Genomic DNA, 56,646 nt, shown 5'->3' on the forward strand with positions numbered 1-56,646 from the left:
GGGGTTGTGTTCGTCCAGCAATGCGGCCATCTCGGCTGCGGCGTCGGCGAAGACGACGGGCAGCACCTCGCCGACGACCTCGTGGCCGGCGACGCGGCGGCCGTCGAAGGTCCCCGCGAGGGTTGCACTCGGGTTGGTGTCGTGGTCGCCGAACGGTTCGTAACCGGTGAAGAGGTACATATCGGTGAGACGCCGGCCCGCTTTGTAAACACCGTCGTCGAGGCGGGCCACAGCCGCGTGGGGGGTGCCCGCACGCTTTTCGTCTCTCCGGACGACGACGCGGGTATGACCGTTTCCGACGATGTCGAGACGTTCGCCGCGACTGTCGGCCCAGAACCGGACGACGTACTGCGAGCGATGGACGACCGCGCCGAGGAGACTGGCTTTCCGACCGTCGGCCCCGCCGTCGGCGGCTGGCTCCAGCAACTCGCCGGCCTCGTCGACGCCGAGCGTGTCTTCGAGTTCGGGTCGGGGTACGGTTACTCCGCCTACTGGTTCGCGCGAGCGCTTCCCGACGACGGCGAAATCGTCCTTACCGAAATCGACGTTGACGAACTCGACGACGCACGCGAGAACCTCGCGGCGGGCGGCTTCGAGGACATCGCCCGCTTCGAGTTGGGTGATGCCATCGACATCGTCGACGACTACGGGGGCCCCTTCGATTTGGTCCTCATCGACAACGAGAAGGACCGCTACGTCGAGGCCTTCGAAGCCGTCCGCTCGAAGGTGCCGGTCGGCGGCGTCGTCGTCGCCGACAACATGACCGCCGGTCCCTTCGACTTCGAGGAGATACACCGCCTCGTCGTCGAGGGGGGCGAGTCGGACAACGACATGGCGACCGGGGTCGCGGCCTACCTCGAACACGTCGGTTCGGACGACGCCTTCGAGACGACGCTGCTGCCGCTCGGGGAGGGGTTGGCTGTGACGCGCCGCGTCGCGTGAACCTCAATCGACACCTCTCGTCTGTTTTTGCCGGTATTGCTATGATTCCACGTGGCAAGAACCAAGTCACGGTCGTTCGTACTGACGGCTATGCCAGGAGGCACTGACCAGACGCTTCGACCCTTCCTGTGGCGTGCGGCGAACCTGTATCCGGACAAGGAAATCGTCTCACGGACACACGAAGGCATCGAGCGGTACACGTACAGCGAATACGACGACCGAACGGCGCAACTCGCCAACGCCCTCGAGGCTCACGGCATCGAGGAGGGCGACCGCGTAGCGACGTTCTGTTGGAACCACCACCGGCACTTCGAGACGTACTTCGCGGTGCCGACCATCGGCGCCCAACTACACACCATCAATCCGCTGTTGCCCGACGAGCACATCCAGTACATCGTCGACAACGCCGACGACCAGCTCATCTTCGTCGACGACTCGCTGGCGCCGAAACTGGCGCAAGCGGCCGCCGACGCCCCCGAGTTCGAGGGCGTCGACTTCGTCGTGATGTCCTCGACCGAGACGGAGACGCTCGATGCGACTCCCTACGAGGAGTTCGTCGAGGGTCACTCCACGGAGTACGACTGGCCAATCCTCGACGAGGACCAGCCCGCCGGCATGTGTTACACCTCGGGGACGACGGGCAACCCGAAGGGCGTCGAGTACACCCACAAGATGTTGTGGAGCCACACGATGGCGACGCTGACGCCGCAGGGCATCCCGATGGCCGACGAGGACGTGGTGATGCCCGTCGTGCCGATGTTCCACGTCAACGCGTGGGGGATGCCGTTTACGGCGACGGCGGCCGGCGCGAAGCACGTCTATCCCGGCCCGTCGCCGGACCCCGAGGACATCGTCCACCTCATTGAGGAGGAGGGCGTCACGATTTCGGCGGGCGTTCCTACTGTCTGGCTCGGCCTGATGGACTACGCCGAGGACAACGACGTGGACCTCTCGACGCTGGATACGGTCATCGTCGGCGGCTCCGCGGCACCGGAGTCGATGATTCGGTGGTTCGACGACCGCGACGTGGAACTGCTCCACGCGTGGGGGATGACCGAGATGTCGCCGCTGGGGTCGGTCTCCCAGCTGAAGGGCGGCCTGCAGGACGCCGACTACGAAACCCAACTGAAACACCGCAAGAAACAGGGGCTGACGGTCCCCGGCATCGAGTTCAAGGTCATCGACGAGAACGACGAGGAAATCGCCTGGGACGGCGAGGAGTTCGGCGAACTGTGGGTCCGCGGTCCGTGGGTCACCAAGGAGTACTTCATGCGGCCGGAGGCCAACGAGGAGGACTTCGAGGACGGCTGGCTGAAGACCGGTGACGTGGTCACCGTCGACGAGGAGGGCTACATCCAAATCGTCGACCGCGCGAAAGACGTCATCAAATCCGGCGGGGAGTGGATTTCCTCCGTCGAGTTGGAGAACGCCATCATGGCCCACGACGACGTGGCCGAAGCCGCCGTCGTCGGCGTCCCCCACGAGAAGTGGCAGGAGCGACCGGTCGCCTTCGTCGTCGCCGGCGAGGATGCCGACACGGACACCCTCGACGAGGAAATTATGGACCTCCTGCGTGAGGACTATCCCAAGTGGTGGCTCCCGGACGCCATCGAGTACATCGACGAGGTGCCGAAAACCGCCACGGGCAAGTTCTCGAAGAAGGACATCCGCGAGGAGTACACCGATGGGTCGATTGTCGAGGGGAGCGTCCCCGAGGAAGCCGCCCCGGACGACGACTAATTGCGGAAACTCTTTCCTCATCCTTCTTTCCGACAGGCAATAGCCGGCGCTCTATATTTAACGCTGGAAACCGTACTATGTAGGTAGAATGGAACTGTTAGACGAAGCGGTCGTTCCGGAGCACGCCCGAGCGGTCAAACAGGAGGCCCGGGAGTTCGCCGCCGAGTACATCGAGCCGAACGCGGCCGACTACTACGAGACGGGTGAGTACCCCTGGGAGGTACTCGAGGCCGGGATGGACGCCGGCCTCGTCGCACAGGACATCGGCGAGGAGTACGGCGGCCGGGGCTTCGACGTCCACGAGATTCTCGCCATCGCCGAGGAGTTCTACCGCGCTGACGCCGGTATCGCCCTGACGCTGCAGTTGGCGAGTTTCGGGACGAAAATCACCGAGGAGTACGGCACCGAAGAACAAAAGGAACAGTACCTTCGGCCCGTCGCCGAGAACGACTGGATTTCGGGGCTTGCGGTGTCGGAACCCGAAACCGGCTCCGACCTCGCCGGTATGGAGACCACCGCCGAGAAGGACGGCGACGAGTGGGTGCTGAACGGCGAGAAGTACTGGGTCGGCAACGGCGTCGAAGCTGACTGGGTAACGGTGTACGCCAGGACCGGCGATGACCCCGACGACCCCTACAGCAACTTCTCGCTGTTCATCGTCCCCACCGACACCGACGGCTACGACGCCGAACACATTCCCGAGAAGATGGGGTTCCGTGCCTCCAAACAGGCCCACATCGAATTCAACGACGCACGTATCCCCGAGGAGAACGTCATCGGCGCCGAGGGCACGGGCTTCTACATGCTCGCGGAGTTCTTCAACTACGGCCGCGTCGTCGTCGGGGGCCACGGCCTCGGCTTGGCCGCGGCGGCCATCGAAGAGACCGCCGACTTCGTCCACGGCCGGAAAGCCTTCGACCGCAACGTCAGCGAGTTCCAGAAGGTCCAACACATCCTCGCGGACATGCTGACGGAGTTCAACGCTGCCCGGACGCTCAACTGGCAGGCCGCCGACCGCGTTGCCGAGAAGGACAACGCCGGCCTGTGGGCCGCACAGGCGAAGGTCAAATCCACCGAGACGGCGAACATGTGTGCCGAACGCGGGATGCAGCTCCACGGCGGCCGCTCGGTGTTGGTCGAGAACCGCATCTCCCGAGTGTACCGCGACGTTCGGATTCCCGTCATCTACGAGGGCGCAAACGAGATTCAGCGCAAATCTCATCTACGGACAGGCCCAGTGGTAAGAGTCTCGCGGCAAGGCTCTTTGATGCGGCGCCCTTAATGGGCGTATGGACATTCACGTCCTCGACCGTGGCCGCATCCACGCCGATTTGAACTTCGCGCTGGACGGCGAAGTCGCCGCAGTACACAGCGACCAAAATCCCGACCTCCAGTACACCGAGTTCGCCGTCTGGAACCTCGTCGTCGACCACCCCGAGGCGACGATTCTGTGGGACACCGGTTCCCACCCCGAGGCGGCCGACGGCTACTGGCCCGCCCCGCTGTATGAGGCCTTCGCCCACCCCGACGCCGCCGACCGCGACCTCGAAACTGCCCTCTCGGATGTCGGGTACTCCGTCGAGGACATCGACTGTGTGATTCAGTCACACCTGCATCTCGACCACGCCGGCGGCCTGTATCACTTCGATGGAACGGACGTGCCAATCTACGTCCACCGCCGGGAGCTCGAACACGCTTACCTCTCCGCAAAATCGACGGCTGGCGGCAACGCCTACCTCGCCTCCGATTTCGACCACGAGTTGAACTGGCAAGTCGTCGACCAGCCCCGATACCAACTCTTCGATGGTGTCGAGTTACTGCACCTGCCGGGACACACCCCCGGACTGCTCGGCGCGCTGTTCGAACGCGAAAGCCGGGAGAACGTCCTCGTCGCCGGTGACGAGGCGTTCCTCGCGCCCAACTACGAGGAGGGTCGGTCGATGGGTGCCAGTCTGCTGTACGATTCCCGCGCCTACGAGGAGAGCCGCGAGTTCCTGAAGGACCTCGAACGCCGCTACGACGCCCGCGTCATCTACGGTCACGACCCCGACCAGTTCGAGCGGATTCGCGACGGGCTCTAGCGCGGCTGCCAGCCCTCGGGGGCGTCCGGTGCGTCGACTCGGGCGCGCTCGCCGTCGGCATCGAGTTCGATGCGGCCGTCGAACAACTGTTCGAACGTTCGGACGGTCTGTTCGTGGTGGGCGTCGGGCGTCATCGCGAACACGCCGAGGCCGTCGTTGCGTCGGATGTGGGCCGTCAGCACGCTGAGAAACCGGAATACTGAGGCGTCCTCGGCGTAGTACAACAGCGTCGTCACCGAATCGATGAAGACGGCCGGGGACGACGAGCGCTTCAGGAACTCCGAGACGGGCATCGAAATCCCCGTCAGGTCACCCGGCGTGCTCACCTCGTCGCTGGTCGGCGTACAGGAGAGCACCGACGACAGCGACGCCGTCGCCTCGGTCGGCGTCGCGTCGTCGCCGTGTGTCGCCGAGACGAGCAGTGTCTCGCCGGCCCGGTCGGCGCCGACGGCGTTGCTGAACGCCGTCACGCCGCCCATGGGTGGCGCATACAGAATGTAGCTGTTGGCTTCGCCGGCGAGCCACTCGGAGATAGATGCCACGTGTTCTCTTCTACGAAGACGCCACGCAAAGTGTTTTCCGCACGTCGAAGTGCCGTCGTTTCTTCACAGCGAGGCGTCGTCGAATACCCGCGCCCAGATGACGAGCACCGACGGCAACACGAACAGCGAGGCGAGATACGAGTAGAACACCGACATCCCGGTGAGGATGCCGAACTGGCCGATGGCGGGGAAGATGGACAACACCAGCACGCCGATGCCGAACACCGTCGTGAGCATGCTTCCGGTCAGCGCCCCACCGGTGCCGCGGACGGTCTTCTCGAGTGCCTCGTAGACGCCGCGGTCGCGTTCCTCGTACTCGTCGGCGAAACGGTGGACGATGTGGACCGAGTAGTCGATGCCGAGGCCGATGGTAATCGCGAGGATGGTCGCGGTGAAGGCGTTGAACGACAGCCCGAAGAGCCGCATCGACCCGGCGACCATCGCGACGGTCACGACGATGGGGGCGATGTTCGCCAACCCCAGCGAGGCCCGCCCGAGTAACAGCCAGTAGATGAACACGAGGAAGACGGCGGTTCCACCCAATGCGACGGCGAGGCTCACGACTGCCGACTGGAGGATGATGTCGGAGACGGCCTGGAAGACGACGGTGTTGCCGGTCGCCGTCGCATCGAAACGCTGGCGGTCCGCGATGGCTCGGGCGTCGTCCGTAATCTCCTGTTGGGTAGCATCGGATTCCACCGAGTAGACGATTCGGGCACTTCGGCGGTCTTCGGTCATGTACTGGGCGGCCTGTCCGCTCGCCGGGGAGTCGTACAGGTAGTCGTACACGTCGCCGAGGTTTCGGTCGGGAATCCCGTCGTCGTCGATGTCGTTGCGGTCGACGAGGCGCCGGAACTCGGGGTCGCGCTCGGCGTGGCTATCGATGACGGTGATGATGCTCGTCTCGGAGGCGTACCGGCCGTCCCGGACGAAGGCATCGGGTGGGTCCTCGCCGGCACGACGCATCGATTCCAACGCCGCTGGCTGTTCCATCGGCCCCTCGACGTACACCGTCACCGTGTCGGTCTGCCCGGATTCGAAGTTCTCCTCCAGGAAGTTAATCGTCGCAGTCACCGTGTACTCTCCGGGAGCGAGGGGTTCGGGCACGTAGTCGTAGTACCCCGGCGAATCCTCCGGCGGGAGGAAGTCCTCGTCCTCGAAGGTAGTGTCGATGCCGGTCGCGTAGCCGGCGGCCACACCGCTGACGAGCAACAGCGCGACGAAGAAGGCAATCGGTGCGATTCGGGCGATTTTGACGCCGATGGTCTGGAAGCCGCCGAGTATCGAGCCCTCCGAACCGAGGGGCGTGGTGGCGAACGTCGGAATCGGGTACCGCTCTCGAGCGTGGTCGAGTTTTACCTTCGCCGCCGGCAGGAATATCCCGAACACCAGGAAGGTGAACACGATGCCGACGGCGGCGACGATGCCGAACTCCCGTATCGGTGGGAGGTCGCTCGTGAGGTTCGCGAGGAAGCCGATGACGGTCGTCCCCGTCACGATGAAGAAGGCGACCAACACCTGGTCGGTCGTCGTCGACATCGACTCGACGATGCCGAACCCCTTGACCTGCTCTTCCCGATAGCGGTTCACCGCGTGGATGCCGAAGTCGATACCGACCGCCAACAGCAGCGGTGGCACCGAAATCAGTATCTGGCTGAACGGAATGCCGACCAGCCCCATGAACCCGAACGTCCAAATCAGGGCGATGAGCAGCGAGACCACGCCCAACAGCAGGTCGGCGAGGTCGCGGTAGGCGACGAACAGGAACAGCGTGATGAGCAACACCGCCGCCGGGATGACGAGCGCGAGGGTGTCGCCGATGACGGCGCCGAACTCCGCAGCGGTGATACCGGTACCGAAGACGGTGATGTCGCTGCCGACCGAGTTCGCGATAGTTCGCGCCTCCTGTTGGATGGGCGTCAACGGACTGGAGCCACCCTGTCCCGCGCTGCTGGAGAGCCCCGACGGGATGTCGTGGCTTACGACGCCGATAGTCGCCGACGCCGATGCCGACTGGCGATTGTAGTCGTTCGACAACAGCCCGGAGAAACGGGGGTTCGTCTCGTCTGCCTGCCGTATCGCCTGCTGTATCTCGGTGGCGGTTGCCGCCTCGAGGGCCTGCTGTTGTTGTTCGGGGGTCGTCGCTTGGGGGTCGAGTTGCTGGGCGACGATGCTGGCGGCCGAAGACGTACTCGAGACGCGCAACCCCGGCCGGTCGGCCATCTGCTCTTGGACCTCCAACATCCGGAGCATCGCGTCCCGCGAGAGGACGTTCTCGCTGTCCTGTATCAGTTGGGTGCTGCCGCTGTCGGCGCCGAACGCCGGCGAGAACTTCTGGTTGACCTCGTCGAGCGCTTCCTGTGCCGGCGTGCTTTCGGCGAACTGCTGGGTGCCAGCGCTCGTCGAGACGCCACCGAGACCGACCACGAACAGCCCCGTGACCAGCAGGAACGCGAGGATGACCGTCCCCGGCCGTTCGGTGATGTAGTGGTCGAGCCGGTCGATGTACGGCTGGTAGTCGACCGCCATCTATCGCCGCCGACGGAGCCGCAGTGCCAGCGGTGCAAGCGGGACGAGCAACAGCGGGGCGAACCCGACTGCGCTCGCGGGTGCGACCGACCCGAACAGCCCGCCGCCCGACTCCTGGACCGAGACCGGTACGCGATAGCTCTCCGAGAGCCGCGTCTCACCGGCGGCATCGACGTACTGGAAGTCGACGGAGACCGGGTAATCCTTCTGCATCGCCGACCCGGACGCCGACACGCGGAACGGCACCTCGACCGTCTCGCCGGGTTCGAGTTCGGCGATGTACGCCTCGTCGTCGCTCGTCGACAGCGGCGAGGAGGCGAACAGTTTCGCCGACACGTCGGTGACGGTTTCGTTTCGCTGGTTCGTCACTGCGAGGACGATACGGCTCTCTTCGCCCGCCGAGACGTTCGTGTTCCGGGCCTCGACGCCGAAGACGTCGCGGCGCGGCTCGACCGACTGGCGGAACTGAATCGGGTCGGCCTGCCGTTCGTCGTCGTCGAGGGTCTCGTAGTTCGTCCGCAGCGAGAACTGCCGCGGTCCCGCGCGGGCCGCGCTCGCGACCTCCACGTCGAAGGAAACGTCGACGGATTCGCCCGAATCGAGGTCGCCCAACGCGACCTGGGGTTCGAGCACTTCGACGTTCTGGTTCGGCGGGTCCAGCGTCACGACGACGTTTTCGACCGCGTTGGGACCCACGTTGGTGAACGTCCCGCGGAGCGTCCCGTCCTGTGAGACCCGGAGCGAGGAGTCGACGTTCTCGAAGGTGAACGTCTGGTCGTCGTCGGGGACGACACCGACGGTGTTACGCTGGGTCGCACCGGTCGTCTCGTCGGTGTCGTAGCCGATGGCCATATCGACGGCGTACCCCCGGGTGCGTGCGTTCTCGGCGAACTGCCCGCCGACGGTCACAGTGCGCTGTTCGCCCGGTTCGATGCTACCGATGTAGGCGCTGGCCGAGTTGCTCGCGGCGCCGAACGTGAGCCCGGCCTCCCGGGAAGTGAGGTCGACGGTTACGTCCTCGAGTGACTCCTCACCGGTGTGTTCGAGCGTGATGCCGATTTCGCCTTGCTCGCCGGGACCGGCCGTCGAATCGACTTCGGCGACGGCGAGGACGCCGCCGGTGTCGGGGGTGACACCGACCGTCGAACGACTCGTGAACGGCACGTCGTTGTCGTCGGTGTACTCGACCGACAGCGATGCCGGTAACGCCCGGATGCCGGCGCCGTCGGTGACGCTCCCTGACAGCGTGACGGTTCGGTTCTCGCCGGGTTCCCAGCGGTCGACGTAGGCCTCACTCGACCCCGTGGCGCCCAACTGGAGGTCGCCGGTGAGCGATTCGAGGCTGACGACCGCGTCGTTGGCCGCTGCCTCGCCGGCGTTCGTCAGTTCGAGTTCGACGGCCCCGGTGTCGCCCGGGGCGGGGGCGCTGATATCGCGGACCTCGAAATCGGCTTCTTCGTCGACGACGACCTTGACGGAGCGTTGGACGATTTCGGTTTCGTCGCGCTGTGAGTTCTGTCCCCGCTCGCCGATGAATGGCGTGTACTCGTAGCTGACCTCTATCGGAATCCGATAGGTGCCGGGGTCGGCATTCTCGTCGACGGATAACTGGATGCCGACTGGGATGGCGTTGCCGTCGGGGAGATTACCGACTGCCGTTTCGGCGCTTCGGACGGTAATCGGCCCTTCACTCTCCGGGTTGACAGTCACGCCGCGGGCGGTCGTAACGCGACGTTCGGCATCGACATTCCCCTGTGAACTACCGTGGGTGACTTCTCCACGGTTGATGACGCTCACTTGGAGTTGCGTCGTCTCTCCAGCGGAGAGGCGATTGTCTCCTGCTGTGAGAGAAATGTTGGGTTCGCCGGTGACGTTTGCGGCCGCAGGGGCGGCGAAAATCGGTGCGAAAACCGAGGTGAAAAGGGCAATCGAGAGGGCGACGGCAGCAATGCGAGACGCTTCCGGTGAGGACATACGCTCATAAAGCCCCGCCGTCCACTTAGTTACCCGTCCATCGGCAGAACGGCCCCTGTCAGATAAAGACGCCTTCCGTCTCCGATTGGACCGCTCGTCCGCCGAATCGTCGGCCTCCGGCGCTTGCCGACTTCGGTTATCGTCCGCTCCGCGACGGATTCCACTCATAAACTACCTACCGTTCGGTAGGTAAATATGGGTTCTGGTTCCGGTCGACTGTCACCACCGCGGGTCCGGTTCGGTACCTCGGACCGTTCCGGAGACGCGCTCCGCCGACTATGCGGTCGGTTCGGCCTCGTCGTCGGTTACGAGACGACCGTCGATGTACGCGTCCAGTTCCGTGCGGGCTGCTTCGAGTGCTCCTTCGTCGCTGGTCGCTGCACGGAAGATGACGCCCTCGATGTTGTACAGAAGATACTCGGCGACTCCGTGGCTGTCGACCGGTCGGAAGACACCCTCCTCGATACCGCGGTCTACCAGGCCGGCCAGTTGGGTTTCGATGCGGCGTTCGCTCTCGGTGAAGTGGCGTCGGTACTCCTCGTCGTGTGCCGCCTGGGCTCGAAGTTCGACGTACGCTCGGGCGAAGTCGGGCGTCATGAACGTGGCCTCCTCGTCGCCGGCAGCATCGGAGACGTTCAGGAAAAACGAATCGAGGGCGGTCCGGAGGTCCTGCTCGGCGTCGCCGTGTTCGCCCAAGGGGAACACGTCGACCAGCCGTTCCGTCAGGAAGTCGAGAAACGCCTTCAGCAGGTCGTCTTTCCCGTCGTAGTGGTAGTACAGCGACGCCTTCTCGATGCCGACCCGGTCGGCGACCCGTTGCATGGAGAGGCCGTCGTAGCCCCGTTCACAGAGGATTCCGTACGTCGCCTTCATTATCGACTGGCGGGTGTCTTCGGGGTCCGACGGGAATATTTCGACTGGTTCGTGGGGCATGGCTATCTACTGGCTGCCGTCTCGGGAACGGTCTGTTGGTTCGTCTCACCGAGTCCGCTGGGGGTTCATCTACTGCTCGACGAGGCCGTACGTCGATTCGAGGTGGTCGATAATCCAATCGACCGTGTCGGGGTCGTAGGTCCAGAAGCCGTAGAACGCACGCGGTTCCCGCTCCTCGGCGAGCAGCGCACACTTGTTGACGTCGACGCCGGCGCCGTCGTAGACGACGAACCAGGACTGCTCGATTTCGTCGGCGCGTTCGACGTGAATCGTGAGGTCGGTGTCGTGTTCCGGCACGTCGGTGTCCGGGGCACCGTAGGCGTGGACGTTGAGACTCCCTTTCTCGGCGAGTTGCTCGTAGATGTCCATCTGGTCTTCGAGGATGGAGAGCTGTTGGAACCCCGAGTGGAGCGTCCCCTTCCCGACGCGCCACGCGCGGTCCTCGATTTCCCGGGAGGCAGCGACCATCTGCTCGATGTCGTAGGACGTGAACATCGTCTCGTCGAGATGGTCGAGGATGGGGCGGTACGCCTCGCCGTCGAACCCCGGGTCGGTTTCGCTGTCGTCCGGGTCCAGAACCTCTCCGAGGTTCGCGGCCGTGACGAACGTGTCGTCCTCGGAGAGGACGACGAACGAGGTCGGCTTGCCGCTGGGCGTCCGCTCGGCTGACACCGAGAGGTTCCGGTCTCGGAACTGCTCCCGGAGCGAGGAAGCGGCGCTGTCGGGTGCGTTGTACACCGTGAGCCGCTTCTCGTGGTCCTCGACCCCCGTAATAAGCTCGCTGAGAGACATTCGCTCTAGGTTTACCACGCAATTCCCAGTAATAAGCCTGTGGTCGCGTCGTCACGGACGGTCACGCTCGGCCACCTCGAGTGTCACGTCCCGACCAAAACCCAACCACTCCGGCGGTGTTTAAACACCTTTATCATTATTAATCCATGCTAATACGTAGCAAACGCTTTAGTCCGCGGCCGACCAACCCACGGTAAGGCGCCCGACGTGGGCGCAGTGATAGATATGACACAGGAACTCGTCTGGCGAATCGCGGGAGGTTCCGGCGACGGAATCGACTCGACGAGCCAGAACTTCGCGAAGGCGCTGATGCGGTCGGGACTGGACGTATTCACCCATCGACACTACCCGTCGCGCATCCGCGGCGGCCACACGTACGTCGAAATCCGTGCCGGTCCCGAACCGGTACGCTCCCGCGGGGACGGCTACAACTTCCTGTTGGCGCTGGGAGACTCCTTCGCCCGCAACCCACAGGAAGACGCCTACTACGGCAACGAGGAGGTGAAACCGCTCGCCGAAAACCTCGATGAACTGCGGGAAGGCGGCGTCATCGTCTACGACGAAGGGCTCGTCGACATCGACGACGTACCCGACTTCGAGCAACGCGTCGAGGAGAACGGCTGGCACGTCTACCCGATGGACCTCCGGGCCATCGCACGGGAACACGGTCGGGAAGTGATGCGGAACACCGCCGGCGTCGGTGCGACGGCGGCGCTCCTCGAGTACGACATGGAGCACATCCAGGGGCTCATGGAAGACCGGATGAGTGGCGACGTACTCGAGGCGAACCTCGACATCCTTCAGATGGTGTACGACGAAGTCGAGGAGATGGAGTTCTCCCACGACCTCCGGATGCCAACGGGGAGCCACGACGAAGAGCAGGTGTTGCTCTCCGGGTCCAACGCCATCGCCTACGGCGCAATCGACGAGGGCTGTCGGTTCATCGCCGGCTACCCGATGACGCCGTGGACGGAGGTGTTCACACTGATGACCCAACACCTCCCCGAAATCGGCGGCATCTCCGAGCAGGTCGAAGACGAAATCGCCGCCGCGGCGCTGGCGCTCGGCGCCTCCCACGCCGGCGTGAAGGCCATGTCCGGCTCCTCGGGCGGCGGCTTCGCCCTGATGTCGGAACCGCTCGGCCTCGCCGAGATGACCGAAACGCCCGTCGTGTTGGTCGAGGCGATGCGGGCCGGCCCCTCGACGGGGATGCCGACGAAACCCGAACAGGCCGACCTCGAACACGTCCTCTACACGAGTCAGGGCGACTCCTGTCGGGTCGTCTTCGCGCCCGGCAACGTCGCCGAAGCCTACGACCAGACCCGTGCAGCCTTCCGAATCGCCTACGACTACCAACTGCCGGCTATCGTCCTCTACGACCAGAAACTCTCCGGGGAACTCCGGAACGTCGACGAGTCCTTCTTCGACCGGGAACCGAACCCCGACCTCGGGGCGACGCTCACCGAAGAGGAAATCGCCGAAGCCGCCCACCACGCATCCGGGAAGTTCCAGCGGTTCCAACACGACCCCGACAACGACAAGGGCGTCTCGCCCCGGTCGATACCGGGCCAGAAGGACGGCCGATTCCTCGCGACCGGTAACGAACACACTCCCGAGGGACACATCAGCGAAGACCCGAACAACCGGGTCGCACAACTCAGTCGACGGAGACGGAAACTCGAATCCATCCGCGAGGAACTCGACGCCGAGGAATCGAGCCATCAGACGTATCACGGCCCCGACGACGCCGACTACGGCATCGTCACCTTCGGCAGCCAGCAGGGGACCGTCCTCGAAGCCCTCGACCGGCTGACCGACGCCGGTCACGACGTGCGCGCGATGGGCGTCTCGGACATGATGCCGTTCCCGGACGCCGAGATGACCGAGTTCCTCGAGTCGGTCGAGCAGGCGATGGTCGTCGAGATGAACGGCTCCGCGCAGTTCCGCGGGCTGATACAGAAGGAGTTGGGGCGGTTCGGGCCGAAACTGAACAGTCTGCTGAAGTACAACGGTGACCCCTTCGAGCCACACGAGGTCGTCGAAGGGTTCGAAGCGATTATCGAGGGCGACGAACCCGCGCCGACGACGGAGTTCGTCCCCGCGGCAGGTGATTGACCATGAGTGCCTTCAACGCAATCGGAGAGAACCGAGAGGTAGAGCGCGAGGAGTTCACGCCCGGCATCGAGCCGCAGGCGACGTGGTGTCCCGGTTGTGGTGACTTTGCCGTCCTGAAGTCGCTGAAAGGCGCCATGTCCGACCTCGGCAAGAGCCCCGACGAGATACTGCTCGCGACGGGCATCGGTTGTTCGGGCAAACTGAGTAGCTACTTCGAGAGTTACGGCTTCCACACCATCCACGGGCGGTCGCTACCCATCGCACGGGCGGCCAAACTCGCCAATCCCGACCTCGAAGTCGTCGCCGCGGGTGGCGACGGCGACGGCTACGGCATCGGCGGCAACCACTTCATGCACACCGCCCGGGAGAACCACGATATGACCTACATCGTGTTCAACAACGAGATTTTCGGGCTGACGAAGGGCCAGACCTCGCCCACCAGCCCGAAGGGTCACAAATCGAAGACCCAACCCCACGGGTCGGCGAAGGACCCGATTCGCCCGCTGTCGCTGGCGCTCACCTCGGGGGCCTCATACGTCGCCCGGACCGCCGCCGTCAACCCGAACCAGGCACAGGAAATCCTCACCGAGGCCATCGAACACGACGGCTTCGCACACGTCGACTTCCTCACCCAATGTCCGACGTGGAACAAGGACGCCAAACAGTACGTTCCATACGTCGACGTCCAGCAGAACGACGACTACGACTTCGACATCTCGGACCGCAAGGAAGCCGCCGAGATGATGTACGAGACCGAGTCGGCGCTGTACGAGGGGAAAGTGCTGACTGGTCGGTTCTACCACGACGAGAACCGCCACTCCTACGGCTCGGAGAAGCGCTCGGTCGGCGAGATGCCCGAAGAGCCACTGGCGGAACGCTACCACGACGCCGACTACGAGTGGGAGCGCAGCTACGACCTGCTGGACGCCCACAAGTAGGCCTGCCTCGAACTCCCGCAAACCGCCGGGACCCCGACCTTTACACCTCGACCGTTCGACTTCTCGACGATGCGACTGCACTGGCACCGGCGGGACCTCCGGGTCGTCGACAACCGCGGGCTCGCCGACCCTTCGGAACCGGCGGCCGGCGTCTTCGTCTTCGACGACGAGGTGCTGGCCCACGCCGCCCCACCGCGGGTGGCGTTCATGCTCGACGCCCTCGAGTCGTTGCGCGAGGCCTACCGCGAGAACGGCTCGGAGCTGTTCGTCCGCCACGGCGACCCGTCGGCGGTGCTGCCGGCGTTGGCCGCCGACCACGACTCGACGTGGTCTCCTGGAACCGCGATTACTCCGGGCTGGCACAGCGCCGCGACGACCACGTCTCCGAGGAACTGAAGGCAGACGGCGTGACGCCCCAGAAGTTTCACGACGCCATCTGTCACGAACCCGGTTCCATCACGACCAACGCTGGCGACCCCTACTCGGTGTACACGTACTTCTGGAAGAAGTGGCGCGACCGCGAGAAGGACGACTCCCGAGCGGTGCCGGCGTTCGCCGAGGCAACCGACGACGAGCCGATTCCGACGCTCGCCGAGTTGGGCTTCGAGGAACCGAGCGCCGACGTTCCGCCCGCGAGTACCGAAGCGGCCCGTGAACTGCTGGAGGAGTTCCTCACGGACGACGTGTTCCGCTACGACGAGCGCCGCGATTACCCGGCTGAGGGCTGTACCTCGCGGCTCTCGCCGCATCTGAAGTTCGGCACTATCGGCATCCGGGAGGTCGACGAACGGGTTCGGGCGGTCCGGGATTCCGTTGCCGGCGAAAAGCGCGAGTCAGTCACCGAGTTCCGTTCGCAGTTGGCCTGGCGGGAGTTCTACACCCACGTCCTCTACTTCAATCCCGAGGTGGTGAGAGAGAACTACAAGTCCTACGAGAACGCCATCGAGTGGGACGATGACGAGGACCTCCTCGAGGCGTGGAAACGCGGTGAGACGGGATATCCCATAGTCGATGCGGGGATGCGCCAACTGCAAGAGGAGGCGTACATGCACAACCGCGTACGGATGATAGTGGCGTCCTTCCTGACGAAGGACCTCCTCTGTGATTGGCGCCACGGCTACGACCACTTCCGCGAGCAGTTGGTCGACCACGACACCGCAAACGACAACGGCGGCTGGCAGTGGGCCGCCTCGACGGGAACCGACGCCCAACCGTACTTTCGTATCTTCAACCCGATGACGCAGGGCGAACGCTACGACCCCGACGCCGAGTACATCCGCGAGTACGTGCCCGAACTGCGTGACACCGACTCCGAAATCGTCCACTCGTGGCACGAGTGCTCGCCGACACAGCGGGCCAACGCCGCCCCCGACTATCCCGAGCCAATCGTCGACCACAGCGAGCGCCGCGAGCAGGCGCTTTCGATGTTCGAGCGGGCGAGAGGGGAGGACGAGTGAGCAACGCGAACGAGTCCTCCGGAAAGGCGAGCGGGAGGAGCGAAGCGACGACACGCGAGCACGGCGAGAGTGACTGACAGGGGGAAAGGAACTCTCGAGGCGGAGCGTGGCGAGGACGAGTGAGCACCGCGAATTGCCGGTCGTCTCGACGTGGGCCTCTCTCAGCCAGCAATCGGTAGTTCCACGACGAACACGGCGCCTTCGGGCTCGGCGTCTTCGACCCACACGTCGCCACCGTATCGGTCGACGAGCGTCTCGACGAGATACAGGCCGAGTCCGGTTCCGGCGCTTTCGAGCCCTTTTTCGCCTCGGGCGAAGATTTCGTCTTTCCGTGAATCGGGAATTCCCGGCCCGTTGTCCGCAATCCGAACCCGTACCGAGTCGTCGGATTCCTCGGCGGTCACGGCAACTTCCGGCACCGCTTTGTCGTTGTGCTGAATCGCGTTCTGCAGCAGGTTTCGGAAGACCGCTTCGAGCATGTTATCGGCGGTAACGCTGACGTCCGGAATCGCCCCCTCGACGGTTACAATCGCTACGGCGTCTCCCGACCTGCTCTCTTCGATTTGACTCTCGAGCGTGTGTGCGAGAGACATCCGCTGTTTCTCGGCGTCGGATTGAAGCATCACGTTAGCCAAATCCCGTGCCGTCTTCGTCAGTCCGATTGCCTCTTCGGCTTTCTGTTGAACGGTTTCGAGCTCCGTTTCACCGCCCTCGTCGATGTGGTCGGTAAGCAAATCGGCGTATCCTTTGATAACCGTGAGGTCGTTCCGAATGTCGTGGCGGACGACCTCGTTCAGCAGTTGCAGGTTATCTCGCTGTTCTTTGAGCTTTTCTTCGTACTGCTTTCGCTCGCTCGTGTCTCTGGCGAGGGCGAGATAACGGATACCTTCGGGGAGTTCCAATTTCGTTACCCATACGTCCACTGGAAACGTCGACCCGTCCTTTCGTTGTTGTCTCCCCTCTTTTTTTACCATCTCTCCCGTCTCCATCCCTCGCCAGGTGTCGTCCAGTTCCTCCCCACGAGTAGCTTCGATATCCTCGACCTGCATCGAACACAACTCCTCGTAGCCGTACCCCAGTGACTGGACCGCCTGCGTGTTTACATCCAGAATCGCACCAGTCCCGTCGTGGATGAAAATCGCGTCCGGCGCCTGCTCGAAGAGCGCCTGCAACCGTCTCCGGCTTCGTTCCAGTTCCCGCTCTCGTTCTTTTCGTTCGGTGATGTCCTGGAACGTCCCTCGAATGCGAACCGCCTCGCCATCCTCGAGATGGGGGTCGGCCTGAGCGCGAACCCACCGTCGTTCTCCGTTCTCCCCCTCGACACGAAGTTCAAGGTCGTACGGCTCGCCCGTTTCAATAGCCCGTTCGAACGCCTCTTCGATGATTGGACGGTCGTCTGGATGGAAGTAGTCGATACCTTCGCCGATGCCGATTTCCTCGTCGGGGGGCAACCCATAGATTTCGTTTACCTGCTCGGTCGTCCAGGATTCATCCCGACGCAGGTCGGCCTCCCACGCACCGATGTTTGCGATGGTTTGTGCCTTGGCGAGGATATCTCGATAGCGTTCGAGTTCACGCTCTCGTTCCTTTCGGTCCGTGATATCGCGGGCGACACCGACGATTCGAGTGACTGTCCCATCCTCGGTGATGGGTGTCAGTTTCGTCTGCCACTCGATGGTTCCGGAGGGGTGTTCCAGTGTCCCCTCGTATTCTATCGTCTCTTTCCGTTCGACACAGGTACGATACTTATCGAGAACGTCCACAGCCCGTTCGTCGTCGAAAAGGTCCTGTGGCGTTTGACCGCGGTAGTCCTCCGTTGCCATCCCGGTAATCGATTCGTGGGCCTGGTTGTTCGCTCGGAACCTGAAGGTCACCTCGGCATCGTCGTGGGCAACGTCGAAGATGAAGACGGCATCTTCGACTGCGTTGAAGATGGTTTCGTACGCAGTCGAATCGATGTTCGTCCCGGGGTCGTCATTGGGTGGTGCTCCACCTGCTCTGTCCCCCGGGCTGTGGTTATCTCCTTGAGAATCCTCGGCCATACAACTGGTTTCCAACTGTCTTACTTAATCCCTGTAGTTGAATCACTTTCTCCGACGGGTTCTCCGAGTTCGCGGTACGCGACGCCTCTGACGAGAAACGCCAACCGGCCGCCATCTGGCGGTCTCTCTCGTGTGGTGTGGTACCATCCTTCCACGAAGTTTTAACAGCTATCCAGACGACTGGTACATTTGGAGGTCGATATAAATGCCCGAACATTCCAATCCCGAACTGCCGCCGCTCCCGTACGACTACGACGCGCTCGAACCGTCCATCTCCGAGCAGGTCCTGACGTGGCATCACGACACCCACCATCAGGGCTACGTGAACGGTCTCGAGTCGGCCGAGGAGACGCTCGCGGAGAACCGCGAGGCCGGCGACTTCGGTTCGTCCGGCAGCGCCATCCGCAACGTGACTCACAACGGTAGCGGTCACTATCTCCACACGCTGTTCTGGGAGAACATGGACCCCAACGGCGGTGGGGAGCCCTCGGGCGACCTCGCCGACCGAATCGAGGAGGACTTCGGCTCCTACGAGGGCTGGAAGGGCGAGTTCAAGGCTGCCGCGGGCGCCGCAGGCGGCTGGGCGCTGCTCGTTTACGACCCGGTTGCCGACCAACTGCGCAACCTCGTCGTCGACAAGCACGACCAGGGTGCCCTCTGGGGCAGCCACCCCATCCTCGCGCTCGACGTCTGGGAGCACTCCTACTACTACGACTACGGTCCGGACCGCGGAAGCTTCATCGACGCCTTCTTCGACGTCGTCGACTGGGACAACGTCGCAGAGCAGTACGAGAACGCCGTCCAGCAGTAGAACCGTAGTCACACCACAGATATTTCTTCGAACGATACCGCCCGTAGCAGCGGTGTTACCAGTGCTTTCGACCGACCTTCTTCGTCGCCTTCGCCCGGAAGCCGCCGTCGTCGACGATGGAGTCGAACACCTCCTGTCGTTCGGTGTCGAGTGCGCCGCCGAAGGACCCAACTCGGACGGTCCGGTAGGTCGTATAGCCCTCGTCGTTGGAGTAGAAGTAGACGGAGCCGTGCAGCAGTCCGCTGACTGTGGTGTCCTCTCGGACCAAGCCCGCCCGACGGTCCAACTTGACGTAGGCGACGGTACCCCAGTTGACGACCGCCTCTCGCAACCCCAGCAGGAAGGCGAGTTCGTGACCCGTTGGGAGTCCGAACTCCGTGGCCCGCTCGATATCGGAGAGCGAATCGACGACGATGAGGCTATCGGAGGCCTCCGCGAGTCGGTCGCTGATGTCGTCGAGGAACTCTTGGAACGTCTCCGGTTCGGGTTCCGACTCCGTGTCCATCTCGTGGTGTTTCTCCTCGGATTGCTCGATAGCATCGTCGCGCCGTCTGGCGTCGAACAGCGCCTCGGGTACCGGCAACAGGTCCATGAACCGCTGTGAGAAGTCGGCGACTGTCGTGTGGTCGGCGAGCACGTCGAACTGCTCGTCGGGAAGGACGGCGTCCATCGCGCTGTAGACGTGTTCGCGGTCGTGTGAGAGAGTCAGGTACGTCACCGATTCCGGGATGTGTTCGGCACGCTCGCTCAACTGACTGGGGACCTGTTCGGGGGCGTGTTTCGCGGCCATCAATCGCGCGAGACTCGTGTACGTGAATGGGTCACCGCCCGCGTCGGGGGCGCCGGCGAGCAACACCGAACTGCCCGTCGGGATGCCCCGAAGCGGCCCGTCGAGTCCACGAACCCCGAACGGGATGTACGACACTTCCTCGCTGATGCGGCGGGCTTCCGTCGACGACGATGGGCTCATATGCCGACGTAGCATCCGAGATGCAAACGTGTTTTGGGGCCCCTCGTCGCGGGTAACGAACGCATAAAAGGGCCGGTCACCTACCGGCGGCTATGCCACGACCGCGTGAGGAGTTCGACGACATCCGCGACTTCGAGTTCTACGACCCTGAGGAGGTACTGGAACCGGACCAGCTCTACACCGTCTACGAAATCGCCCGTCTGTTGCAGGGCGTCGAACCGGACCGTGACCTCGACCCCGGAACCGAGGACATCCTGCTCAACTGGGCGATTCCGTGGATGCTCGACCACAGCGAGTCGTTCGTCTTCGCGGAGCCGGAAAGCGACGAGGAACCGGGACACTACGGGCTGAAATGAAACTGCTCGTCGCAGGGAGCGCGGAGGTCGACGCCGGCAAGACGACGTTCACCACGGGGCTCGTCGAACGCACCGGTTCCCGCGGGTTCAAGCCGCGAGCGGGCAACGGCTACTGGTACGACCACGACGACTATCGACGGGCCGTCGCCGACGGGCGACTGTACGGCAAGGACTCGAAACGACTCGCCGCTGCCTCGCCCGGCGACATCGAACCCGAATCAATCAACCCCATCCACCGCCTGTGGATTCCGCGACCGGGCAGCGGAAAGGGCCTGCTCGGACGGGAGGGACGGGCGTTCGTCGTCGACCGCATCACGACCGAGGACGGGGACCGCTACGTCGTCAACGGCACAATCGAGATACCGCCGGCGGCGAAGCGACACCTCCCGCTGGAAGACGCCCCGCACGTCGAGTCGTTGCCGGAACTCAACGACCTGATGGCCGAGGTTCACGCGCCGGCACTGGACGCGCTGGACGAGGAAATCGCGGAACGGGAGTCCGCCGTCGTCGAGTCCTACGCCGACATCGCCCGGCCACTCTCGGAGTTCGTCCCCGACGCCGTCGCGGTGGTCGAACCCCGCCGCTGTCGAATCTTCGACGGCGAGCGCTACGCGAAAGCCTGCGACGTTGCGAGCGGGAGCGCCCACGAGGGGCGCCTCGAAGAGCGCGTCGAACATGTCGTCGAGTTGCTCGATCCGCTGTCGACGGCGACGCTGCCGGCGCTGTCCGGCCGGGAGCGCGACGACCCCGGTATCGTCGCCAACGCCTACGCCGACACCTACGACGAGCTGCTGGCGGCCGTCTAGTTCATCCGCGCGGATTGGGCGGCGAGTTCGATGTGGTACAGCGGGTCGGTCTCGACGGCCGGCCCGTGGCCGACGTACATCGCTTCGAGGTCGTCGTCGACGGTCTCCAGCAGGTAGTCGATGCTCTCGATGAGCGTCTCGCGGTCGCCCTCGGCGAGGTCGGTTCGTCCGAACCCGCCGTTGGCGAAGACGAGGTCGCCGGCGAACAGGATTCCCCCCTCCCGTGAGTACAGACAGAGGTGGTCGTCCTTGTGGCCGGGTGTGTGCAGCGCGAGGTGGTCGTCGTCGCCGATGACGACGGTGTCACCGTCGGCGATAGCGTGGTCGACGAGTTCGTGTTCGGGGTCGAACCCCCACACGTCGACGTCGAAGGCGTCGACGACAGCCCCGACGTTGCCGACGTGGTCGGGGTGAGTGTGGGTCAACACGAGGCATCGAGGCCCGTCCCCGCGGCTTCGATTCGCTCGACGGCGTCGAAGTCGTTGCCCGAATCGACGAGGACGGTCCGCTCGCCGTCGACGAGGAAGGCGTTGCTCGTAAAGGAGCGAACCCCCTGTGCGATGTTCCGTACGGTGGTCATTGCCGACGCTTGTCGGCCGCTCGGTTTGTGCCTTTCCACCTATCGTCCCTGCTCCGAAACCGTGAAACCCACACCCGCGTTAGGCTTACATAGTAGATGACGCTCACCAAGCGGATTATCCCCTGTATCGACGTGGATTTGGACGACGACGGCAACGCCGCCGTCTACACCGGCGTCAACTTCGAGGACCTCGAGTACACCGGCGACCCCGTCGAACTCGCAAAGAAGTACAACGAGGCCGGCGCCGACGAGTTCGTCTTCCTCGACATCACGGCGTCGGCGGAGGGTCGAGAGACGATGCTGGAAACCGTCTCGGCGGTCGCCGACGAGTGTTTCATCCCGCTGACCGTCGGCGGCGGCATCCGGACGAAAGCCGACATCAAGGAGACGCTGCGGGCCGGCGCCGACAAGGTCTCCATCAACACCGGCGCCCTAGAGCGCCCCGAGTTGGTCGAGGAGGGCGCCGAGGCCTTCGGCAGTCAGTGTATCGTCATCTCGGTCGACGCACGCCGACGCTACGACGAGGCCGGCGAGTACTACGCCGAGGTCGACGGCGAATCCTGCTGGTTCGAGTGTACGGTCAAGGGGGGCCGCGAGGGGACCGATATCGACGTCGTGGAGTGGGCTCGGGAGGCTGCGGACCGCGGGGCCGGCGAGCTGTTCGTCAACTCCATCGACGCCGACGGTACGAAGGACGGCTACGACATCCCGCTGACGAAGGCGGTCTGTGACAACGTCTCGACGCCGGTCATCGCCTCCTCGGGCTGTGGCTCGCCCGTCCACATGGAGGAAGTGTTCACCGAAGCCAACGCCGACGCGGCGCTTGCGGCCTCTATCTTCCACTTCGAGGAGTACTCCGTCGACGAGGTCAAGCGATACCTCGACGAGCAGGGCATCCCGATGCGAATCTAATTACGGCCCCGTTATCACGCCGGCGGTGAGCTCCGACAGCGGCGCGAGGAGTTCGTACGCCGGGGTTTCGAGTCGGATTTCGCTGTCCGCGGTGAGTCCGCCGAAGTGCAGCGTCATCTCGTAGCTGCCGTCGTCGTCGACGAAAGCGGCTTCGCGTTGGTCGGTGGGTTCGTGGGCGGCGTAGACGGTGGCTCCAGCGTGGGCGGGGTCGGTTCGGCCGGCGATGGTGTAGGAGTCGACGCTGTTCTGTATCTCCGAGCCGACTGCGGGGTACTCCCGTTCGAGCCACTCGAAGAACCCCTCGTCGATGACGTACACGTTCTGGTAGCCGGCTTCGATGAGTGCGGCCGCCCGGAGCGACGAGAGGTGGTGTGGACAGCCACAGTAACAGACGATGCGGTCCTCCCGCGGCCACGACTCGACGGGGTCGTTCGTTCGGCCTTCTGGTGCGGGACTCCAAGCGGCACCCTCGATGTGGGCGCGCTCGTATTGACCCTCGCCGCGGGCGTCGGCGAAGCGTGCCTCCCGCCGCCGATACCAGTTGTAGGTCACTTCGATGGGCGCCAGCGGTACCGCAGTGCCTTCGACGTCGATGCGTTCGAAGGCGTCCGTATCGACGGCCATCGGTTCGGGGGTGTCGTCGGATTCGGGCGGATAGCCGTCGTTGGTCGTTCCACCGTCGCCGTTGCCGCCGAGACACCCCGCGAGTGCGACCGTTGCGGCTCCGGTCGAGACGAGAAACCTCCGTCGCTGCATACGCGTCGCTCTGCGCGGGAGCGTCAAAGCGGTTTCGGGGAGAAACAGCAGTCAGGCTGCGGATTCGAAGGCGTCGCGGAACGCGGACGTTTTGTCTTTGACGCCGCCGGTGGCCTCTTCGAGCGCATCGAGGGGCGCAATCGTATCGTCGGTCTTGATGGTGACGACGGGGTCGGTCTGGCCGCCGGACTGCTCGGGGTTCATGTCGTAGGTGGCCGCCGTGACGCCCTCGACTTCGAGCAGGGCGCCCTTCAGCACGTTCATGAACGTGTGGTCTTCGCCCTGAATCTCGATGGACAGTTCGTTCTCCAAGTTCTCGATGACGCGCAGTTCCATTGGGTACCCTTAGACGTATCGGGCGTATGAGCGTTACGAAGGCGTTCCCCTCGGTAGGTGGCTTTTTGCTGGCGCCGGACGCGGAGGCGGTATGGAACTCGACCTCTCGGGGCGAACTGCCGTCGTCACTGGTGGCTCCCGCGGTATCGGCCGGGCAATCGCGTTGGGGTTCGCCGACGCCGGCGCGAACGTCGTTCCGCTTTCACGGACCGAAGAGGACGTCGAGGCCGTCGTCGAGGAGGTTCGCGACCGCGGCGTCGAGAGCCGCGTCGAAACGCTCGACGTGGCCGACACCGACGCCGTCGAGGCCTGCTTCGACCGCATCGCCGAGGACCTCGGCGTCGACATCGTCGTCAACAACGCCGGCATCAACCCCGACGATGCGCTGGGGACGCCGGACGCCGTCTCCGACGAGGGGTTCGATTCAGTGCTGGACGTGAACCTCGGTGGGGCGTTCGCCTGTGCCCGCGCCGCCGAGTCGTCGCTGAAGGACGCTGGCGGCACCCTGTTGAACGTCGCTTCGGTCGGCGGAATCGTCGGCCTTCCCCGGCAACACCCCTACGTCGCCTCCAAGCACGGACTGGTCGGGCTGACGAAGAGCCTCGCACTCGACTGGGCCCCGGACGTGCGGGTGAACTGTCTGGCGCCGGGGTACGTCGCGACGGACCTCACGACCGACCTGCAGGAAAACGACGACCTGCGTGACTCTATCGAGGCGCGGACGCCGCTGAACCGCTTTGCGGACCCCGAGGAAATCGCCGGGCCGGCGGTGTTTCTCGCCAGCGACCTCGCCTCGTATGCGACCGGCGAGACGCTGGCGGTCGACGGCGGGTGGACTGCTCGCTGAGCTGTCACGTAGGCCGTTTTCCGAGATATGGGCACGTCCCCCGGAATGGCTACAGATGTTGACTAAATTTTCCGGAAATTACCATCGGTAGTCTAGAATCGACTTTTCTCTAACAGCGTATCGTCTGGAAACCAGCAGCACATTTATGATGGTTGTCCCATAAGGACGGATAGCGGTAATGGTTAACAATAATAATGGCAGCCGACGGTCGAACGGTTCACGAACAAACAGCGCTCTCGGGGTCAATCGACGCTCGTTCCTGAGAGCAACGGGTGCAGGGGCCGTGGGGACTGCTTTGGCGGGCTGTCTGGGCGGTGGCAACGGGAACGGCAACGGCGGCGGCGGTGGCGTTCCGGACACCATCACCATCGGTGCCCTCGGGCCCGCCGACTCGCCGATGGGCGATTCGATTCTGAAAAGTGCCGAGCTCGCCGTCAACGAAATCAACGAAAACGGCGGCATCGCCGGCGCCGACGTGGAGGTCTCGACGAAGGACACGAAAGACCAGCCGGGGACGACCCGGTCGGTGTATCAGGAGCTGACGACCGGCGAGAACGTCGACGCCACGGTCGGTATCTTCGGCTCCGAGCAGCTCCTCTCGATTATGGGCAACATCGCCCAGCAGAGTACGGTCCACCTAACGGCGGGTGCGGCGACGCCGGAGGCGCCCGCCCTCGTCGAGGAGGACTACGAGACCAACAAGTACTGGTTCCGTGTCGGTCCCATCAACTCCGTGTTCCTCGGGGAGTCGCAGGTCCAGTTCGCTGCGGACCGCTTCGAGCAGATGGGCTGGGAGAAAATCGCCTTCCTCGCGGAGGACTACAAGTGGACGGAGCCGATTACCAACAATATCAAGTCCCAACTCGAAGAGGAGGTCGGCGTCGAGGTGACCGAGGTCCGTCGTGTCGCGGAGGGCACCGAGGACTTCACGCCGGTGTACGACCAGCTCGAAGCGGACGAAGTCGACGGCGCCTACACGGCCCTGGCACACACCGGGACGACGGCGCTCGTCCAGTGGGCCCAACAGCAGCGGCCCTTCGGGTTCGGTGGCATTCACGTCCCGACGCAGTTGCCGTCGTTCTACGAGGCGACGCAAGGGGCGGCCATCTCGACGTTCTCACAGACGACGGCGACGGCCAACTCCGAGGTCACCGAGAAGACGGTTCCCTACGCGAACGCCTACCAGGAGGAGTACGACAGTCTCCCGGTGTACACCGGCTACTCGGCGTACGACGCGGTGTACATGATAAAGGAGGCCATCGAGGCCACCGAGAGCGTCGACAGCGACGACCTCGTCTCCGAACTGGAGGGGATGTCCTACACCGGCACCGGTGGGAACATCGAGTTCTTCGGCCCAGACGGCCGGTTCCCCCACGACGTTCGGTACGGCGCCGACTACTCACAAGGCGTCTACTTCCAGTGGCAGGCCGACGAGAGCGGCGAGGGCCACCAGCGCGTTCTCTGGCCCGACGACCTGCAGGAAGTCGACTACCAGTCCCCGCCATGGGCCTAATATAGATGGTAAGCGCCATCACTATCGCGACGAACGTCCTCATGTTGGGGGCGCTGTACTCGCTGGTAGCCATCGGTTTCACGCTGATATTCGGCGTGGGCGGGGTGTTGAACCTCTCACACGGGGCGATAATCACGGTGGGCGCCTACAGCGCCTATGCCGTCGACGCCGCCACGGGCAGTATCGTCCTCGGTGCTATCGCCGCGGCGGTGATCTCCGGGGCGTTCTCGCTCGCGCTGTACAAGGGGCTCATCAGCAAGGTGCGGCACAACCCGGTTACCGTGCTCATCCTGACGCTGGTCGTCGCCATCGTCGTCGAGCAACTCGCGCTCGTCGTCTTCGGCGGCGAGGAGTTGCTCGTTCCGCAACTCCTCGGCGGGTCGATTTCCGTCCTCGGCGACAGCATCCAAGCCAACCGCATCCTCGTGTTCGTGCTGTCGTGGGTGCTCATCGGCGGGCTGTTCTACTTCGTCGACCGGACGCGAACCGGCAAGGCCATCCTCGCGACCTCGATGTCCGATAAGGGCGCCGCACTCGCCGGCATCGACTCCGAGCAGGTGTACACCTACACGTGGGTGCTGGCGGGTGCCCTCGCCGGCCTCGCGGGGCTGTTCCTCGCGTCGTTCCAGACGGCGAACCCACTGATGGGTCGCAACCCGCTTCTGCTGTCGTTCGCCATCGTCGTGTTGGGCGGTCTCGGCAGCATCCGCGGCAGCGTCATCGGCGCCTACCTCATCAGTTTCCTCGACCAGATGACGATTACGTTCCTCAGCGAGCGGCTCGCTGGGGTGTCGGCGCTGGTCGTGTTGGTGCTCGTATTGCTCGTCAGACCGAAGGGCCTCTTCGGCCGCGAACTCGTGGAGGAGTAAATGTCGGGACAGACCCAATCCGATTTGAAGTCGTGGGGCGACATCCTCAACCCCGTCGAGATGCAGCGCCACCAGCAGGTCGGCCTGCTCGGCATCGTGGCGCTGTTCGTCCTGCCGCTGGTCATCCCAGCGATTTACGCGATTTACCTCTCGTCGGCGCTGTTCTTCGCGACGTTCGTGATGAGCTGGGACTTCGTCTCCGGCTACACCGGCGAAATATCGTTCGGGCACGGCCTGTTCTTCGGGGTCGGCGGCTACACCTCGGGGATGTTGAACCTGCATATGGGCATCGACCCGTGGATTGCAGCGCCCATCGGCGCCGTCGCCGCCGGCATCGCCGGGTTGCTCATCGGCTTCCCGTCGCTGCGCGTCCAGGGGCCGTACTTCTCGCTCATCACGCTCGTGACGCCGATTATCCTCATCTCGGTGTTCCGGTTCTTCCCGGACTTGACCGGCGGGGAACTCGGCCTCGTGAGCGTCGGCACCGTCGAGAAGTTCAGCGCTATCGGGCCGATACCGTCGCCCGGCTTCGACCCCTACTCGGGGTACTACCTCGCGCTGTTCGTCTTCCTGTTGGCGTTGGTGATTTTCGTCGCCATCACCCGCTCCGACGCAGGGATGGTGCTGACGGCGATTCGTGCCGACGAGATTTCCGTCGCGGCGACGGGGAAGAACCCCGCGAAGTTCAAACTGTTCGCCTTCGTGCTCTCGGGGCTGGTCGGCGGCCTCGCGGGTGCGATGTACGGTCACAGCGTCGGCGGCTTCAACGTCTCCGAACTGCTGGCGCTCATCATCAGCATCGAGGTCATCGTCGCCGCCATCCTCGGCGGCATCGGTACGATTACCGGCGCCGCCATCGGTGGCCTGTTCTTCTATCTGCTGCGGGTGTTCATGCGGAACATCGAGTTCACGATTCCGGTCGTGAACGTGCCGGTGGGAGAAATCTACTTCCTCCTGTTCGGCATCGTGACGCTCGGGTTCCTGTTTTACCTGCCGGAGGGAATCGTCCCCCGGCTGGTCGGCGAGTGGCGCGCTCGCTCGGAACCACAGGCGGGTGAGGCGGTCGCCGACGGCGGCAAGAGCCGCGGCGAGCGCATCGTCGAGGAATGGACCGACGACCTCCGCGAGTTGTTCGGAGGTGAGCGCCGATGAGCAGCGGCGCCCAATCCGGCGACGCCGAACCACCGGCCGAGCCGGTCGACGACGCCCGCAATTTCGACCCCGACGACGGCGTGTTGGTCGCGGACGGCCTCACCAAACGTTTCGGTGGGCTGACCGCCGTCGACGACCTCTCCTTTGCGGTCGAAGAACAGGAGATACTCGGGTTCATCGGCCCGAACGGCGCCGGGAAGTCGACGACGTTCAACTGCATCACCGGCCGCTACCCGCCGACGGATGGGACGGTGTACTACCGCGGTGAGGATGTCACCGGCCTCCCCGCCTACGAGATGGTCGGAAAAGGACTGGCGCGGACGTTCCAGGAGTTCCGGCCCTTCGAGGACCGAACCATCCTCGCGAACGTCCAGACGGCGCTGGTTCCCGACGAGCTGTTCTCGACGAGCGGCCTACGCGGGGAGACTCGCGCTGAGGCAATCAAACTGTGCGAACGGGTCGGCTTGGGCGATGAGATGCACCGGATGCCCGACGAACTCCCCCACGCGGGGATGCTCCGGTTGGAACTCGCCCGTGCGATGGCGACCGACCCCGACATGATGCTCATCGACGAACCCTTCGCGGGGTTGGCAGAGGGTGAAATCGGACAGATTTCGAGTCTGCTGACCGAACTCCGCGAGGAGGGAACGACGCTCGTCGTCGTCGACCACAACATGCGCGGGTTGCTCGAACTCATCGACAGGGCCATCGTCATCAACTTCGGCGAACTGCTCGCGGAGGGGACGCCCGAGGAAATCCGGGAGAACCCGGACGTCCAAGAGGCGTACCTCGGCAGCGAGTAGGGAACTCCCCTTTCGATGAGCAATCGTAACTGAACAGCGACATTATATTTTCGGCGTTAACTCCAAAACCGAGGTTGGCAAACGCTGGTCAACCCTGTGGCAACACTTTAGCCCGTGGCCTCGCATGTCGAGACGTATCATGAGTGACCCAGTACTCCTCGACATCGAGGAGGGTGTCGCGACGATAACGCTGAACCGACCCGACAACCGCAACGCGCTCTCCGAGGAGATGTCCAACGCCATCGTCGACGCCGTCGACGAGGTCGAGGACTCCGACGAGGCCCGTTGTCTCGTCGTCACCGGCAAGGAGGGGACGTTCTGTGCCGGCGGCGACGTGAACTCCATGGTCGAGTTGATGAGTGGGACGGCCGAACTCCACGAGGCCGTCGAGGGCATCCAACACGACACGAGTCGGGCCATCCAGCGCGTCGCGGAGTTCCACCTCCCGACCATCGCCAAAGTCGACGGGACGGCCTACGGCGCGGGCGCGAACCTCGCTATCGCCGCCGACGTGACGCTCGCCTCCGCCGACGCAAAAATTTCCTTCGGCTTCCGACAGGTCGGTCTCGCAATCGACACCGGCACGTCGTATCTCCTGCCGCGACAGGTCGGCGCCAGCAAGGCGAAGGAACTCGTCTTCACCGGTGAACTGCTCGACGCCGAGGAAGCCGGCGAACTCGGCCTGTTCAACCACGTCTACGAGGAGGATTTCGAGGAGCAAGCCGAGGAGTTCATCGAACCCATCGCCACCGGTCCGACGGTCGCGCTCCGAACTTCGAAGAAACTCATCGAACAGGGGTTCAACGCCAGTCTGAAAGACGCCCTCGACAACGAGGCCGCCGCCCAAGCGGCGGTCTTCGCGACCGACGACCACGTCGAGGGCGCAAACGCGTTCATGGAGGGCCGCAAACCCGAGTTCGAGGGCAAGTAACTGCTCGACAGGGAGTGTCTGTCATCCAGCAAGGAACTTAACACTGTTGTACCGTTTGGCAAATCTATTTTGCAACGGGAACCTATAGCTCGGATATGGCGTTCCAAGTTTCGGCCGAGCACGAAGCGATTCGCGAGGCCGTCCGCGAATTCGGACAAGAAGAAATCAAGCCCGTCGCCCGCGAGCACGACGAAAACGGGGAGTACCCCGAAGAACTCCGCCGGAAGGCGGCAGAACTCGACTTCGTCGCGCCGCACATCCCGATGGAGTACGACGGCGCGGGGATGGACATGCTCTCTCGGTGTATCGTCACCGAGGAACTGTGGCGGGCCGACCCCGGCATCGGGTCGGCGGTGGGGTCGGCGGGCTTCGGCTCGTCGATGATTCTCGAATACGGCGACGAGTGGATGAAAGAGGAGTGGCTGCCGAAAATCGCCAACGGCGAGTCGGCGTCCTGTTCCTGTATCTCCGAACCCGCCCACGGGTCGAACGTGGCGGGCATCGAGACGGTCGCCGAAGAGGACGGCGACGGCTACGTCCTCAACGGCAACAAGATGTGGATTACCAACGGCACCGTCGCCGACGTGGCGGTCGTGATGACGAAAACCGCCCCCGACGCCGACCCGGCCCACCGTGGCATCACCGCCTTCCTCGTCCCCACCGACGACCCCGGATTCAAGCCCTCGAAAATCGACAACAAACTCGGCATTCGCGCCTCTGACCTCGCCGAGGTCGTCATCGACGACGTGCGCGTCCCCGAGGAGAACATCATCGGCACGAAGAACGAGGGCTTCTACCAGTTGATGGACTTCTTCGCCTCCGGGCGGACGAGCGTCGCCTCTCAGGCCGTCGGCGCGGCACAGGGCGCACTCGACGCGGCCGTCGACTACGCCAACGACCGCGAGCAGTTCGGCCAGAAAATCAAGGAGTTCCAGGCCATCGAACACAAAGTCGCCGAGATGGCGACCGACGTGGAGGCCGCCCGCTCGCTGACCTACCGTGCGGCCAGCCACGTCGAGGGCGACAAAGACGACACCGCCGTCCGACTGGCGTCGATGGCGAAGCTCTTCGCATCCGAACACGCCGTCGATGTCGCCGACGAGGCGATTCAGGTACACGGCGGCGCGGGCTACGTCTCCGACCACCCCGTCGAGCGCATCTACCGCGACGCTCGTATCACGAAAATATACGAGGGCACCTCGGAAATCCAGAAAAACATCATCTCCGACCGCGTTCTATGACGGGGCCGGGACACGAGGAGTGGTCCGAGGCCCAACAGTCGACGACGGTCACCGTCGACGGCCACGACCTCGAAGTCGCCTACCGTGACGAGGGCCCCGAGGACGGCGACCCGCTCGTCTTCCTCCACGGCATCCCGACGTGGTCGTTCCTGTGGCGTCACGTCGCCCCCGCTTTCGAGGACGACTACCGCGTCGTCGTCCCCGATATGCTGGGCTACGGTAACTCCGACGCCCACGACGGTTTCGACCGCTCGATTCGCGCTCAGGAGGCGATGGTCGGCGAACTGCTCGACGACCTCGGCCTCGGTGACGTGACGCTCGTCGCCCACGACATCGGCGGTGGCGTCGCGCTTCGATTCGCCGCCCACACCGACCGCGTGGAGCGCCTCGTCGCCTCGAACATCGTCTGCTACGATTCCTGGCCCGTCGAGTTCATCAGCAATCTCGGCCTGCCGGCGACGGCCGACCTCGACGACGAGGAGTTCGAAGCGAAACTCGATTTCGCCTTCGCGGAGGGTGCCTACGGCGACGCCGACCCCACCTTCGTCGAGGGGATGAAGGAACCGTGGCTCCGTGAGGGTGGCAAACGCGCCATCTCGCGGGCGGCGGTGGCGACCAACACCAACCACACGACCGAAATCCCCTACGAAGACATCGACGCCGAACTGCTGTGTCTGTGGGCCGAAGACGACGTGATGCAGCCCATCGAGTACGGCGAACGGCTCGCCGACGAACTCGGTGGCGAGGTGTCGCGACTCCCGGAGGCGTTCCACTGGGTCGTCGAGGACGTTCCCGAGGCGTATCGAGCGGAACTCCGGTCGTTCCTGACCGAAAACCCCAGTAGCCCGGGCGATGGGGCGTGAGTATGGAGCGCACATCGCCCGATTGGGAGTTCAAGGAACGCGACGTGTTGGTGCTTCGGGAGCTCTCGCGGGACCCACAGCTGTCCTCGCGGGACCTCGCGCGCATTCTCGACGAGAAGTACGGCATCGACGTCTCGCACGTCACCGTCTCGGAGTCGATTCGGGGGATGCGCGAGGAGGGCGTCTTCCGTGAGGCCATCATCCCCAACGAGGAGTACTTCCACTTCGCGCTGTTCGAGTTCAAGTTCAACCCCGAGAACTTCGCCGAGGAGTGGCGGTCGGCCATGGAGTTCATCCGCGACTCGCCGAACACGCTGTTTTACTTCCTCTCGGACGGGGAGTACCAGTGGAAGTCGGTTATGATGTTCCCGACCAGGGACGCCCAATCGCAGTGGATTCACGAGTTCTACAAGCGACACGGCGAGGCCGTCCACAACCTCCGCAACTCCGTCGTGACGAACGTGTTGAAGTTCCGCACCGACCCCGAGATACTCGAGAGCCTCCACGACGCCGACCGGTAGTCCGATGGACGACGACCCGTTCAGAATCGTCGGCCTCGTCGTCGCAGCCTTTGCCGTCGTCTTCGTCGCTATCCTGCTGTTGGTGCAGTTCGGCGGCAATGCCAGCGGCGTCGTGACGCTGCCGGCGTTTCTCGCGGTGCCGGTCGTCGCCGTCGGTATTTACTTGCTGGTCAAAAACCGATAGTCCCTAGCCGAGGATGTACGCCATCCACGGGTAGCGCTCGATGAGCGGTTGGCCGTCGACTTCGTACTGCTCGATGTAGGCGTCGAGGCCGAGAATTCGGCCGGCGCCGAAGGCGGCCACCGACAGGAAGACGAGCATGTACGCGAAGTCGCCGTTGATGTAGCCGTGACTGATGTCCCAGTTGCCGAGATAGAACATCAGCATCAACACCGCGCCCCAGAACGCCGCCAGCCGCGTCAGGCCGCCGACGATGAGTCCCAGCCCGATGAGGACCTCGCCCCACGGGACGGCGATGTTCGCGAACTCGACGAGCGCCGGGGTGTTGCCCATGGCAACGAACAGGTCCGCGACGGGGCTGCCGTTCGCCGGCGGCGCGTTCTGGAGATAGCCCGCGGCGTTGAAATCCCCCGCGAGAACCTTACTGGCGCCGCTCTGGAGGAACGCCACTCCCATCATCAATCGGAGTGCGAGAATGAACCAGACGCTGAGCGTGTGGAGCCGTCCCTCCGCGGTGAACCCAGCTATTGTGCTTCGAAGTTGTACTTCTTGTGATACCATACTAATCAGGTTTCAGACGCATCTGAGTTAAATATTGGTGCGATTGTTGCCTCTTTTTCCCCTGTCGCCGAGAAAAGTAGCAGCTAAATTGTACTTTTTGACGGTGGTTGGTCGGAACTGTACGCGTTCGATTGAAGAACGGGAAGCTTCCACCGGAGAGTGTGTGGGCTTTTCACCCCACCGACCCTACGGCCGGCAATGGCTCCACTCGATAGTTCGTCGGGTCCAATCGATGCGGTCGCCGGTCGGATTCCGTCGCCCGTACTTGCCGTCCTCACCGCCCTCCTCCTCGCTGGTTTGGGCCTCGGTGGTGGAAGTCTCATCGGGCTCGCCGTCGCGGAGGCGCTCGGCTCAGCCGGCATCGACCTCCCGCTGCTCGCGTCGACGGTCCTCTCGACGGTGTTGTTACAAGGGCTCACGTTCTTCGGCCTCTCGGCGGTGTATCTCCGGTATCGTGGTTTCGACCTCGAGTACGTCGGGGTCCGGACCCCGGACCTCGAAGGGTGGATTTACGTCGGCGCGGGGTACGTCCTCGCGTTCGTCACCGCCATCACGATGATTTTCGTCGTCGTGTTCCTGCTCGGGTTGACGCCCGCACAGAATCGGGCGGGTGAACTCGGTCAGCAGGACCCCCCCCCGAATCTTCCTCGTCCTCATCGTCCTCGCGTTCGTTCTCATCGGTCCCGGGGAGGAGTTGCTGTTCCGGGGTATCATCCAGAGCCGCCTTCGAGAGACGTTCTCGGCGCCCGTGGGTCTCGCCGTGGCGACGGCCATCTTCGCCGCCGCCCACGCGGGGTCGCTCAGCGGGCCCACCTCCGGCGTCGCGCTCACGATTACGCTGCTGTTCTTCCCCGGTCTCGTCTTCGCGATTACCTACGAGATGACCGACAACGTCGTCGTTCCGGCGATTATCCACGGGCTGTACAACGCGACGCTGTTCGCGTTGGCGTACGTCTCGACGGTCGCGGGGTGAGGGTTACGGCGAACCCTCCAGCAGTTCATCGGCGGCCGCTCGGTCGCGGACGAGTCGCCTGTCGCGTTCCGCACAGGCCTCCAACAGCCGCACGACCGATGGAAGCGCCACCGGTCGGTAGTCGAGTAACTCCGCAGAGACGTTGACGCGCTTCTCGTCGGCTCGGACGAAGGGGTACTCCTCCGGATGGTTGTTGTGGTGATGGCCGTGGAGTACCCACCCATCCCACCACTCCGGCGTGTCCTCCGGCCGATGAGTACAGTAGAAGCGGTAGTCGCCGGCTTCGAGCACGCAGGCGGAGACGACCGGGTAGTCGACGTTCTCGGGGTCCAGTGCGGCGTCGTGGTTTCCGCGGACGAGGACGGCGGATTCCGACAGTCGACCGAGCCACTCGCCGGTCTTCTCGCCGTCCCGCATCGCCATCGCCACGTCGCCGAGGTGATACAGCGTGTCGTCGGGGTCGACGGTCTCGTGAAACCGCGAGAGCAGCACGTCGTGCATCTCGCCGACCGACGTGAACGGGCGGTCGCAGTAGCCGATGATGTTGTCGTGGTCGAAGTGGTGGTCGGAAATCAGATAGCGCGTCATCGAATCCCCCGCCGAGCGGTTCGACGCGGGGAAAATAAGCCTTCCTCGGGCGTGTGAATCGATACCGTGGTCAGGCCAGCGCCGAGCCGGCGCGGATGAGCGTCTCCTCCTCGAAGGCCGGACCGACGAGCTGGAGGCCGACCGGCCCCTCGTCGGTTTCACCAGCGGGAACGGAGATTGCGGGGAGGTTCGCGAGGTTGACGGGGACGGTGTTGGCGTCGGCGAGGTACATCTGGAGGGGGTCGTCGAGGCTCTCGCCCATCTCGAACGGCGGGACGGGCATCGTCGGTGATGCCAACACGTCGACGGTCTCGAAGGCCTCGTCGAAGTCCTGTTTCACCCACGCGCGGGCGTCCTGGGCCTGCTTGTAGTACTTGTCGTGATACCCTGCGGAGAGGGCGTAGGTTCCGAGCAGGATGCGGCGTTTGACCTCCTCGCCGAAGCCCTCTTCGCGAGCGTTGGCGAAGGATTCGTTCCAGTTGCCCTCGTAGCCCCCCGATTTCCCGTAGCGGACGCCGTCGAAGCGCGCGAGGTTCGAGGATGCTTCCGACATGGCGATGACGTAGTACGCCTGGACGGCGGTTTCGACGGACGGAAGCGACACTTCCTCGGTCGTCGCGCCCTGCCCGCGGAGGTCATCGAGTGCCGCCTCGAAGGTCTCCCGAACGCTCTCGTCGGCGCCCTCCAGCAGTTCGGTGGGAACGCCAATGGTGAGACCGTCGACGTCGCCGTCGGCGGCGTCGGCGTAGTTCGAGTTCGCACCTTCCTCGCGGGTCGTTCCGTCGTTGGGGTCGGGCCCGGCGATGGCGTCGAGCACTGTGGCGGCGTCCTCGACGGTCGGTGCCAGCGGACCGATTTGTTCAAGCGAGTTGGCGTAGGCGACGAGTCCGTAGCGAGAGACGAGGCCGTAGGTCGGCTTGATGCCGACGACGCCACAGAAGGCGGCGGGACAGCGGACCGACCCACCGGTGTCGGAGCCGAGTGCGGCGTCGGCCTCGCCCGCAGCGACGGCCGCGGCAGAGCCACCCGAGGACCCACCCGGAACACGGCCCTCGGCGGCGGGGTTTTCCGTCGCTCCGAACGCCGAGGTCTCGGTGGTCGTCCCCATCCCGAACTCGTCCATGTTGGCCTTGCCGACGATGGTCGCACCGGCGGCTTTCAGTCGCTCGACGACGGTGGCGTCGTACGGTGGCACGTAGTCGTCGAGCATCGACGAGCCACAGGTGGTGCGGACGCCCTCGGTGGAGATGTTGTCCTTGACGGCGACGGTGACGCCGTCGAGGGGGCCGTCGTCGGTCGGTTCGATGGTCGCTTCGGTGATGAACGCGTTGTAGCTCATGAGACCTTCGGCCCCTTGAAGTAGCCGTCCTCGGTCTCGGGAGCGTTCTCCAGCGCCTCCTCCTGTGAGAGGCTCTCTCGGACCTCGTCGGGTCGCATCACGTTCGCCAACTCGGCCTCGCGTTCGACTTCGGGCACGTCGTCGAGCGCCTCGAAGTACTCGAGGATGTCGCCGAACTGCTCGACGAACAGTTCGACTTCCTCGTCGTCGAGGTCGACCCGGGCCAGCGAAGCGACGTGGCGGACCTCCTCGTCGTCGACAGTCATGTTCCCGAGTGGGCGTGGGATGTCACTAAGGGTTTCGAATGGTTCGCTCCCCGCACTCGCCGTGGCGACTGTCACAAGTGGGGGCGACGAAATCCCTAAAACCTCCGGAGAGACCGCCCGTGGCCCAAATGTTTAAGTTGTAGGCGCAGCAACACAATGTACGGCCGGTTCTTTCAGCAACTGCTGACTTCACACCCAAAATGACCGATTCCACCGTCAGACGCTTCCAGGAGGAGAACGCCCGCGACGAGAACGAACGGGAGGACGAGGAGGAAGACGAACTCGTCTGTCCGGAGTGTGGGGGGGCGACTCGAATCCGACACCGAACGCGGCGAGACAGTCTGCAGTGAGTGCGGACTGGTCGTCGAGGAGGACGAAATCGACCGCGGGCCGGAGTGGCGCGCCTTCGACTCCGCCGAGAAAGACGAGAAGTCCCGCGTCGGCGCGCCGACGACGAAGATGATGCACGACGAGGGGCTATCGACGAACATCGGCTGGCAGGACAAAGACGCCTACGGCAACTCCCTGTCGAGTCGTCAGCGCCAGAAGATGCAGCGCCTGCGGACGTGGAACGAGCGGTTCCGCACCCGTGACTCCAAGGAGCGCAACCTCAAGCAGGCACTCGGCGAAATCGACCGCATGGCCTCGGCGCTGGGCCTCCCCGAGAACGTCCGGGAGACCGCCTCCGTCATCTACCGGCGGGCCCTCGACGACGACCTTCTTCCGGGGCGGTCCATCGAGGGTGTTGCCACGGCGTCGCTGTACGCTGCCGCCCGACAGGCTGGGACGCCCCGCAGCCTCGACGAGGTGGCGAACGTCTCCCGCGTCGGGAAGGACGAAATCGCCCGCACTTACCGCTACGTCGCCCGCGAGCTGGGTCTCGAAATCGAACCCGCCGACCCGAAGAGCTACGTCCCGCGGTTCGCGAGCGACCTCGAGCTCTCCGATGAGGCCGAACGACGCGCGCGCCAACTGCTCGACAGTGCCCAAGAGGCCGGCATTCATTCCGGGAAGTCGCCGGTCGGCCTCGCTGCCGCCGCGGTGTACGCTGCCTCGCTTCTGACCAACGAGAAGGTCACCCAAAACGAGGTCAGCGAAGTGGCCGACATCTCGGAGGTCACCATCCGCAACCGGTATCACGAACTGCTCGAAGCCGAAGAGGAACTGCAATCCTGAAGCACTACTGACCGTTTTCGGGCGGAGTATAATGATGGAGGCCTTCGTAGGGCGACTGCATGACGGATATCCTACTCGCCGTCGACGACGACGAAGGCCGCGCACAGCTACAAGCCGAAGCGGTCGCTGACCTCGATTGGGCCGACGGCAGCACCACCGTGACCGTCGCTCACGTCTTCACCGACAACGTCGAAGGCGCCTCGATTAGCCAGTTCGCGCCGGCGCGCGTCGCCCGCGATATCCTCGAAGAGAACGGCATCGACGTGACGCTCGAAGAGAGCAGCGGCGACCCGGCCGACCAAATCATCACACTCGCCGAGGAATGGGGCGTTGACCTCGTCTGTGTCGCCGGCCGGAAGCGCTCGCCTGCCGGGAAGGCCGTCTTCGGCAGCGTCTCACAGAACGTGATGCTCGACAGTGATATTCCGGTACTGTTCTGTCCGTTCGAGGAGTAAGTCGCCTCTCAATTCTCTAAAAATCGGTTCAGTTCGCGGAACTCATCGGGTGAGAGAACGATTTCGGTTTCGAACTCGTCGAACTGTTCGAAGTCGTCGTCGATAGTCAACACGGTGTTGACTCCCTCCTCGATAGCGACCTGCGCGTAGTAGCCGTCCCAGCCGTCGATATTCCAGTTAGCTGCTTGCACAAAGCCCCCCCCGGAGGAGGGCTTCGGACATCTCATCGTACCAGTGAATCCGTTTCGCATCTAAAAAGTTGCTCAGCAGCCGCGATGCCTCCGCGGGCGACTGGCCGTAGTACGTCGTCATAACGGTGTGTGCTCCGAACAGAGCAGGATAGGGAACGACCGCATCGATGTCGCCTGTAATCGCTGCCCGTACGTACGAAAGCGCCGTATCGCGGACGGGGTTTTCGGTGTGAGCGAGCGCAATCACCCCTACATCGAACAAATAGGGACTACCTGCCTCACTCATCGCTGTCGCGTTCTGCTCCGTTTCGGACGGCCTCTCGGTGCTTTCTGGCAATTGGGTCCGTCTCTTGTTCGATTGGTGTCGTCTCTGTCTGCTCGGTGGCCGCTTCCGCGACCAGCTGTTCCATGCGTTCGATGACCTGTTCAGGGTCGTCTTCCGGCTCTACTACCACCTTCCCGTTCTCCTCACGAACGTCGACTTCGGTGCCCGGGGCGATACCGAGGCGCTCCCGTACCTCCTTTGGGAGGACGATTCTCCCCTTCGAATCCACCGTAGTCATGTTCCCACTTCGAGTGGGACGTGAATAAGGCTGTTGCCGAACCGACTCACTCGACGAGCGAGTCGATGTACTGTCCGACGTGGTCGTCCATCCGGCGCTTGAAGCCGGCCTGCCGGGCGAGACGGTCCAACTCCCGAGAGACGAGGCTACCGTACTGGACGGCCTTCTTCTCACGCGTCCGGACCGATTCCGGCAGGAAATCCGCAGCCGCTCTGAGCGCGACTTTCCGTTCCTCGTCGTCGACAAGGAGGTGGCCCGGAAGCCGAAGTGCGGCCGCCACGACGCGGTCGTCCAACAGCGGTGCGATGGGTTCGACGCCGGCCGCCCGGAGGGTCAACACGTCTCGCTCCAACTGCGCCGGTAGGGAGGCGACGACCTCCCGCGTTGCCCCCCGGACGGTATCGGCATCGACGCGGGGGTCCTCGGGTGCTTTCGCTACCTTCGCGTAGCCGCCGAACAGTTCGTCGGCACCTTGGCCGACTGCGAGGCGGTCGTGGCCATCGGCGGCGACGCGTTCGGCCACGAGATACAGCGGCAGCGCGATGGCGATATCCATCGGGTTCGACCGGCCGGTCGCGGCGACGAGTTCGGGGACCGCCCGTTCGAGGTCCGCGTGGTCGAACTCGACGACAGTGAGTTCGCGACCGAGCGCCTCTGCGGCCGACCGCGCCGCCTCGACGTCGTGACTTCCCTCGAAGCCGCCGACGTACAGCGGGCCGTCGAGTCGGTCGGCGAGTATCGCGGAATCGAGTCCACCCGAGAAGGCGATGGCTGGCGTCGAATCGATGGAATCGACCGACCCTGTCACCGCGGTTCGGACCTCACTCACCGCCCGCTCGTCGTCGGCGTAGGGGTCGGGATTCGGCAGCGTCCACACCTGCGTGTCGCCGTCGTCGTCACGCAGGTGACCCGCTGGGACTGGGTCGGGGTCGTCGAGGTCGGTCGGGTCGAACGACCACGTCGTGTGGTCGTCGGCCTCCGAAAACAGTGGATATCGGCCGAGCACGTCGCGGACGAGCGCGCCGTCGAGTTCGCCGGCGAAGCCTCGCGTTCCCGGCAGGGGGTCGCGAGCGTCGAGTGCGCGCTGGACGACGGCGGCGTCCGTGCCGTCCATCACCATGGCAGCATCGAGGCGACGCGTCGTTTCACGCCGCCGCCGAACTGCTGGATGCTGATGAACCATGGCGTCCGCTTGCCGACGACGCTCGTCCGGCCCTCGACGATGGCGTCGAGGATGCTGTCGACGCTCTGATGGTAGGCGTCGACCTCCGTGACGGCTTGCCCGACCATCTCGGCGATGTGAGCGTCGCTGCCGGCAGTCATCGGCAGGTCGTACTCGCGGGCGAACTGCTCGGCCTGGCGGTTCGAGCGCCCCGTAAACAGCCGCGAGTTGTACACCTCGATGGCGTCTGCCTCGGCGAGCTGTTCGCGGGTGATGTGTGGTGCGACGCCGTGTCTGGACTTCTGGAACGGATGGGGGACGACGGCGATACCCTCGGCATCGTGGATGCGGTCGAGTGTCTCGTCGAAGCTCTTGCCCGCTGGAATCAACTCCTCGACGCCCAACGCGAGGATGTGGCCGGCGGCGCTGGAGACCTCCATCCCCGGAATGCCGACGAGGTCGTACTCCTGGGCCTTGGCCGCGGCTTCGAGGGAGGCGTCGATTTCGTCGTGGTCGGTAATCGCGAGCGCATCGAGGCCCACGGCTTCGGCCTGCTCTAACAGTAACTCGATGGGGTCCCGCCCATCGTACGACAACTCGGAGTGTGAGTGGAGCTCGACCGACAGCACGGGCGGGGGTTGACGGGCGGGTGAGAAAAGAGCCTCGGTTACTGGTCTGTGAACCGGCCCCCGACGAGCGCATCGCTCGCGACCACTGAACGGTCCCGAAACAGTGGAATCCGGCCGGCACTACACCGCAGAGCGGGGGTCAGCAACAGCGCCTACAGCAGTGGAACACTTCGGCTCGGCCTCAACGACGGTGTCATCTACGCCTTCGGCATCACAATCGAACACGACTGGGTCGAGCAGTTGAAAATACGGGTCGGGAATCGGCGACCTACGGAACGGTGAAAGACAGCAGCCACCTAATTCACACAACACTGATGCGCAGCGGCTGAGCGACGTTTCCTGCGAGGGCGATTTGTAATACTTCGAAATCCGGACGTTTCAGTTCGCAAATCCATAGTGGAGATGCTCTCCGAAGCGTGGTATTCTAGGGGCAACTGCATTAGATGACCCCTCCGATGATACATCTATGCAGGCGACGGTATTCGATGGAGTCCTCGAAGCCCTCCGCATCGGGGTCGGATTCCTCTGGACGGCGGCATGGGCAATCATCATGGGCCTCACGGTTACGAGTCTCGTCCAGGTCTACGTCTCCAAGGAGCGAATGGCGCAGGTCCTCGGTGATGGCGACTTGGGCGGTCTCACCAAAGCGACCGTGTTCGGGGCGGCAAGCAGTGGGTGTAGTTTCGGTGCCGTCGCTATCGGGAAGGGTCTGTTCAAGAAAGGTGCTCACGCGGTGAACTTTCTGGCGTTCATGTTCGCGTCGACGAACCTCATCGTCGAACTCGGGTTGATGATTCTGATTCTGCTGGGCTGGGAGTTCCTCCTCGCCGAACTGCTCGGCGGCCTCATTCTCATTGCCGTCATGGCCGTCATCGTCCACCTTACGCTTCCCGAGAACCTCTTCGGTGAGGTCAGACAGACACTCAACGAACGCGACCGCGAGTCAGGTGTCACCGAGGACCCGACGTGCGGGATGGAAGGCAAAAAGGAGTACACGCTCACGACTGACGGGGGTGAAACGCTGCAGTTCTGCTCGGAAGGCTGTATGGAGACCTATCTCCAGGAGACATCGAGCAGCGGCGGGTGGCGCGACGAACTGCTGTCGTGGGGTGGCTGGTACAAGGTCGCAAACCAGTATCGCAAGGAGTGGTCGATGATTTGGAAGGACGTCATCGCGGGCTTTCTCATCTCCGGGTTCGTTATCGTCTTCGTCCCACAGTGGGTCTGGAACACCCTGTTCATTCAGGGCGACGGCCTGCTCGTGACCGCCGAGAACGCGATTATGGGTGTCGCCATCGCCGTCATCAGCTTCGTCGGCAGTATGGGCAACGTCCCCTTCGCCGTTGCGCTGTGGGGTGGCGGAATCAGCTTCGCTGGCGTCATCGCGTTCGTCTACGCCGACCTCATCACGATTCCCGTGTTGAACGTCTACCGGAAGTACTACGGCTGGAAAATCATGCTGTACATCCTCGGCGTCTTCTTCGTGACGATGGCGTTCACCGGCTTTCTCATGGAGTTGCTGTTCGACGCACTCGGTATCGTTCCCGATTTGGCCGGTGGGGAGACGGCGACCGAACAGACGTACTTCGAACTCAACTACACGTTCTACCTCAACCTCATCGCCTTCGGACTCTCCGGGTTTCTCCTGTACGTGTACCGCCGTGGCCTCGGTGCGCCCGGCCAGTACCGCGACCCCGTCTGTGGAATGCGGACCGACGACGATGGGCCGAGCGCGTCTCACGAGGGAACGACGTACTACTTCTGCTCTAGTGCCTGCAAGCGACGGTTCGAGGAGAATCCGACGGCGTTTGCCGGTCAAAGCCCACAGGTGACTACCCACGACCATGACCACGACCAATGAATGCGAATCGGAACCCACTCTGGGGATATCGTGATTTCAGGTGCTACCATCGCGATTGACACGCCGGTCGCGCCCAAAACGACCGTCTGAGCAGTCAGGGCTCTCGACCTATCGGTTCTCCGCGAGCGCGACGCCCGCGGCGACCTCACCGACGAAGAATCGAAGCCCGACGCGAGAAGTTCCAGCGATGGGAGTGAGCACCGCTTGGCCCACTGAGGACCTTCCTGGATAGATTATCAACAAACGAGGGGTGACAAATAGAGACACCTGGTCGGAAGCGGCCTTGGAATCAAAGAAACAACCCCCATCTTAGCCTCTGATTGTGAGTAGTAATGGGGATAAAAAGCAAGCACGTAGTGTTTACTATGTTGGGAATCACCCTTTCGCGCCGATACGACGTGTCGCTACCCACTGCTAAAACGACTCACCCACCATGACACACCACAGTCGACGACAGTTCCTGGGCCTCGTCGGTGCCGGCGCTGTCGCCAGCACGGGCTTCGCTCAACCAGCGGACGCACAGGAGACGCCCGTCGTGGAGATGGGGAACAACTACTTCGACCCAATCGGTCTGCGAGTCGATCCCGGAACGACCGTCCGATTTGAACTTGCGGCCGGGGCACATTCCGCCACGGCGTACCCGAATCGCATTCCGGACGGCGCATCCGCCTTCGACAGCGAGACGATTTCGCAGGGAAGTTTCGAACACACGTTCGAAACGCCGGGGACGTACGATTACTACTGCATCCCCCACAAGTCGATTGGCATGGTCGGACGAATCGTCGTTGGTACGCCTGGTGGGCCGGCGGAGGAGAGTCCGATTCCGGATGGAGAGGTCCCCGCAAGTGAGACGATTGTCGAGCAGGGAGCGGTGCCCTACGGCTCGAGCAGCGATGGAAGCGGACCTACTGGCGGTGGCATGATGCGACAGGGCGACCACGGGATGATGAACGGCCGCAATGACGGCGGAATCGGGGGCATTCCCTTCGTTGGCGGGGCGCTCGGAGTGCTGGGTGTTCTCGGCGGCGCACTCTACTGGCTTGGAAACCGAAGCAGCACTCCCTCGAAAACCCACGATTCGGCGAGAGAAGTCCTCCAGAACCGTTATGAGAGAGGGGAAATCGATGAAGAGGAGTATAATCGTCGCCGCAAGCGGCTAGATGCCACTGATGAGGTGGAGTAACTGGAATCACTCCTCGCGTTTGCCGTACGTTTCCTCACCCCACCCATAGTCGGACGCCTCGTCGTTCCGTTCGAGGTAGTCCTCCAGTATCTCCTGTACCGCTCGGCCGAGGTCCGTTAACTCACCGTTAATCATTGAAACCGTGCTCGAATCGAGCGACACGGTCGCGTCTTGCTCCCGCCAGTCGTCCGAAATCGTTGGGGCGTCGAACCGAAGGCGGTCTTCGGTCGGGTCCCAGTAAAAGTCGAACGCTTGGAACAGGCCGAGGTCGCTGATAATTCGAACGTGCTCTTCATCGAGATTCGTGTACTCGGCCCACTCGTTGAATCCCTCCTTCCATGCACCCATTTGGAGCAAATCTTCGATGTCCTCGCGGTAGAAGTCCTCCGATCCGAGCGTCTCTTCTTGCCACTCGAACTCGCGTGGCATTCCTCGGTTGGACAGGTCTGGTGGTTCCGGGACCTCTATATCGAGCGCCATACCAGTGGTTTCACTGGCAACACAATAAAGCCCATAGCGGTTCCCAACGAGACGCCTCTCCAAGGGACACCTTGTTCCGACCACCGGAATCAGATACCGATAGCGACCGATTCCCGGGGCCGTTCCGTTCGGCCCCAGTTTCGTCCCGAGGCCACCGTTAGTCGTCCGCGACGGCGGCAGCGTTCGGCATCTCCGAGGGGGCTTCGGGCTGTTCGGCCATCGGCATCCACTCCAAATCCTCCTCGTAGTGGAAGGCGCGGTGATTCTGCGTCGGGTCGACGACCGTCAGCGAGAGCCAGTCGTTGTCCAGCAGTTCGGTCAACTCCTCGTTGGCGGCCAAGACGCCGGTAACGCGCTCGACCGGCGCGTGGACGACCGTCGAGAGGCGAAGCGGCTGGTGGTACGGTTCGTCGTCGGCGGCCATCACCGATTGGAGCGGAAGCCCGGTCATCAAATCACCGCCATTGCCCTGATAGACGCCGACGTTCCCGACTGGGTTGTGGGTCACTTTCGACCCACTCCCGTACACCGAATTGTCGACCGTCGAGAAGTAGTACTGGGTGTTGATCCACTGTGTGACGACCATCGGGCCGGTGAGAATCGCTTCGAGCGCCTCACCGTCGGGGTCGGTCGACCAGTCGTAGGAGTGGAGGAAGGCGCGGCCGTCGAGGTCGAGGTCGCTCGTCAGTTCGCGGGGGCCGATGACGAAGCCGGCGTTGCCGGCCAGTCCCCACTCGGGGCGCGTTTCGGCCCAGTCGGCGGCACGACGCTCCACCTCACTGACTGACATCGAGCCGTCGGCGCCCATCGACTCGGTGCGCTCGGCGGTCGCGCTCTCGCGGGCGGTGGCGAGGTCCGCACGCAACTGCTCGATGTCGTCCACGTGGCTCTCGGGGACGCCGTCGGCGAACAGTTCCACTTCGTCGGTCGTCGTGTTGTGTTCGCCGGCGAGGAAGACGGTGTCGTCGGGGATGTCGAAGCCGCGTTCGCAAAGCGCCGTCTTGACTTCGGCGTCGTTACAAATCGCCGCGAGGACGCGGGCGTTCGGCCCCCCGGGGTTGCCGGCGCAGGCCCCACAGTCCAGACTCGAGTCGTAGGGGTTGTTGGTCGTCTCGCCGGCGTGGCCGGTGAAAACGACGAGTCGGCTGAACTCTTCCCAGCCCATCAACTCGAAGGCTGTCGCGGCGTATTCGACTTTCTCCTCGTGGGTCAGTCCGACCGGGAGGTCTCCGGCGTAGGTGTGCTGGTGGTGGACGATTTGGTCACAGAACTCGTGGCTGTCGGGTGCAGCGCCGTCGGTGGTTTCGAGCAGGTCGTAGACGCGGCCGGGGACGAGCGTGCGGGCTGCAAGCGCCAGTCCGTATCCACTTCCGGCGCTTTCGACGAAGCCGAACGCGGTGGCTGGGTTCGTCTTCAACGTCTCGATGACTTCGCTGGTGGCCTCGCGGAGACGCGACCAGCGGTCGTGAGTCGCCTGGGTGTCCCCATCGGCCGGAATCTCGGTGATGTGGTGCTGGGAATCGAGGATGGGGGGACAGGCATCGACCGACACCTCGGAATCGTATCCCTGGTACTCCATCGGAATGCCGAAGAAGCCAGCGTAGCCGTGGGTCTCGTAATCGCCAGTCGCTTCGATGTGACGGCGGATAATCTCGGAACGCGTATCGATACAGAACACCAGTTGTGCGTCCGGGCGGCCGGAGGGGCCGCTGTCGGCGAGGGCCTCGCTCTCGGTGGCGACGCTCTCGACGACTTCGGTGCGGTAACTCGCCTCCCACGCACTCAGGAACGCTTCGGCGAGTTCGTCGGCTGGCTCGACCTCGGCGCGGTCGGGGCCGGTCGAGGGCCCGACACTAACACCGAACGCCTCCAGCAGCGCGAGACGAACCGCGAGATACCCTTCGAGCGTGATGGGGTGTGTGGACTGCCACGCGCCGTCGTCGGCAACGCGTTGTTTGAGAAAGCCACTCCACCCGGGGAGTGCGGCGAACTGCTCCTCGAAGATGGGCACCCACTGGCTCTCGGGGTACGGCTCTAACAGGGTCTCGATGGCTTCGAGCGGTGACTCCGGAAGGTCGGCGACGACACCGTCGTCGGGTATCTGTCCGTCGTATGCGGCCACCGAACGGAAGGCGCTGTAGAACCCGTCCTCGCGGTTCGGCATCGGCCACTGTGCCTGCCCTTCGTCGAGGAACGCCGACAGCCACTTCGTCAGCACGTGGTCGACCCGCTCGGTGTCGGTGTTCGGAGGCTCCGTCTCGACGCTGGTGTCCATCCGCTCCAGCAGGGTCTCGGGGTCTTCCTCGTAGCCGCGCTCGGCCAGTTCCGACGCGAGTATCTCGCGGTCGATTTGGCCGTCGTCGAGGGCCGCCTGGAACGTCTCCGGGCTTGGATACCCGCGGCCGCCCAGCAGGTCCGCAGCCTGGGTGACGGCCTCGCTGAACGGGATGTCCTCGAACCCCGAGAGTGGGTTGGCCGTCACGAAGGAGTGAATCGGCCAGACCGACCCGACGGTGGTCGCTGCTTTGTCGATGCTGTCCTCGATAGTGTGTTCAGTATTCATTGTAATCCTCCGTGGCGGTCAGCACGGTGCTGGAAGTGGGTTGACTCGTATTCAACAACGTGACGTAGAGGCGCTGGCTGCGCTCGTGGACGCCGGTCTCGATGGCGACGTAGACGGCGAGGAAGACGACGGCGACGAGCGCGTGGAGCACGCTCAGTTCGGTCGGGGCCGAGACGAGCGGAAGCCCCGAGAGGACACTCGAGATAGCCATGTAGACGAGTGCGTAGACGGCGATGGCCGGGATGAACACCAGCGGGACCGCGCCGTAGCGAGCCGTCGCCGACAGAGCGGTGTGCTGGACGGCGCTGCGGGCCGCGTGCAGCGTCGTGAGCACGACGAACAACACGAGCAGCAGTCCGCTGTCGACGCTCGTGCCCTTCCCCGTGAGGAGGGCGAACAATCCACCACCTACGAGCCCGGTCACCAAGACGACGGCTGTGCCTGCGACGTTCATCCCGGTGGAGTCACGCTCAGTCGGGCTGGTGTGTTCGACCTGTCCGCCCGAACTGAGGAAGTGATACGCCTTGTAGAAGCCGTGCAGGATGAGGTGGGTGATGGCGGCGCCGAAGAAGCCGAGACCGGCCTGCATAATCATGAAGCCCATCTGTCCGACCGTCGAGCAGCCCAGTTCGCTCTTGACGTCCGACTGGACGGCCTTGAGCAACTTTCCGAGCAGGGCACTCGCCGCGCCGATGGCCACGATACCGAGCATGAGTGTGGTGTCGACGGTGACGACTGGTGCGAAACGGGCCAACAGGATGCCGCCCGCGTTGACGAACCCGGCGTGCATAAGCGCCGAGGCGGGCGTCGGAGCGGTCATCGAGGAGAGGAGCCAGCCGTGAAACGGGACGAGAGCGGACTGAATCATCGCCGCGAGGACGAGTGCGGCCGCGGCGACGAGCCACACCGGCCCACCGAGGCTGTCGGCGGCCGCGGCGATACCGGAGGCCGTCGTCGCACCGGTCGCCCACCACAGCGCAGACAGTGCGACGCCGAGGAGCGCGCTGCTGGCGAGGAAGTACTTGCGGGCGACGCTCGCGGCGGCCTGGGCCTGCTTCCAACCGTCGACGGTGCCGACGAGTCTCGCCATCAGCAGGCCCATCGTCAGCCAGAGCAGCCAGAACAGCCCGAGGTGGTCGGCCGCGACGAGGCCTCCCACGGCAACCGTGAAACCGAACATGGTGAGGAAGAAGTCGGTCTCGTGGGCGCTCCCAGCCATGTAGCGGCGGGAGTAGCTGTGGACGATGCCGCTGAAGAAGGTGACTACCACCCACATGAGAACGGTCAGGCCGTCGATGGCGACCACGCCGGGAATCTCCCAGGTCCCACCGAATCGGATTCGGGCGATGAGGACGGCGACACTCGCGGCGAACAGCGACCACACGAGCCACGTTAGTGCAGCGGACACGGACGGCGATTCAACCGTCGTGTCCGGGAGCGCTCCAACCGTCGATTCTGAGGTGCGTCCTGACATCATTCAGCTCGTCGTACGACCTACTCCGGCACTCGAGAGGTGCTAGAGTCCGTTTTTGGTCGTCTCTGTCCAAGAGAAGAACAGTTTGACTATTAAATCTATCTATATTCACGAACTGTTCGTAAATCAGTAATTATAGAACATTATGGTTTGCAGAATTTGCGGTAACATTGCCATAGTGGGGGGTCCCATCGTTCGTACACGTAGCCGCCCACGAGACCATCGAGACGGTGTCCAAGCACCTCCGAACAGCCGCTCCATCGGTGCACTTTCCTCGAACCCCGGACCAGTCCGGAGCCGCTCTCATAACAGATTCGAACTCAAACCGGGAAAAATTACTTCAGCGTTCGATATTCTGGTTTGGAAAACCATATCGGTATCAGATTCGGAGTGCCGACATGGAAGAACTCACAGGGACCGTCCTCGTCGGGGAGTCGTTCGAGCCGATTCGAGGACGTGTCGTCGTCGAGGACGGTCGGATAGCGACTGTCGAGGAGACAGAAACGGCATCGACCGACATCATCTGTCCAGCGTTCGTCAACGCGCACACGCATCTGGGGGATTCCGTCGCGAAAGAAGCGGCTGTTGGGCTCTCCCTCGAGGAGGCCGTGGCACCGCCCGACAGCCTGAAACACCGACGCCTGAACGCGGCCGACCGCTCCGAACTCGTGTCGGCGATGCGGCGCACGCTCCGATTCATGCAGCGAACCGGCACCGCCTCCTGTCTCGATTTCCGGGAGTTCGGGACTGCCGGGGCACGCGCACTTCGGGAGGCAGCAGCGCCCCTCGACATCGACCCGTTCATCTTCGGGAGTGACGACGAATCCGTCCTCGACGTTGCCGATGGCTACGGCGCCTCCGGTGCGAACGACAACGATTTCACCGAACAGCGTGCCGCCTGCGAGCGACGCGACCGTCCCTTCGCGATTCACGCCGGCGAACCGGATGCGACCGACATCTACCCGGCGCTCGATTTGGAACCGAACTTGCTCGTCCACATGGTACACGCCGAAGGCGAGCATCTGGAACGAGTCGCAGACCAGTCGGTTCCGATTGCGGTCTGTCCGCGCGCGAACACCGTTCTCGACGTTGGAACGCCGCCAATACGGGAGTTACTCGACCACACGACAGTCGCCCTCGGGACCGACAACGTGATGTTGAATCCCCCGTCGATGCTCCGGGAGATGGCCTACACGGCGAAACGCTTCGACGTGACTGCTCGAGAAGCGTTACGGATGGCCACCACGGCCGGTGCTGAGATTGCCGGTCTCGACTGCGGTGTCATCGCCCCCGGACGGCCGGGGGCGCTCGTCGTCTTCGATGGCGACTCGGATAATCTGGCCGGCTCGGTCGACCCGGTATCTGCCGTCGTCCGGCGGGCGACCGAACTGGACATCAAACAGACCCTGATTTAATCGTCGTTCTTGGAATCGAACTTGCCGAACGGCGTCGTCTCGTGGGTCCGCACGAGTACCTCGTCGGCGACGGTGAGACCCATATCGAGGAGTTCCTGTGCCACGGGCGTGATGTCACTGTCCGACTCGCCGACGGCAGTTACGAGGAGGTTCTGTTCACCGGTGACCAACTCCTGGACCGATATGACGCCGTCGATGTCCAGGATGTCGGGGACGATTTCACCACGCTCGGGTATCGAAGCGGTGCAGTAGAGCAACATCCTGAGCGGATAGCCGGATTTCCCATAATCGACGCTGGCGCTGTAGCCCTTGATTATCCCGTCGGATTCCAGACGCTGGATGCGCTTACGGACCGTACTGTCCGAGGTACCGGTCCGCTCTGCGATGTCTCCGGACGACATGTTTCGTGCGTCCTCCTGTAATGCGTACAGAATCGCTCTGTCGACGTCGTCGATGTCCTCCTCGGCCATACCCCTTATCCACGACAAAGACACTTACCTTTGTACCTTGCTCGGGGGCTTCATCCCCCGACGAACTCAGTAGTCCCCGAGGACGCCAAGCCGTCGTGCACGCCGCGTCGACGCCTGGAACACTGCGTAGCCGAGGCCGAGGTAGCCGACAGCGACCGCCACCAGCAGCGCCACGTCGGCCGGCGGGAACTCCCAGAGTCGGACGCCATCGACCATCGTCCGCTGGAGGAGGTCGCTTCCGTGTGCCAGCGGTAGTACCTTCAGCCACGGCACTCCCAGAGCAGGTGCCGAAATCAGCACGACGAAGCCGAACTGCAGCAGATTCAGCCAGTTACCGATTCGTTTGTACAGGACGGTGATGCCACCGGCCGCAAAGCCCAATCCCAGCACCGAGAGGATGCTGAGCGACGCGACGACGACGATGGTTCCGACGTGTAACTCGAGTCGAGTCCCGGTAATCAGCAACATCGCCCCGAGAATAATCGACGAGATGAGGAACGTCCGCACCACCTTTGCGGCGCCCTTCAGCAACGCGACGGGTGCGAACCCGAACGGGGTCATCACGTGGCGTTCGAGCGTCCCCCACTGGACCTCACTGCCGATGTCGTTCGATATCGACGAGTAGGCACCGACCGACAGCGTCCACAGGAAGTAGCCGACGATGATACCTTCGATGGAGTCGGTGAGCGCCTGTCCTGCGAGCATCCGCCCGCCGTAGAACAGCACCCCGAAGAAGAACAGCGAGATGACGATACCCCCGATAGCGTTGGCCGGATACCGGACGAACAGCAGGAACTCCCGGTAGAGGACGGCGCGTGCGAGGTGGTAGTAGCCCGCTTTTTGTGGTCCGGAGGCTTCGTCTGCGCTCATCGGTCCTCCTCCCGGGTCAGGCCGACGAAGATATCTTCGAGGTCGGGTTCGACCGTCCGGATTCGCTCCGGTGTCACGCCGGCTCTCGATAGCACATCCATCAGTGCGTACAGGTCGTCACCGGCCGCCACGACCTCGATTCGCGCTCCCCGCTCTAACTCCTCGATGTCGGTGATGTCGAACCGCTCCCGGATGGCCGCTATCGCGTCACTGTCGAGGTCCGAACTCTCGACGACGACTGTCCCGCTGGCGGCACCGCGGAGCAGCGAGTCAACGGAATCGTCGGCGATGATACGACCCTCGGACATGACGAGCACCCGGTCACAGACCGTTTCGATAACGCCCATGTCGTGGCTGCTGATGAGAACGGTCAAACCTTCCTCCTCGGCGAGCCGTCGCAGCTCGCGCTGGAGCGTCCGGGAACTCTCGACGTCGAGTCCGAGCGTCGGTTCGTCGAGGAAGACGACCTCGGCGCCACCGGCCAGCACGCTCGCCAGCGAGACTTTCTGTTTCATGCCCCGCGAGAGCTTCCGGACGGGCGTGTCGGCCCACTCGGCCAAATCGAGCCGTTCGAGCAGGCGGTCGTGGCGGTCGGTAACCGAATCGGGGTCGACGCCGCTCACCGTCGCGAAGTATCGAAGGTTCTCGCGGACGGTCAGCCGCCAGTAGTCGTTTCGTGCTCCCTCCAGCATCGCGTCGACGTTCGCGTACGCCGCCTTCGGTCGCTCGGCAACGTCGACACCGGCTATCCGAACCGAGCCCTCGTCCGGAACGACCATCCCGAGAACTGATTTGATGAGCGTCGTCTTCCCGGCACCGTTGGGCCCGAGCAGCCCGACGACCGACCCGGCTTCGACCTCGAAACTCACGTCGTCGACCGCCAGCACCGAGTCGGTCCCCGTGCCGAAGCGTTTCGTCAACCCCTCGACCGCGATTGCTGTCTCTCGTGATACCGCTCGTTCCGAAACCCCGTTCCTGGAGTCAGTTCCCGTCGGAAACTCCTCGGTCTCCGCAACCGCAGCATCTGCCGACCGCGGGGGCTGGCCGTTCCGGTCTGCCGTCCGGTGGCGTTCGCCGCCGGTCCCGTCCGGCTTTGTCATTGCTCCCCGTAGGAGTGCCAGTCGGATAACCCGGTCGGCACAGGCCGCCTTCGCCGGAGCGACCGTCGCCGCGAACGTTGGGATGCCGACGAGAATACGCAGGCTTTGGCTACCGGTAACGATTAGCGATAGCGTTCGGCCGGAATACACGAACGTGCACATGAAAAGCGATTTATCCACCCGAAAGAAGCATACGGATGAATGCCACTCGCGCCGTCGGACCGCGAACTCGTCGTCGAGGAACTGGGCCGAGACCCAACGCCCGCTGAGGAAACGCTGTTCGAGAACCTCTGGAGCGAACACTGTGCGTATCGCTCCTCGCGGCCGCTGCTGTCGGCGTTCGACAGCGAAGGCGACCAGGTCGTCGTGGGGCCGGGTGACGACGCCGCCGTCGTCGCGCTCCCAGACCCAGAAACCGGCGAGAACAGCGAGACGTACATCACGATGGGTATCGAGAGCCACAACCACCCTTCCTACGTCGACCCGTTCGACGGCGCCGCGACGGGCGTCGGCGGCATCGTCCGCGACACGCTGTCGATGGGCGCTTACCCCATCGCGCTCGCCGACAGCCTCTACTTCGGTGACTTCGACCGCGAACACTCCCGGTATCTCTTCGAGGGCGTCGTCGAGGGAATCTCCCACTACGGCAACTGTATCGGCGTCCCGACGGTGACCGGGTCGGTCGCCTTCCACGACGACTACGAGGGCAACCCGCTCGTCAACGTCGCCTGTATCGGTCTGACCAACGAGGAACGACTCGTCACGGCCGAAGCCCAGACGCCGGGCAACAAACTCGTCCTCGTCGGCAACGCCACCGGGCGAGACGGCCTCGGCGGCGCTTCATTCGCCAGCGAGGACCTCGCGGAGGACGCCGAAACCGAGGACCGCCCGGCGGTCCAGGTCGGTGACCCCTACGCCGAAAAGCGACTCATCGAGGCCAACGAGGAGTTGGTCGACGAGGGACTACTGCGGGCCGCACGCGACTTGGGTGCAGCGGGGCTCGGCGGCGCTTCCTCCGAACTCGTCGCCAAAGGCGGTCTCGGCGCTCACATCGACCTCGAGGCGGTCCACCAGCGCGAACCGAATATGAACGCGCTGGAAATCCTGCTTGCGGAATCCCAAGAGCGGATGTGTTACGAGGTCCGTCCGGAGGACGTCGACCGCGTCGCCGAAATCGCCGCAAAGTACGACCTCGGCTGTTCGGTCATCGGCGAGGTGACCGAGGGCAACTACGTCTGTGAGTTCGACGGCGAGGTCGTCGTCGACGTCGACGCGGACTATCTGGCGGAGGGCGCGCCGATGAACGACCTGCCGCACACCGAACCCAGCCAGCCGGAACGGGACCTGCCCGACGTGGACCTCTCCGAGGCCTTCGAGGCCGTCGTCGCCTCGCCGAACACCGCCTCGAAGGAGTGGGTGTACCGCCAGTACGACCACGAGGTCGGCACGCGGACGGCGATGAAACCCGGCGACGATGCGGCGCTGATGGCCATCCGAGAGAACGGCACCGGCCTCGGGTTCACGTCGGGTGCCGACCCCAACTGGACCGACACGGCCCCCTACGAGGGCGCTCGTGCAATCGCCCTGGAGAACGCCACGAACCTCGCGTCGAAGGGGGCGACGCCGCTTGCGGCCGTCGACTGTCTCAACGGCGGCAACCCCGAGAAACCCGACGTGTACGGCGGCTTCCGTGGCATCGTCGACGGCCTCGCCGACATGTGTAGCGACCTCGACGTGCCGGTCGTCGGCGGCAACGTCTCGCTGTACAACGACTCCCCGTCCGGTCCGATTCCGCCGACGCCGACGCTCGCGATGGCGGGCACGAAGGTCGGCTACGAAGCGCCGAGTGCCGCCCTCGACGGCGAGGGAACGCTCTTGGTCGTCGGTGGCTCCGACGACCGCTCGCTGGGCGGGTCGGAACTGCTATCGCAGTTCGACGGCACCGACCGGTTCCCGGCAGTGCCAGAAAATGCGGCAGAGGTCGTCGCGGCCATCGTGGAGGTAGCCGACTACGAAACCACACACTCCACCCACGACGTGAGCCACGGCGGCCTCGCGGTCACGCTCGCCGAAATGGTCGGCGAGGCTGGTGCCGACGTGACTCTGCCGGACGAAGGTTCACCGCTCGAGGCGCTGTTCTCGGAGGCCGTCGGCCGCGTCGTCGTCGAGACGACCGACCCCGAATCGGTTCGGAAGCGCTTCGACGGCGTCGCACCTGTCGAGAAACTCGGTGAAGCGACGGAGACGGGCCGACTCGAACTCGCCGTCGGCGATGTCGAACTCGACTACGCTGCCGACGCCATCGCGGACCTCCGAGACGTCATTTCGCGCGAGTTGGCATGAGGTTCTGAAGGCTTCGACTCCACCGCCGAAGCCGGGGGAATTCCGGTGGGTCCTCCTCCATCTGCTGTCCGATTTTGACGCTCACGACGCCGAGGAGGATGCCGAAGATGACGTCCGTCGCCCAGTGAATCCCGAGATACATCGTCGCTACCACGACGCTCGACGCGAGGAGGGCGGCGACGGGCGTCCACCGCGGGTACTCGTCGTGTGTCGTCCACGCGAGGACCAGTGCGGTGACCGCCATCGAGGTGTGCAGCGAGGGGAACACGTTCGTTTCGGAGTTGACGACCTTCGTGAGGAACTGATACTGTGAGTGGTGGCTGAACATCAGTCCCTCGACGGCCCCCGACAGCAAGTTTCGGGGGCCGTAGGCGATGAAGATGACGTAGCAGGTGACGCCGATGATGTAGTTCGCACCGTAGGCGACGATGGTCCGTCGGAGCGGCCGCGGGTCCGGGAGCGCGAAGTACGCGACCACCGGGAAGGCCAGCAGGAACACGTAGCCGTACACGTAGATGGACGTGAAGTACAGCGTCAGTTCCGGTGTCGCCATCGACTGTAGCCAGACGACGACCTGCGGGGCCTGTCCCCCGATAGAACGGCGCCAACAGCATCCCGTCGAGTTTGTGGATGTACGGCGTGATGTTCCAGCCGATAATCCACGAGATGTCCGGGCCGATGTCACGTGCGACCTTGTTCGCCACGAGGACGATGCCGAACAGCCCCATATACGGCGCAATCGACGTGAGCCGTGTGCGGTACTCCATGCGCGTCTCCCGCAACCGGTCACGGCCGATGAACAGCGCCGCCCCCGCGGCGAGTAACAGGGTCACGACGAGCAACAGCTGTGTGAGGACGATGCCGAGCATTACGCTGCACCCCGTCTGACGAGTCGGTCGTTGTCGTCGTACTGGTAGCCGGCCTCACGGAACGCATCCCGTGCCGCCGGCACGTCGAGTTCACCGTCCTCGCCGAGGAACGGTAGCGATGCCGTGCCGGACCACTCCAGTTCGGACGGTTGCCACGTCCCTCCTAACGGTGTCTCCGATGGGCTGGCGTACCCCTCGAAGGTGTCTCTGACGATGTGGCCGCGGTCGAGCAGGCGGGCGACGGTGCGGCGGAACCGCGGGTTCGACAACGGGGCATGCCGACAATTGTAGCCGACGTGGTGGAACGTCTTCGAGCGGTCCACGGTGAGGCCGATGTCGTCGTTCCGGCCGATTCGCGGCACGACCGAGGCGCCGACGCCACTCACCGTCCCGTCGGCATCGTTCGATTCCAGCAGTTCGACGGCCGCGTCGTCGGATGGAACGACCGTGATGCGGAGTCGGCTGAAGGGAACGCCGTCGGCGAATCTGTCCGGGATTCCCGTCGAATCGCCATCGTGCAGGAAGTGCTGCGGGAAGGCGTCGAGTGTGAGGTAACTATCGACGCTCGCGTCGTTGAACTGTACCGGTCCACTCCCGACGGGCGATTCGTTTGGCCAGACCAGCGCCTCGGTCGTCTGACCCGCGATGTCGATGCCAGCGATGTCGACGGTGTCGCTCCGTTCCCGCCAGACGTGTTCCGGGAGGACGGGCACCTCGAGCGCTCGCCGTGCGGGTTCGATTTCCGAAGCCGTGAACGTGATGTGTACGTCCGTGTCGTTTCTGGCACGGACGGATTCGACGAGCGAGAGCCGCCCCCGGTGCCGCGGCGTCGGAACGGCCGTCTCGGAGTTGCCGAGCGACGTGTCGGTCAGGAACTCGTAGGTGAAGGCCACGTCGTTTGCGGTCACCGTCTCGCCGTCGTGCCACGGCGTCTCCCGGAGCGTGAGGGTCGCCGTGAGTCGGTCGCCATCGTTCCACTCGATGTCGCGTGCGAGCCACGGTATCGACTCCCCGTCTATCGTTCGAGCCAGCGGTTCGTACAGCAGGCCAGTCACGATACCGCTGTCGCGGTACTCGACGGCTATCGGATTCCGGTTTTCGGTCACACGTGGGTCCCGGATGAGAAGGTGTAAGCGGTCGGTCTCACCGGTGCGCACCAGCGGAAGGTAGTCCGTCGGACGGTGGATGCCGCCGTTGGGCCACCCCCGATACCGGTCGGTTCGGACGCCGGCGATTCGGTCCGGAAACGCGACGACGCTGAACGGTTGCTTCTTGACGACATCCCGTTGAATCTCACGAACTACTTCCGCTCTGTCCGCCCCGGAGAGGTGTCGCTGCTGGTCCAAAATCTCGTCCATCTCGAGGTCGCTGAAGCCGAAGGGGTTCTGCCACCCTGCCTCCTCGCCGTAACTGGAGTACAACAGCGACCGGAGTTCGTCGGGGTTCCCCTGTGCCGGATAGCGAGTGACGTATATGTCGAAATCGAGATTGATGAGGACGTTCTGGAAGAGCTCGCTCGACTCCATCGGGCTGACCGTGGTGTCGATGCCGGCTCGAGTGAGGTTGGTTGCGAGGCGGTTGG

49 protein-coding genes and 6 pseudogenes (1 of these 55 only partly in view) are annotated in these 56,646 nt (G+C 63.9%); 28 read left to right on the forward strand and 27 right to left on the reverse strand.

Annotation, left to right across the window (positions count from 1 at the left end; all coding sequences use genetic code 11):
• Positions 1-180, reverse strand: a pseudogene (locus GJ631_RS05645) (peptidase); the annotation flags it as partial.
• Positions 181-285: 105 nt separating this feature from the next.
• Here GJ631_RS05645 and GJ631_RS05650 point away from each other — a divergent pair.
• From GJ631_RS05650 to GJ631_RS05665, 4 genes and pseudogenes are all read left to right on the forward strand, one after another.
• Positions 286-942: an O-methyltransferase gene (locus GJ631_RS05650; RefSeq protein WP_156708215.1), complete on the forward strand. Its 657-nt coding sequence runs from the start codon at positions 286-288 to the stop codon at positions 940-942.
• A gap of 90 nt (positions 943-1,032) precedes the next feature.
• Complete coding sequence (locus GJ631_RS05655; protein ID WP_156708216.1) at positions 1,033-2,682, forward strand: long-chain fatty acid--CoA ligase; 1,650 nt, start codon at positions 1,033-1,035, stop codon at positions 2,680-2,682.
• 88 nt (positions 2,683-2,770) lie between these two features.
• Positions 2,771-3,926 (forward strand): annotated as a pseudogene (locus GJ631_RS05660) (acyl-CoA dehydrogenase family protein).
• A 45-nt stretch (positions 3,927-3,971) separates the two neighbouring features.
• Positions 3,972-4,763 (forward strand): N-acyl homoserine lactonase family protein, encoded by a 792-nt coding sequence (locus GJ631_RS05665; RefSeq protein WP_156708218.1) that lies wholly within the window; start codon positions 3,972-3,974, stop codon positions 4,761-4,763.
• Here the strand turns inward: GJ631_RS05665 and GJ631_RS05670 are convergent.
• The 5 genes from GJ631_RS05670 to GJ631_RS05690 all read right to left on the reverse strand — a co-directional run bounded on the left by GJ631_RS05670 (position 4,760) and on the right by GJ631_RS05690 (position 11,533).
• Positions 4,760-5,305 carry a hypothetical protein gene (locus tag GJ631_RS05670; RefSeq protein ID WP_156708219.1) on the reverse strand — a complete coding sequence of 182 codons (546 nt, stop codon included), beginning with the start codon at positions 5,303-5,305 and terminating at the stop codon, positions 4,760-4,762. The genes GJ631_RS05665 and GJ631_RS05670 overlap by 4 nt on opposite strands.
• A gap of 63 nt (positions 5,306-5,368) precedes the next feature.
• Positions 5,369-7,834, reverse strand: a complete 2,466-nt coding sequence (locus tag GJ631_RS05675) for an RND family transporter (protein WP_156708220.1) — start codon at positions 7,832-7,834, stop codon at positions 5,369-5,371.
• On the reverse strand, positions 7,835-9,808 hold the full coding sequence (locus tag GJ631_RS05680) for a COG1361 S-layer family protein (RefSeq protein WP_197424854.1): 1,974 nt from the start codon (positions 9,806-9,808) through the stop codon (positions 7,835-7,837).
• Positions 9,809-10,084: 276 nt separating this feature from the next.
• Complete coding sequence (locus tag GJ631_RS05685; protein ID WP_156708222.1) at positions 10,085-10,741, reverse strand: TetR/AcrR family transcriptional regulator; 657 nt, start codon at positions 10,739-10,741, stop codon at positions 10,085-10,087.
• Positions 10,742-10,810: 69 nt separating this feature from the next.
• Positions 10,811-11,533 (reverse strand): DICT sensory domain-containing protein, encoded by a 723-nt coding sequence (locus GJ631_RS05690; protein WP_156708223.1) that lies wholly within the window; start codon positions 11,531-11,533, stop codon positions 10,811-10,813.
• Positions 11,534-11,758: 225 nt separating this feature from the next.
• Between GJ631_RS05690 and GJ631_RS05695 the strand changes: the two genes are divergently transcribed.
• The 3 genes and pseudogenes from GJ631_RS05695 to GJ631_RS05705 all read left to right on the forward strand — a co-directional run bounded on the left by GJ631_RS05695 (position 11,759) and on the right by GJ631_RS05705 (position 16,043).
• Positions 11,759-13,648 (forward strand): 2-oxoacid:acceptor oxidoreductase subunit alpha, encoded by a 1,890-nt coding sequence (locus tag GJ631_RS05695; protein ID WP_156708224.1) that lies wholly within the window; start codon positions 11,759-11,761, stop codon positions 13,646-13,648.
• Between the two features lie 2 nt (positions 13,649-13,650).
• A complete protein-coding gene (locus tag GJ631_RS05700; protein WP_156708225.1) occupies positions 13,651-14,586 on the forward strand; it encodes a thiamine pyrophosphate-dependent enzyme in 936 nt (311 codons plus the stop codon).
• Positions 14,587-14,655: 69 nt separating this feature from the next.
• Positions 14,656-16,043, forward strand: a pseudogene (locus GJ631_RS05705) (cryptochrome/photolyase family protein).
• Positions 16,044-16,204: 161 nt separating this feature from the next.
• Here GJ631_RS05705 and GJ631_RS05710 read toward each other — a convergent pair.
• On the reverse strand, positions 16,205-18,085 hold the full coding sequence (locus tag GJ631_RS05710) for a PAS domain-containing sensor histidine kinase (RefSeq protein WP_156708226.1): 1,881 nt from the start codon (positions 18,083-18,085) through the stop codon (positions 16,205-16,207).
• 205 nt (positions 18,086-18,290) lie between these two features.
• Here GJ631_RS05710 and sod point away from each other — a divergent pair, with 205 nt between their 5' ends.
• Positions 18,291-18,896 (forward strand): superoxide dismutase, encoded by a 606-nt coding sequence (sod, locus tag GJ631_RS05715; protein ID WP_156708227.1) that lies wholly within the window; start codon positions 18,291-18,293, stop codon positions 18,894-18,896.
• Positions 18,897-18,951: 55 nt separating this feature from the next.
• Here sod and GJ631_RS05720 read toward each other — a convergent pair whose 3' ends face one another.
• The gene (locus GJ631_RS05720) at positions 18,952-19,866 is read right to left on the reverse strand and encodes a chemotaxis protein CheY (protein ID WP_156708228.1); all 915 of its coding nucleotides are present in this window, start codon (positions 19,864-19,866) and stop codon (positions 18,952-18,954) included.
• 92 nt (positions 19,867-19,958) lie between these two features.
• Here GJ631_RS05720 and GJ631_RS05725 point away from each other — a divergent pair, with 92 nt between their 5' ends.
• Positions 19,959-20,222: a DUF5827 family protein gene (locus tag GJ631_RS05725; protein ID WP_156708229.1), complete on the forward strand. Its 264-nt coding sequence runs from the start codon at positions 19,959-19,961 to the stop codon at positions 20,220-20,222.
• Positions 20,219-21,028 carry an ATPase gene (locus GJ631_RS05730; RefSeq protein WP_156708230.1) on the forward strand — a complete coding sequence of 270 codons (810 nt, stop codon included), beginning with the start codon at positions 20,219-20,221 and terminating at the stop codon, positions 21,026-21,028. Before GJ631_RS05725 ends, GJ631_RS05730 begins: the two co-directional genes overlap by 4 nt.
• Here GJ631_RS05730 and GJ631_RS05735 read toward each other — a convergent pair.
• Positions 21,025-21,608: pseudogene (locus tag GJ631_RS05735) on the reverse strand (MBL fold metallo-hydrolase). The gene GJ631_RS05730 and the pseudogene GJ631_RS05735 overlap by 4 nt on opposite strands.
• 96 nt (positions 21,609-21,704) lie before the next feature.
• Here GJ631_RS05735 and hisF point away from each other — a divergent pair.
• Positions 21,705-22,520 (forward strand): imidazole glycerol phosphate synthase subunit HisF, encoded by an 816-nt coding sequence (hisF, locus tag GJ631_RS05740; RefSeq protein ID WP_156708231.1) that lies wholly within the window; start codon positions 21,705-21,707, stop codon positions 22,518-22,520.
• Here the strand turns inward: hisF and GJ631_RS05745 are convergent, their stop codons facing one another.
• Positions 22,521-23,276, reverse strand: coding sequence for a rhodanese-like domain-containing protein (locus GJ631_RS05745; RefSeq protein ID WP_156708232.1), 756 nt, complete (start codon positions 23,274-23,276; stop codon positions 22,521-22,523).
• Between the two features lie 51 nt (positions 23,277-23,327).
• A complete protein-coding gene (locus tag GJ631_RS05750; RefSeq protein ID WP_156708233.1) occupies positions 23,328-23,612 on the reverse strand; it encodes a DNA-directed RNA polymerase subunit L in 285 nt (94 codons plus the stop codon).
• Between the two features lie 91 nt (positions 23,613-23,703).
• Here GJ631_RS05750 and GJ631_RS05755 point away from each other — a divergent pair, with 91 nt between their 5' ends.
• The 10 genes from GJ631_RS05755 (at position 23,704) to GJ631_RS05800 (ending at position 32,536) form a co-directional block, all read left to right on the forward strand.
• Complete coding sequence (locus GJ631_RS05755; RefSeq protein ID WP_156708234.1) at positions 23,704-24,459, forward strand: SDR family NAD(P)-dependent oxidoreductase; 756 nt, start codon at positions 23,704-23,706, stop codon at positions 24,457-24,459.
• A gap of 283 nt (positions 24,460-24,742) precedes the next feature.
• Positions 24,743-25,972: an ABC transporter substrate-binding protein gene (locus GJ631_RS05760; protein ID WP_370518565.1), complete on the forward strand. Its 1,230-nt coding sequence runs from the start codon at positions 24,743-24,745 to the stop codon at positions 25,970-25,972.
• A 5-nt stretch (positions 25,973-25,977) separates the two neighbouring features.
• Positions 25,978-26,841, forward strand: a complete 864-nt coding sequence (locus tag GJ631_RS05765; protein ID WP_156708236.1) for a branched-chain amino acid ABC transporter permease — start codon at positions 25,978-25,980, stop codon at positions 26,839-26,841.
• Positions 26,842-27,993: a branched-chain amino acid ABC transporter permease gene (locus tag GJ631_RS05770; protein WP_156708237.1), complete on the forward strand. Its 1,152-nt coding sequence runs from the start codon at positions 26,842-26,844 to the stop codon at positions 27,991-27,993. It abuts the gene before it with no gap.
• Complete coding sequence (locus GJ631_RS05775) at positions 27,990-28,796, forward strand: ABC transporter ATP-binding protein (RefSeq protein WP_156708238.1); 807 nt, start codon at positions 27,990-27,992, stop codon at positions 28,794-28,796. Before GJ631_RS05770 ends, GJ631_RS05775 begins: the two co-directional genes overlap by 4 nt.
• A gap of 139 nt (positions 28,797-28,935) precedes the next feature.
• On the forward strand, positions 28,936-29,727 hold the full coding sequence (locus GJ631_RS05780; RefSeq protein ID WP_156708239.1) for an enoyl-CoA hydratase/isomerase family protein: 792 nt from the start codon (positions 28,936-28,938) through the stop codon (positions 29,725-29,727).
• Positions 29,728-29,822: 95 nt separating this feature from the next.
• A complete protein-coding gene (locus tag GJ631_RS05785; RefSeq protein ID WP_156708240.1) occupies positions 29,823-30,968 on the forward strand; it encodes an acyl-CoA dehydrogenase family protein in 1,146 nt (381 codons plus the stop codon).
• Positions 30,965-31,831 (forward strand): alpha/beta fold hydrolase, encoded by an 867-nt coding sequence (locus GJ631_RS05790; RefSeq protein WP_156708241.1) that lies wholly within the window; start codon positions 30,965-30,967, stop codon positions 31,829-31,831. The genes GJ631_RS05785 and GJ631_RS05790 overlap by 4 nt, the downstream gene beginning before the upstream one ends.
• A 2-nt stretch (positions 31,832-31,833) precedes the next feature.
• The gene (locus GJ631_RS05795; RefSeq protein WP_156708242.1) at positions 31,834-32,352 is read left to right on the forward strand and encodes an Lrp/AsnC family transcriptional regulator; all 519 of its coding nucleotides are present in this window, start codon (positions 31,834-31,836) and stop codon (positions 32,350-32,352) included.
• 4 nt (positions 32,353-32,356) lie between these two features.
• A complete protein-coding gene (locus GJ631_RS05800) occupies positions 32,357-32,536 on the forward strand; it encodes a hypothetical protein (protein ID WP_156708243.1) in 180 nt (59 codons plus the stop codon).
• Positions 32,537-32,539: 3 nt separating this feature from the next.
• Here the strand turns inward: GJ631_RS05800 and GJ631_RS05805 are convergent, their stop codons facing one another.
• Entirely contained in the window at positions 32,540-33,094 is a 555-nt protein-coding gene (locus GJ631_RS05805) for a DoxX family protein (RefSeq protein WP_156708244.1), read from the reverse strand.
• Positions 33,095-33,704: 610 nt separating this feature from the next.
• Between GJ631_RS05805 and GJ631_RS05810 the strand changes: the two genes are divergently transcribed.
• Positions 33,705-34,067: a CPBP family intramembrane glutamic endopeptidase gene (locus GJ631_RS05810; RefSeq protein WP_156708245.1), complete on the forward strand. Its 363-nt coding sequence runs from the start codon at positions 33,705-33,707 to the stop codon at positions 34,065-34,067.
• A gap of 3 nt (positions 34,068-34,070) precedes the next feature.
• Here GJ631_RS05810 and GJ631_RS05815 read toward each other — a convergent pair whose 3' ends face one another.
• From GJ631_RS05815 to gatC, 3 genes are all read right to left on the reverse strand, one after another.
• On the reverse strand, positions 34,071-34,655 hold the full coding sequence (locus tag GJ631_RS05815) for a metallophosphoesterase (RefSeq protein ID WP_156708246.1): 585 nt from the start codon (positions 34,653-34,655) through the stop codon (positions 34,071-34,073).
• Between the two features lie 70 nt (positions 34,656-34,725).
• The gene (gene gatA, locus GJ631_RS05820) at positions 34,726-35,994 is read right to left on the reverse strand and encodes an Asp-tRNA(Asn)/Glu-tRNA(Gln) amidotransferase subunit GatA (protein WP_156708247.1); all 1,269 of its coding nucleotides are present in this window, start codon (positions 35,992-35,994) and stop codon (positions 34,726-34,728) included.
• Positions 35,991-36,260, reverse strand: a complete 270-nt coding sequence (gene gatC, locus GJ631_RS05825) for an Asp-tRNA(Asn)/Glu-tRNA(Gln) amidotransferase subunit GatC (RefSeq protein WP_156708248.1) — start codon at positions 36,258-36,260, stop codon at positions 35,991-35,993. The genes gatA and gatC overlap by 4 nt, the downstream gene beginning before the upstream one ends.
• Positions 36,261-36,460: 200 nt before the next feature.
• Here gatC and GJ631_RS05830 point away from each other — a divergent pair.
• Both GJ631_RS05830 and GJ631_RS05835 read left to right on the forward strand, forming a co-directional pair.
• Positions 36,461-37,436 (forward strand): annotated as a pseudogene (locus tag GJ631_RS05830) (transcription initiation factor IIB family protein).
• A gap of 59 nt (positions 37,437-37,495) precedes the next feature.
• A complete protein-coding gene (locus tag GJ631_RS05835; RefSeq protein WP_156708249.1) occupies positions 37,496-37,891 on the forward strand; it encodes a universal stress protein in 396 nt (131 codons plus the stop codon).
• Between the two features lie 8 nt (positions 37,892-37,899).
• Here the strand turns inward: GJ631_RS05835 and GJ631_RS19435 are convergent.
• From GJ631_RS19435 to GJ631_RS05855, 4 genes and pseudogenes are all read right to left on the reverse strand, one after another.
• Positions 37,900-38,368: pseudogene (locus GJ631_RS19435) on the reverse strand (type II toxin-antitoxin system VapC family toxin).
• Positions 38,361-38,645 (reverse strand): AbrB/MazE/SpoVT family DNA-binding domain-containing protein, encoded by a 285-nt coding sequence (locus GJ631_RS05845; protein WP_156708250.1) that lies wholly within the window; start codon positions 38,643-38,645, stop codon positions 38,361-38,363. Before GJ631_RS05845 ends, GJ631_RS19435 begins: the two are co-directional and overlap by 8 nt.
• Positions 38,646-38,691: 46 nt before the next feature.
• Positions 38,692-39,759: an asparagine synthase C-terminal domain-containing protein gene (locus GJ631_RS05850; protein ID WP_156708251.1), complete on the reverse strand. Its 1,068-nt coding sequence runs from the start codon at positions 39,757-39,759 to the stop codon at positions 38,692-38,694.
• Positions 39,759-40,436, reverse strand: a complete 678-nt coding sequence (locus tag GJ631_RS05855) for a PHP domain-containing protein (RefSeq protein WP_370518566.1) — start codon at positions 40,434-40,436, stop codon at positions 39,759-39,761. Before GJ631_RS05855 ends, GJ631_RS05850 begins: the two co-directional genes overlap by 1 nt.
• A gap of 466 nt (positions 40,437-40,902) precedes the next feature.
• On the opposite strand from GJ631_RS05855, the gene GJ631_RS05860 reads away from it, so the two are divergent.
• Both GJ631_RS05860 and GJ631_RS05865 read left to right on the forward strand, forming a co-directional pair.
• The gene (locus GJ631_RS05860; RefSeq protein ID WP_156708252.1) at positions 40,903-42,297 is read left to right on the forward strand and encodes a permease; all 1,395 of its coding nucleotides are present in this window, start codon (positions 40,903-40,905) and stop codon (positions 42,295-42,297) included.
• A gap of 433 nt (positions 42,298-42,730) precedes the next feature.
• Positions 42,731-43,480: a plastocyanin/azurin family copper-binding protein gene (locus GJ631_RS05865; protein WP_156708253.1), complete on the forward strand. Its 750-nt coding sequence runs from the start codon at positions 42,731-42,733 to the stop codon at positions 43,478-43,480.
• Between the two features lie 6 nt (positions 43,481-43,486).
• Here the strand turns inward: GJ631_RS05865 and GJ631_RS05870 are convergent, their stop codons facing one another.
• The 3 genes from GJ631_RS05870 to GJ631_RS05880 form a co-directional block, all read right to left on the reverse strand.
• Positions 43,487-43,909: a hypothetical protein gene (locus GJ631_RS05870; protein ID WP_156708299.1), complete on the reverse strand. Its 423-nt coding sequence runs from the start codon at positions 43,907-43,909 to the stop codon at positions 43,487-43,489.
• Positions 43,910-44,117: 208 nt separating this feature from the next.
• Positions 44,118-46,523 (reverse strand): DUF2309 domain-containing protein, encoded by a 2,406-nt coding sequence (locus GJ631_RS05875; protein WP_156708254.1) that lies wholly within the window; start codon positions 46,521-46,523, stop codon positions 44,118-44,120.
• A complete protein-coding gene (locus GJ631_RS05880) occupies positions 46,513-47,997 on the reverse strand; it encodes a proton-conducting transporter membrane subunit (RefSeq protein WP_156708255.1) in 1,485 nt (494 codons plus the stop codon). The genes GJ631_RS05875 and GJ631_RS05880 overlap by 11 nt, the downstream gene beginning before the upstream one ends.
• 398 nt (positions 47,998-48,395) lie before the next feature.
• Here GJ631_RS05880 and GJ631_RS05885 point away from each other — a divergent pair, with 398 nt between their 5' ends.
• Positions 48,396-49,412, forward strand: a complete 1,017-nt coding sequence (locus GJ631_RS05885) for an amidohydrolase family protein (RefSeq protein ID WP_156708256.1) — start codon at positions 48,396-48,398, stop codon at positions 49,410-49,412.
• Here GJ631_RS05885 and GJ631_RS05890 read toward each other — a convergent pair.
• From GJ631_RS05890 to GJ631_RS05900, 3 genes are all read right to left on the reverse strand, one after another.
• Positions 49,409-49,882 (reverse strand): Lrp/AsnC family transcriptional regulator, encoded by a 474-nt coding sequence (locus tag GJ631_RS05890; protein ID WP_156708257.1) that lies wholly within the window; start codon positions 49,880-49,882, stop codon positions 49,409-49,411. The genes GJ631_RS05885 and GJ631_RS05890 overlap by 4 nt on opposite strands.
• A 66-nt stretch (positions 49,883-49,948) precedes the next feature.
• Complete coding sequence (locus GJ631_RS05895) at positions 49,949-50,752, reverse strand: ABC transporter permease (RefSeq protein WP_156708258.1); 804 nt, start codon at positions 50,750-50,752, stop codon at positions 49,949-49,951.
• A complete protein-coding gene (locus tag GJ631_RS05900) occupies positions 50,749-51,852 on the reverse strand; it encodes an ABC transporter ATP-binding protein (RefSeq protein WP_156708259.1) in 1,104 nt (367 codons plus the stop codon). Before GJ631_RS05900 ends, GJ631_RS05895 begins: the two co-directional genes overlap by 4 nt.
• A gap of 201 nt (positions 51,853-52,053) precedes the next feature.
• Here GJ631_RS05900 and purL point away from each other — a divergent pair, with 201 nt between their 5' ends.
• Positions 52,054-54,195 carry a phosphoribosylformylglycinamidine synthase subunit PurL gene (purL, locus tag GJ631_RS05905; RefSeq protein WP_156708260.1) on the forward strand — a complete coding sequence of 714 codons (2,142 nt, stop codon included), beginning with the start codon at positions 52,054-52,056 and terminating at the stop codon, positions 54,193-54,195.
• Here the strand turns inward: purL and GJ631_RS05910 are convergent.
• Together GJ631_RS05910 and GJ631_RS05915 are read right to left on the reverse strand one after the other, a co-directional pair.
• Positions 54,173-54,748: a phosphatase PAP2 family protein gene (locus tag GJ631_RS05910; protein WP_156708261.1), complete on the reverse strand. Its 576-nt coding sequence runs from the start codon at positions 54,746-54,748 to the stop codon at positions 54,173-54,175. The two genes, purL and GJ631_RS05910, sit on opposite strands and share 23 nt — an antisense overlap.
• A gap of 315 nt (positions 54,749-55,063) precedes the next feature.
• A protein-coding gene (locus GJ631_RS05915) for an ABC transporter substrate-binding protein (protein WP_156708262.1) crosses the window boundary here: on the reverse strand, positions 55,064-56,646 show its 3' portion. 181 nt of this gene lie beyond the right edge of the window; the window shows 1,583 of its 1,764 coding nt (coding positions 182-1,764); the start codon falls outside the window, past its right edge; the stop codon is at positions 55,064-55,066.

This window comes from Natronomonas sp. CBA1123 (assembly GCF_009741925.1).
Lineage (GTDB): Archaea > Halobacteriota > Halobacteria > Halobacteriales > Haloarculaceae > Natronomonas.

What these genes read in the sequence shown, in the direction of transcription:
- gatA (WP_156708247.1), bottom strand. Translation starts at nt 35,994, where the DNA reads ATGAGCTACAACGCGTTCATCACCGAAGCGACCATCGAACCGACCGAC.
- GJ631_RS05910 (WP_156708261.1), bottom strand. Translation starts at nt 54,748, where the DNA reads ATGGCGACACCGGAACTGACGCTGTACTTCACGTCCATCTACGTGTAC.
- GJ631_RS05695 (WP_156708224.1), top strand. Translation starts at nt 11,759, where the DNA reads ATGACACAGGAACTCGTCTGGCGAATCGCGGGAGGTTCCGGCGACGGA.
- GJ631_RS05700 (WP_156708225.1), top strand. Translation starts at nt 13,651, where the DNA reads ATGAGTGCCTTCAACGCAATCGGAGAGAACCGAGAGGTAGAGCGCGAG.
- GJ631_RS05900 (WP_156708259.1), bottom strand. Translation starts at nt 51,852, where the DNA reads ATGACAAAGCCGGACGGGACCGGCGGCGAACGCCACCGGACGGCAGAC.
- GJ631_RS05730 (WP_156708230.1), top strand. Translation starts at nt 20,219, where the DNA reads ATGAAACTGCTCGTCGCAGGGAGCGCGGAGGTCGACGCCGGCAAGACG.
- GJ631_RS05770 (WP_156708237.1), top strand. Translation starts at nt 26,842, where the DNA reads ATGTCGGGACAGACCCAATCCGATTTGAAGTCGTGGGGCGACATCCTC.
- GJ631_RS05895 (WP_156708258.1), bottom strand. Translation starts at nt 50,752, where the DNA reads ATGAGCGCAGACGAAGCCTCCGGACCACAAAAAGCGGGCTACTACCAC.
- gatC (WP_156708248.1), bottom strand. Translation starts at nt 36,260, where the DNA reads ATGACTGTCGACGACGAGGAGGTCCGCCACGTCGCTTCGCTGGCCCGG.
- GJ631_RS05690 (WP_156708223.1), bottom strand. Translation starts at nt 11,533, where the DNA reads ATGTCTCTCAGCGAGCTTATTACGGGGGTCGAGGACCACGAGAAGCGG.
- purL (WP_156708260.1), top strand. Translation starts at nt 52,054, where the DNA reads ATGCCACTCGCGCCGTCGGACCGCGAACTCGTCGTCGAGGAACTGGGC.
- GJ631_RS05875 (WP_156708254.1), bottom strand. Translation starts at nt 46,523, where the DNA reads ATGAATACTGAACACACTATCGAGGACAGCATCGACAAAGCAGCGACC.
- GJ631_RS05745 (WP_156708232.1), bottom strand. Translation starts at nt 23,276, where the DNA reads ATGCAGCGACGGAGGTTTCTCGTCTCGACCGGAGCCGCAACGGTCGCA.
- GJ631_RS05685 (WP_156708222.1), bottom strand. Translation starts at nt 10,741, where the DNA reads ATGCCCCACGAACCAGTCGAAATATTCCCGTCGGACCCCGAAGACACC.
- GJ631_RS05765 (WP_156708236.1), top strand. Translation starts at nt 25,978, where the DNA reads ATGGTAAGCGCCATCACTATCGCGACGAACGTCCTCATGTTGGGGGCG.
- GJ631_RS05880 (WP_156708255.1), bottom strand. Translation starts at nt 47,997, where the DNA reads ATGTCAGGACGCACCTCAGAATCGACGGTTGGAGCGCTCCCGGACACG.
- GJ631_RS05710 (WP_156708226.1), bottom strand. Translation starts at nt 18,085, where the DNA reads ATGGCCGAGGATTCTCAAGGAGATAACCACAGCCCGGGGGACAGAGCA.
- GJ631_RS05655 (WP_156708216.1), top strand. Translation starts at nt 1,033, where the DNA reads ATGCCAGGAGGCACTGACCAGACGCTTCGACCCTTCCTGTGGCGTGCG.
- GJ631_RS05790 (WP_156708241.1), top strand. Translation starts at nt 30,965, where the DNA reads ATGACGGGGCCGGGACACGAGGAGTGGTCCGAGGCCCAACAGTCGACG.
- GJ631_RS05800 (WP_156708243.1), top strand. Translation starts at nt 32,357, where the DNA reads ATGGACGACGACCCGTTCAGAATCGTCGGCCTCGTCGTCGCAGCCTTT.
- GJ631_RS05680 (WP_197424854.1), bottom strand. Translation starts at nt 9,808, where the DNA reads ATGTCCTCACCGGAAGCGTCTCGCATTGCTGCCGTCGCCCTCTCGATT.
- GJ631_RS05835 (WP_156708249.1), top strand. Translation starts at nt 37,496, where the DNA reads ATGACGGATATCCTACTCGCCGTCGACGACGACGAAGGCCGCGCACAG.
- GJ631_RS05845 (WP_156708250.1), bottom strand. Translation starts at nt 38,645, where the DNA reads ATGACTACGGTGGATTCGAAGGGGAGAATCGTCCTCCCAAAGGAGGTA.
- sod (WP_156708227.1), top strand. Translation starts at nt 18,291, where the DNA reads ATGCCCGAACATTCCAATCCCGAACTGCCGCCGCTCCCGTACGACTAC.
- GJ631_RS05870 (WP_156708299.1), bottom strand. Translation starts at nt 43,909, where the DNA reads ATGCCACGCGAGTTCGAGTGGCAAGAAGAGACGCTCGGATCGGAGGAC.
- GJ631_RS05775 (WP_156708238.1), top strand. Translation starts at nt 27,990, where the DNA reads ATGAGCAGCGGCGCCCAATCCGGCGACGCCGAACCACCGGCCGAGCCG.
- hisF (WP_156708231.1), top strand. Translation starts at nt 21,705, where the DNA reads ATGACGCTCACCAAGCGGATTATCCCCTGTATCGACGTGGATTTGGAC.
- GJ631_RS05850 (WP_156708251.1), bottom strand. Translation starts at nt 39,759, where the DNA reads ATGGACGGCACGGACGCCGCCGTCGTCCAGCGCGCACTCGACGCTCGC.
- GJ631_RS05815 (WP_156708246.1), bottom strand. Translation starts at nt 34,655, where the DNA reads ATGACGCGCTATCTGATTTCCGACCACCACTTCGACCACGACAACATC.
- GJ631_RS05755 (WP_156708234.1), top strand. Translation starts at nt 23,704, where the DNA reads ATGGAACTCGACCTCTCGGGGCGAACTGCCGTCGTCACTGGTGGCTCC.
- GJ631_RS05750 (WP_156708233.1), bottom strand. Translation starts at nt 23,612, where the DNA reads ATGGAACTGCGCGTCATCGAGAACTTGGAGAACGAACTGTCCATCGAG.
- GJ631_RS05780 (WP_156708239.1), top strand. Translation starts at nt 28,936, where the DNA reads ATGAGTGACCCAGTACTCCTCGACATCGAGGAGGGTGTCGCGACGATA.
- GJ631_RS05665 (WP_156708218.1), top strand. Translation starts at nt 3,972, where the DNA reads ATGGACATTCACGTCCTCGACCGTGGCCGCATCCACGCCGATTTGAAC.
- GJ631_RS05805 (WP_156708244.1), bottom strand. Translation starts at nt 33,094, where the DNA reads ATGGTATCACAAGAAGTACAACTTCGAAGCACAATAGCTGGGTTCACC.
- GJ631_RS05795 (WP_156708242.1), top strand. Translation starts at nt 31,834, where the DNA reads ATGGAGCGCACATCGCCCGATTGGGAGTTCAAGGAACGCGACGTGTTG.
- GJ631_RS05785 (WP_156708240.1), top strand. Translation starts at nt 29,823, where the DNA reads ATGGCGTTCCAAGTTTCGGCCGAGCACGAAGCGATTCGCGAGGCCGTC.
- GJ631_RS05725 (WP_156708229.1), top strand. Translation starts at nt 19,959, where the DNA reads ATGCCACGACCGCGTGAGGAGTTCGACGACATCCGCGACTTCGAGTTC.
- GJ631_RS05720 (WP_156708228.1), bottom strand. Translation starts at nt 19,866, where the DNA reads ATGAGCCCATCGTCGTCGACGGAAGCCCGCCGCATCAGCGAGGAAGTG.
- GJ631_RS05650 (WP_156708215.1), top strand. Translation starts at nt 286, where the DNA reads ATGACCGTTTCCGACGATGTCGAGACGTTCGCCGCGACTGTCGGCCCA.
- GJ631_RS05865 (WP_156708253.1), top strand. Translation starts at nt 42,731, where the DNA reads ATGACACACCACAGTCGACGACAGTTCCTGGGCCTCGTCGGTGCCGGC.
- GJ631_RS05860 (WP_156708252.1), top strand. Translation starts at nt 40,903, where the DNA reads ATGCAGGCGACGGTATTCGATGGAGTCCTCGAAGCCCTCCGCATCGGG.
- GJ631_RS05885 (WP_156708256.1), top strand. Translation starts at nt 48,396, where the DNA reads ATGGAAGAACTCACAGGGACCGTCCTCGTCGGGGAGTCGTTCGAGCCG.
- GJ631_RS05890 (WP_156708257.1), bottom strand. Translation starts at nt 49,882, where the DNA reads ATGGCCGAGGAGGACATCGACGACGTCGACAGAGCGATTCTGTACGCA.
- GJ631_RS05675 (WP_156708220.1), bottom strand. Translation starts at nt 7,834, where the DNA reads ATGGCGGTCGACTACCAGCCGTACATCGACCGGCTCGACCACTACATC.